The organism is Acinetobacter terrae, from assembly GCF_002135195.1.
GTDB lineage: Bacteria > Pseudomonadota > Gammaproteobacteria > Pseudomonadales > Moraxellaceae > Acinetobacter > Acinetobacter terrae.
This window is the reverse complement of record NZ_NEGF01000008.1, coordinates 57,672-115,342: the sequence shown is the minus strand read 5'-3', so window position 1 is coordinate 115,342 and position 57,671 is coordinate 57,672. Positions and strand designations below refer to the sequence as shown.

The following is a 57,671-nucleotide window of genomic DNA, read 5'->3' as shown; positions in this document are numbered from 1 at the left end:
CAGGAACAGGCAGTTCCTGCCAAATGAGAAAGGCTTTTTGGAATAGGCTTTGTCCCGGTTTAATCAGTTCCCAAGCCGCATAAGCCGTATTTTTCGGTGAATTTAAATCGGCAAGGTCAATCCCGGCGCTAAACACATGGGCTTCACCAGTTAAAATGACACAACGAATCGAGCGGTCTTTTTTTATTTGATTGGCTGCATTGACTAGTTCGCGTAACAAGGCAAAGCTCATGGCATTGCGTTTTTCTGGACGGTTTAAAGAAACGGTTGCGATGCCATTATTTTTTTCTATGCGAAGTAACGCCATGTTGTATAGACCTGTAATTTTTCCATTGTTTTGAGCATAACACGGGCATTTCTCTGATACATGCCACGATACATGACAGTAGAGTCACATCTAAAGATGGACGCTACTGCCAAAATTCGAATAAGACCGTTTAAGTATTCTGTTTGTTTAAGATTTGCTGGGCTGCCTGTTCAACTTGCTGAATGACCGACTGTAATTCATCAAGACGTTTTACAGTTTCTTGAATAAACGTTTCATCGGCTTTACGACGTTCTTTACGTAAAGAAGAAACAAATTGCTCAAATCCACCGGTTGCTTCTTGGAGAGTAGGCGCACCGACATAGCGGGTTGCACCATATAAACGATGCAGTACATGTTCCAGTTGCGGGAAATCTTCCATTTCAATCAACTGCTGCATTTCAGCGAGTTCTGTTGCGAAACTGTCGACCAGCATTTTAAGTAGATCAATCGCTAGATCTTCTTTATTGGCCGCCAGTTGTAAGCTTTGTTGCCAATCTAAAATGTTTGGATCAAGGGCTTCAATCAGCATGCTTTTATCGACACTCTTCGCCTTTTTAAAAGTTTCTGAGGTCAACTGGGTCAGAATTTGAATAATCTGATCCATTTGAATTGGTTTGGTGACGTAATCATCCATGCCAACCTGCAACAACTTTTGTTTCTCATCGGCCAGAGCATGCGCCGTCAGGGCAATAATTGGTAAACGCTTGTGGTTCTCTAAAGTCGATTCGAGAGAACGGATGGCACGTGTAGTATCAATACCTGACATTACCGGCATCTGAATATCCATAAATACCACATCAAATGCAGGCAGATCTTGTTCAATCCGGTTTTGAATGATTTCAAGGGCTTCTTGACCGCTTAAAGCTTTGGTGGTCTTGACATTGAGTTCACCCAACAGGGCTTCTAAAACAATTAGATTCGGTAAATGATCATCGACAGCGAGGACATGCAGACCTTGGCCATTAAATTCTTCATGTACATCTTGGTCGAAAATTGGCTGATTGCTTAACAGTTGGATTAAGGCGCTACGACTCAACGGTTGATACAGTGGACGCGCGCGATACTCATTCAGCATGTTTGGATCGAGCGCCATTTGATAACCGTAAACCGCAATATTGCCGTGATAACGGTTACGAATTTCTTTCAATAATGCTTCGCCATCGCCACTATGGTCCACAATTAACCAAGTATTTTCATCACTTTCCGAGAATTGATTCAGCTGACTGAATAAATCCAAAATCGAGCTGGTTTCGACATGATGCACATCATAATTTTCAAGATAATGACGCAAGATATTGGCAGTCGCAGGATGGGCTAAATAAGACACCACCTGCATGTTATTGAAGTGTGGATGAATAATTTCAATTTCGTCATTCACAGTAAACATGGCGGTAAACCAGAAGGTGGAACCTTTTTCAGTCGGTGCACGTTCCTGGTTATCTTCAAAGCCAATTTGACCCTGCATTAAGTGCACCAGCTGTTTGGAAATTGCCAAGCCGAGTCCCGTACCGCCAAATTGACGGGTCACCGAAGCATCGCCTTGCGAGAAGGATTCGAACAATTTTTTACGGTCTGTACCACTGAGACCAATACCGCTGTCCTGCACACTAAAGTGCAATAGGCATTGCCCAATATCATCGTGTTCCATACGGGCGCGGACAATAATTTCACCATCAGGGGTGAATTTAATCGCATTGGAAATAAGATTGGTCAGAATCTGCTTGAAGCGTAAGGCATCGCCAATCACTTGCGTCGGCACATTGTCGGCATAGTAAAAAGCCATATCGATATGCTTTTGAGCCGCGAGCGGGGAGAGCATATCCATGACATCAAAAATGGCTTCTTCCAGATCAAACGGTGCAGTTTCCAGTTCTAGTTTGCCAGCATCAATTTTCGAGAAATCCAGTACGTCATTAATTAAAGCCAAAAGATGGGCAGATGATTTACGGATGGTTTGCAAATACAGGTTTTGCTCATTGCTCAAGTTGCCTTGACGCAGCAATAAATGAATAAAGCCATCAATACTATTCAGGGGAGTACGCAATTCATGACTGATATTGGCCAAAAATACCGATTTGGACTGGTTGGCTGAAATCGCCTGGTCACGTGCTTGGCGATAGGTAATGTTTTGAACTTCTAAGGTATCTAAGGTACGGCGTAAATCATCTTCAGTTTGTTCGGTATGTTCTTTGAGTTCTAAAAAGCTAAAGTGCAGGCGTTTGACCACATTGGCAATATCGCGCTGTAACAAACGCAACTCACCGGTACTGTTAATTACCATGTGCTGGTCAAGTGTATCGGCATTTAAGCGTTGCAATTGCATGCGAATTTCGTACATCGGTGCAATCCAGCGACGCGAATAGAAATTCAGGCACAATAAAAGTAGCAATAAAGTCAGTAAGCCGGTTGCAATCAGCACGACCATGACCCGATAACGCGCAATTTCAAGCGGTTGGTTATCCAGTTCAATGACCAGTCGTGCAGGAGTTCCAGTATGGTCATTAATCTTTAGCGCATAAATATTATTGTTATTATATGGAATAGGGCCGACAAAAGAGGCTTTAGAGTCAATCTTTGGCCAAGACTCCTGATCCTGAAAACCAATACTTAAACGGTTTCTACCATTTTGATCAATAATGGCGGCACGAATTAAATATTTTTCATTCAGCATGACCTGCATGGCATTGCGTGCCTGATCATATTGCCATGGATAACTATTTAATAAGTCGATTGCTGCTTCTGATGTGAGCTGATAACGGGTCACAATGGCTATTGCCATTTGACGTTGTTGCGCACGCGATGCATTGGAGGTTTCGGATAAAACCAGCAATGCCCCGACACATGCCAAAATCATAATCGGCACAAAAATCAGTGCAATGAGTTGTCCATAAGCATGATTTAAGTGTAGACGTTTAAATAACTTTTTATTGATATTTGACATGGTTAAAGCAATTTATTTTCTATGCACGGAATATTAGCATGCTTTATTTAAAACTGACTGCGCTTTAATCACTTTCAATAAAAAGCCTGCTAAATGGGTGCAGCGAGGAGCATTTTTTCATACAATAGGCGCACCTCGATATAGGTACAAATAATGAGTAATACCACCCCTGATTTTCAAGCAGACGAATTTTTGTTAGACCACTACGTAGGTAAAACGCCTCTGGTGCGTTTGCAACGTCTGGCAAGTCACACTCAAGCAACAGTATTGGCTAAACTTGAAGGAAATAATCCTGCAGGTTCGGTAAAAGACCGTCCAGCGTATAACATGATTATGCAGGCTGAAAAACGTGGTCAGATTAAACCCGGCGATACGTTAATTGAAGCGACAAGCGGAAATACAGGGATTGCCTTGGCCATGGTTGCCGCGATGCGTGGCTATAAAATGAAACTCATTATGCCTGCAGGTTCAAGTCAGGAACGTAAAGATGCGATGCGTGCTTACGGTGCTGAACTGATTGAATCTTCAAGCATGGAAGAAGCGCGTGATATGGCGCTGCAAATGGAAAAAGAGGGTAAAGGTTTAGTCCTTAACCAATTTGGTAACCCGGACAATGTTGAAGCACATTACCTGACTACCGGTCCTGAAATATGGCAACAAACAGGCGGTAAAATTACCCATTTCGTCAGTTCCATGGGAACCACAGGCACGATTATGGGGATTTCAAAATACCTGAAAGAACAAAATCCGGATATTCAAATTGTGGGTTTACAACCTTCTGAAGGTTCAAATATTGCAGGTATTCGTCGTTGGCCACAAGAATATCTTCCCACTATTTTTGACCCTAAGCGCGTTGACCGCATTATGGATATTCCGCAAATTGAAGCGGAAAAAATGGCACGTCAATTGGCGCGAAAAGAAGGCATTAGTGCCGGTACGTCTTCCGGTGGTGCTGTTTGGGCTTCAATTCAATTGGCGCAAGAAAACCCGGGTGCAGTGATTGTATGTATCATCTGTGACCGTGGTGACCGTTATCTTTCTACTGGTTTGTTCTCTGTAAAAGATCCTGAATAAATCTCAATTTTTGTGAGTTAAGATGCGCTTACCTGTTTTAATTTTCGATATAGAAACCTTGACCGATTTAAAATCGGGAGCGCATTTGTATGGTCTTGATTTGCCAGAAGCAGATCTGGAACAGGCGTTGATTAAATTGCGTCGTCAAGAGTCGGGCATGGACTTTCAACGCATGGCCTTGCATGAAATTGTCTGTATTTCTGGCTTATGGCTCGATGAGCAAGGCAACATGAAAATGTTCTCGTTTAGCCGGGAGCAGAATACTGAAGCGGAAATTTTAAAGAAATTTCTCTCGATTTTTGACAAGCGTCATCCGACTTTGGTCAGTTGGAATGGCTCGCAATTTGATTTGCCGGTGATTCTGTTTCGCGCCATGTATCATGGTTTATCTGCACCAAGTTTATTCGATCAGGGCGAAATTGATCAGCAAAAGCGCTATAATAACTACCAGAATCGTTATCACCATCGTCATGTCGATTTGATGGATGTGATTGCGATGTTCAATGGTCGTCAATTTCAGAAGTTAGATGATGTTGCACATTTACTCGGTTATCCGGGTAAGCGTGGTGATGGCGCCTATCATGTGCCTGAATATGTACGTCAGCAAGAATGGCAAAAACTCACCAGTTATTGCGAAGGTGATGTGCTCAATACCTGGTTGATTTACCTGCGTTGGTCATTATTAAAAGGTCAGCTTTTACTTAATGATTATCGTGATGCAGTTCAGCGCACCATCCAATTTTTATCGACTCAACCGCAACATGCAGATTTTTTAGCAGTATGGCGTGAAACCTCACAACGTACTGAATTTACCGCTACAGACTTTTTATCTCCCACACTCTAGGTATTCATGAAACATAGAACTAAGCCACGTCCAGCTCAACAGCCGATTTACACTTTTCAGGTTGAGTCACTTTCACACGAAGGACGGGGGATAGCGCACTATGGAACACATCCTGATCATCCAAGTGAGAAGCAGGGCAAAAAAGTATTTATCAGTTATGCCTTGCCTGGCGAGACTGTTAAAGCGCAAATTACCAATGTGGTAAAACGTTTAGAAGAAGCGGACAGTATTGAGCTGTTAAGCGCACCTGCTGCAACACGTATTGAACCGAAATGTCCACATTTTACCGTGTGTGGCGGTTGTAATATGCAGCACATTCAGCAAGATGAACAAATTCGCTTAAAACAGGAGGTTCTAAAATCGCATTTAGAACATTTTGCCGGAATTCAACCTGAACAATGGTTAGAACCATTACGTTCGCAACGTGAAGACTACCGTCGTAAGGCTCGGATTGGAGTACGCTATATTCCAGCTAAAGACAAACTGGTGGTGGGTTTCCGTGAACGTCAAAGTAATAAATTGATTTCCATCGACCACTGTATGGTGCTTGATCGTGAATTTGGATCGATCTCTGCGCTGAAACAGTTACTCGAAAGTCTAAAAGCCAAAGCTGCTATTGGTCATATAGAATTGGCCATGGGTGATGAGGATATTGCACTGGTGGTGCGTCATACTGAAAAATTATCAGCAGATGATGTCAACCAATTAAAACAGTTTACGTTAAACAAGCAGTGGCAATTGTATTTACAACCTGCAGGTAGCGAAAGTTTACACCGTGTCGATGATCCCACTGCTGCAATACGTTTGCATTATGCTGTGGATGAATTTGACGTGAAGTTTGGCTTTAATCCGCTGGATTTTACCCAAGTGAATTCAACGATTAATCCGCAAATGCTGAAGCTGGCATGTGATTTGCTTCAGTTGCAGCAAGGTGAACGCGTTCTAGATTTATTTTGTGGTCTAGGAAACTTTTCTTTACCTCTTGCTCGTTGTGTCGGTGAAACAGGGCAAGTGGTGGCTGTTGAAGGAAGTGAAGAAATGGTTCAACGTGGTGCAGAAAATGCTAAAAATAACGCGATGACTAACGTACATTTTTATTCACAAGACTTAACAAAAGATTTTTCGCATCATTCTTGGGCAAAACAGGGATTTGATGCATTATTGATTGACCCTCCGCGTTCCGGTGCAGAGGAGATAATGCATTATGTGCCCAAATTTGGTGCAAAAAGAATCGTTTATGTGTCATGTAATCCTGCAACATTAGCACGCGATGCCGGTGTGTTGGTGAAACATGGCTATCGATTAAAAAAGGCTGGGGTAATGGATATGTTTACTCACACTGGACATGTTGAATCTATTGCCTTATTCGAGAAAAACAAAGAAATAAACGATTTAGAATATGATAAGTAAAGAGGTAGGAGAAGGGTATGGTCACAGTACGTGAACAACTTCCTGGGCGTCTCAATGAGCTGTCTGAGGAAGCGACTGTAGAGCATGCCGAACAAGCTCGACACGATTTGGCGGAATGGCTGGATCGGGTTCGTGGCATATTAGATGACGCAGCGCTTAAACAACTCGAAGAAGTTGCCCATTTAACTTTGCAGAAAGAGTTGCAAACCACGGTTAATCATCGTTCCAATACCTTTTATACCGGTATTGAGATGGCGGATATTTTGGCGCATTTACATGTGGATGAAGATACTTTATCCGCAGCAATGCTGTACCGAAGTGTGCGTGAAGGCGTCATGACGCTTGAAGAAGTTCGTGAACATTTTGGCGAGCAAGTGCATAGTCTGGTTCAAGGAACCTTGGCGATGGGTAAACTTTCTGAACTGATTGAGAAGAACAAGCGTCTAGAAGATCATTTTAATAATAATCAAAGAGAGCATTTAAGCGGCATTTATAAAATGCTGATTTCTGTGACCGAAGATGTTCGAGTGGTGTTGATTAAGCTTGCAGAGCGTACCTATGCTTTGCGGGAATTGACCCAAGCCTCACGCGAGCGTCAAGAACGTGTTGCTCGAGAAATTCTGACCATTTACTCACCCTTGGCGCACCGTTTAGGGATTGCGCAGTTAAAGTGGGAACTTGAAGATTTAGCTTTTCGTTATTTAGCCCCAGAACGCTATAAAGAAATTGCAACGTTACTGAATGAAAAACGTTTGGAGCGCGAGCAATATATTCAGTTTGTCATTGATAAACTGAAAAGTGAACTGGCGAGCTACGGTATTGAAGCCGAGATTAGCGGACGGGTTAAACACATTTATTCGATTTATCGAAAAATGAAAAGTAAGAACCTGAGTTTTGATCAGCTTTACGATATTCGCGCGGTTCGGGTGTTGGTAAAAAACGTACCTGAGTGTTATCACTCACTGGGAATTGTGCATCAAATTTGGCGTCATATTCCGCATCAATTTGATGATTACATTACCAATCCTAAAGCCAATGGCTATCGTTCCTTGCACACTGCGGTCATTGCAGAGAACAAGTCACTTGAAGTGCAAATCCGGACCAAGGATATGCATAAAGAGGCAGAGCTTGGGGTATGTTCGCACTTCAATTATAAAGAAGGCGCAAAAAATACCGATCATTCTTTTAATCATCGTTTACATTCATTGCGTGCAGTACTTGAGCATTATCAAGAACGTAATGATTCCAGTGCGCATAAGTCTGATGATGATTCCGAGAATTTTGAACACGTTCAAGATTTCGAAGGATTTGAAAAGATCTATGTGTTTAGCCGTGATGGGGACATTAAAGAGTTACCACGTGGTTCAACTGTTTTAGACTTTGCCTATCATGTGCATACTGAAGTGGGGAATAAGTGTTATGCAGCGCGGGTAAACCAGCGCTATGTGCCTTTAACCTATGCTTTAAAAACCGGTGAACAGGTTGAAATTTTAACCAAGAAAGATCGCGAGCCGAATCGTGACTGGTTGGTAAACTCGCTTGGTTATATCAAGACCTCTCGTGCACGCGACAAATTGCGTCACTGGTTTAGACAGCAAGACCGTAGTAAAAATCTGGAAGTTGGCCGTGAAATTCTGAATAAAGAACTTTTACGTTTGGCGATTCATCCAAAAAGCATTGATTTAAATGATTATTGCAATCACTTCAATGTCAAGTTGGGTGAGGATATTCTGATTGGTCTGGTGAATGGTGATATTAGCCTGCATGCCTTGATTAATCAGGTCAATCGTCATATGCATATCGGTCAAGATGAACCTGAATTGGTACTCAAGCCGACATTAAATCCGCGTGCAAGTCATACCTTGTCTGCGCATGGCATTTTAATTGACGGTTTGGACAATGTAGAACTACATATTGCGCAATGCTGTCAGCCGGTACATGGCGAATCAATTGGTGGGTATATCACGCTGAATCGTGGCGTCAGTATTCACAAGGTTGTGTGTTCGGATTATATCCGGATGATTTCACAAGAACCTGAGCGTGCGGTTGAAGCAGATTGGGAAATGCAGCCAACTCGTGGCCAAAGTGTGCAGATTGTAGTGGAAGCATACGACCGCCGTGGTTTGTTAAAAGACTTAACTCAAGTGATTTTTTCCGATCAAATCAATATTCGTCAGGTAAATACCATTTCAGAAACAGATGGTATTGCCAACATGAAGTTGTTAATTGAAGTGAAAGGCTTGGCACAGTTATCACGTTTATTGGCACGTTTAGAGCAACAACCGGGGATTATTAGCGCACGTCGTTTGGTACAAGGTAATTAATCCAAACCTGTAAATTACTACTGAAAAACCAGCAACTTGTGTTGCTGGTTTTTTTATGCAAGGAAAAAACGACTATGCGACTTAGACTTAAAATGTATAAATAAATCAAGGTAATACATTTATGTTATTGAAAGTATAAAGGATATTTTTTTGTGTAATTTTTATGACAAATGCTATAATCCGGCGAATAAAATGGCCCCCGAGCTAAACTATTATTAGGGTATGGAAAAATTCGGCAATGATTCAAATAAATGTATCACCACTATATATGAGTCGTGCCGACGAAACCGTTCCTGCCTTAGAACAGATTCCTGCCATGCAGCGTAGGCGGTTATCCCGAATTGCAAAATTGGCTTTAAATAGCGCGATTCAATCGCTGAATTCAGAATCGGTGGACTATATTGTTTGGGCATCACAATATGGTGATGAACATAAAACGCTGAAAATTCTGGCAGATGTTCTGCAAGATCAAACGCCATCACCGACCCAATTTTCGACCTCCGTGCATAATGCCATTGCCGGACTGTATTCGATTTTATGTCAGGATGCGACGCCATCGACGAGTTTGGCAGCATCGTGGAGTGAAGCACTGATTGAAGCCTATGCTTGGCTGAAAACTACACCAAAACCCAATGCACGCGTTCTGGTGGTTTATTACGATGAAGCTTTACCTGAAATTTATCAGGAATTTCAGCCCTTCAGTGGTTTTGCCATGTCGGCAATCATTAGTTTAGAGACACCAAATCTGCAACTGGATGTAAACGCATTAACACATCATCGCCATAAATATTTAGATGCACAAAAATTTTATGATTTTTGGCAGCAATCTGAACAGAATCAGGAGTATCTTCCGACTCAGGCATGGCAAAAATGTTAAAACGAGATCAAATTAAACAAAAAGCCAATTATCTATGGCGTGTTGGCGCCACGGGTTTTAGTTTTGCCAGTTTCGGAATTGGTGGTGTTGCGATTGGTGGCCTAGTTGCGCCATTGGTCAATCTATCGACCCAGAATCCGAGCTTGCGTCAGCAGCGCACGCAAAAAATGATTAAGCATAGTTTCAAGGGCTTTACCGAAATGATGGTCAAGCTTGGAATTATGACCTATGACATTGAAGGTCTGGAAAAATTACAGCACAGTAGACAGGAACTGGTGATTGCCAACCATCCTACACTGGTTGATGTGGTGGTGCTGATTGGTTTGATGGAACAAGCCAACTGTGTGGTGAAGCAAGCGCTGTGGTCAAATCCATTTACCAGAGGTCCCGTGCAAAGTGCCGGTTATATTTTAAATGCAGGTTCTGAACAGTTTATTCAGGACTGCGTTGCAAAATTAAAGACTGATCAGGCTGCATCTTTACTGATTTTTCCTGAAGGCACACGTACGGCAAAAGGCGAGGTACTGAATGAGTTTCAGCGCGGGGCTGCCAATATTGCGATTCGTGCCAATGTGCCGATTCGTCCGGTTTTGATTACTTGCACGCCTTCAACTTTAACCAAAAATGAAAAGTGGTATCACATTCCTTCACGACCATTTCATATTCATGTGAAGGTGTTGGATGCCATTCATGTCGATGATCTTCTAGATGATACAACGGTTAGTCCGAAAAATGTGCGTCATCTAAACCATCAATTACACCAGTTTTTTAACCAAGAGTTATCTGAAAAATGAGCAATCTTGCTGATGAATTAAAGCAAATGATTATCGATGTTCTGGCCCTTGAGGACATCAGCATAGATGATATTGAAACCGAAGCGCCTTTATTTGGTGATGGCTTGGGTCTAGATTCTATTGATGCCTTGGAACTAGGTTTAGCGCTGAAAAAACGTTACAACATTCATTTGAATGCTGAATCGGCAGAAACTAAACAACATTTTAAATCAATTCAAAGCTTGGTGGCTTTGGTTGAAGCACAGCAAAAGGCGTAAGAGGTTGTATGTTAACTCAGGAACAAGTACTTGAAAAATTGAGAGAATGGATGGAAGATCTGTTTGAAATTACACCTGAAGATGTTCAGCTGGATGCGAATTTAGCCAATGATTTGGATGTAGACAGTATTGATGCGATTGATCTTGTGGTCAAAATTAAAGAACTGACCGGCAAGCAAGTAAATCCTGAAGACTTTAAAAGTGTACGCACAGTGCAGGATGTTGTGACAGTTATTCAGAATATGTCTGCTGCATGAAATTGATCTTCAAAGGGATAGTGGCAATCGGATTGATTCTCTATCCCTTTTTAGTGGGTTATAGCTTGTCACATGGTCAATATATCTGGGTCAGCAGTTTGCTGATTGTACTGGGTGTGTTGCGTCTATTTAGCAAGGGGAATGCCTTGCTGTGGCCGTTAACCGGATTTGCCATTTTATGTGGCAGCTTGAGTTTAATTTTAAAAGATCATGCCTGGCTGAAACTGTATCCGGTATTTATGAGTGTTGGCGCACTCAGTATTTTTGCCTCTACTTTAATTAAACCACCTTCCATGATTGAGCGTTTTGCCCGATTGGCAGAACCGAATTTACCCGAAGCTGGGGTGATCTGGACTCGTAAAGTCACGATTGTGTGGTGTGGTTTTTTTGTGCTGAATGCCCTGATTGCGTTGGCGACCGTGTTGTTTGCTCCAATGCAGGTTTGGGTGCTGTATAACGGTTTTATTTCCTATGTACTGATGGGGCTATTATTACTGGGCGAATTTATCTTGCGTAAGCGACAGCAGCGCTTAAATCAACTTCAGGAATAAAACAGATTATTATGTTGTGTCATTTTCAAAATCATCTTCATTCACTGAAACCGCTGTGTATTCAGCCTGATTTAAGCCAAATCCGTTTTCAGGATTTCTGGCAGGATGTGATACAGCAAAGTCATGAAATTGAGTCGCTTTCTCAAGAGAGTTGGGCTTTATGGGAATCTGACAGTTACCAATTTTTAGTGCTGTTGTTTGCTGCACTTTTAGCAAAAAAACAGGTGTTATTGCCACCGAACCGTGTCAGTGATTTGGAAAAAGAACTGGCTGAACAGAACATTTATTTTTTACAGCGTCAGCCTGTATCTATGACCCAAAACCAGCCGATTGAACTGAATCTGGATGATGCCTTTTTGAATCAGGCACAACTCTATTTTTATACTTCCGGTTCAACCGGGCAGCCCAAAAAAATTCCGCGTACCTTGCGTCAGTTACTCAATGAAGTACATGGACTTGATGCCAGTTTTCAATTGCCGGAACAGGCGATTGCCATTGCCACGGTCAGTCATCAGCATATTTATGGCTTACTGTTTAAGTTGATATGGCCACTTGCAAGCGGTCGCTGTTTTTATCAAGCACAGTTGGCTTTTCCAGAAGATGTGGCTGATATTCAAAAAAAATTAGCATATTTTAAAATTGAGAATTATGTAATTTCCAGTCCCGCATTGTTAAAACGCTGGACTCAGGATGTGCTGTTGCAGGATTGCTTAACCGTATATTCATCCGGTGGGAAACTGGAATCCGGTGTACGACCGTATGTGAACCGACCGATTACCGAAGTTTTTGGCAGTTCGGAAACTGGTGGAATTGCACACCGGCAGCAAGATGATGCCTTATGGACACCGTTTGCCAATGTCGATATCCAGGCCGGTGAGCAACAAGAACTGGAAGTTAGAACCAATCATGCTTTTAGTGAAGACTGGATTTTCACGGGCGATAAAGTTGAAGTGATTGATGCCGCAAATCCAAAAAGTCCATTGCGTTTATTAGGACGACTAGACCGGATTGTAAAACTGGAAGAGAAACGTCTCAGTCTGGATGCGATTGAACAGAAAGTTTTAGAGCTGGATGAAATTGTTCACTGCCATGTATTGATTCTGGAGCGGGAACATCGTCAGATTTTAGCCTGCGTTGCGGTATTGTCTGAGCAAGCCAGACAACTACTGCAAAGTATGAACAAAGCACAATATGTCTCAACCTTAAAAGCGCAATTGAAAGCCAAACTGGAAAGCATCGCCATCCCAAGACAGTGGCGGTTTTTGACACAATTACCGCAAAATGCCCAATCTAAGCTGAATAAACAATACATGAAATCCTTATTTCAACCTATGTTATTGCCTATTGTATTGGAACAACAAAATGAGTCAGATCAGGCGCTATATCGTCTAGAGTTTTCTCCCGAACTGGAATGCTTTAAAGGGCATTTTCCAGATTATCCAATTTTCCCCGGTGTGGGACAGATTGGGTTTATTCAGCATTTTTCCCGTCAAAGCTGGGCAGACCTTGAGTGGTGTAATGGTTTTGAACAGCTCAAGTTTCAAGATTTGATCCAGCCTTATATGGTGTTACAGCTGAAATTGTCGAGAAAACTGCATAAAGTGAGTTTTGTATTAAGTCATGCAGATCAGACACTGGCATCTGGACGTTTGTTGTTTAAAACACAAACTGAACAGGCTTAGAAGAGGATGTATATGCAGCATTGTTTTGTGATTCCAGTTTATAACCATCCGCATTATATTGAGGCCTTGGTTGCTCATTTGGATCAGTTTCAGATGCCCATTATTCTGGTGAATGATGGCAGTGATGCCGCGTGTACAGCACTTTTACATGACATTGCAGCACAACATCCATTGGTCGAGCTGGTTGAGCATAGCCATAATCAGGGCAAAGGGCAGGCTGTGATTACCGGTTTACGTCATGCCCATGCTCTGGGTTTTAGTCATGCCTTGCAGCTCGATTCTGACGGTCAGCATGACTGGCAGGATGTGGCAAAATTTTTAGAAATATCTAAACAAAATCCGGAAGCGATGGTCATCGGTCAGCCCATTTTCGATGATTCTGTTCCTAAAAAACGCTTATATGGTCGTTATGCCACCCATATTTGGGTATGGATTAACAGTCTGTCTTTTGACATTAAAGACAGTATGTGCGGTTTCCGCGTTTATCCTCTAGCCCGTACGATTCAGGTGCTGGATTCTGCAAAATTTCAGCCGCGTATGGGCTTTGATAGTGAAATTCTGGTGCGTTTAAAATGGGCAGATGTGCCTTTTATTAATGTGCCGACCAAAGTAGTTTACCCTGAAAATGGTATTTCGCATTTCAATCTATGGCGTGACAATCTGGGCATGAGTAAAGCACATGTGCGTTTGTTTGGCGGGATGCTGATTCGCTTGCCTCACTTATTATCACAGAAAGTGAAAGGCTGATTCTGTGACTGAAGTGAACCCAACGAAATGGAATGACATTAGAGAACGAGGTGGGATGTTTTCACTGACTTTGGTGTTAGCTTTCTATCGTTTAGGTGGTCGCTGGCTTTGCCGTGTATTGATGTATTTTATCATTCTGTGGTTCTGGATTTTTTCAGGCACTGCACGTCAGGCTTCACAACTCTATTTAACCAAGTTGCATCATTTTGCAGGACCGAATTCCCCGTTTAAAAGCTCACCGGGTTTAAGTCATAGCTATATGCATTTAATGCAATTTGGCGAATGTATTCTGGATAAAATTGAAGGCTGGCTCGGTAAAATTCCGGAACAGCAACTGATTTTACAGGGCCATGAACATTTGCGTGACCATTATCAAAAAGGCGCGGTGATTGTGGTGTCGCATTTTGGCAATATTGAATTGCTGCGGGCGATTAAGTCGGAACATCCACAAAAAATTAATGTCTTGGTCTATCAAAAGCATGCCACCAAATTTAACCAGTTTCTAAAAAAGCTCAATGATCAAGCCGATGTCAATCTGGTTTCGGTGGATGAGTTGGGTATTGAAACCGCGCTGATACTGCAAGAAAAACTTGATCAGGGTGAATGGGTCATTGTTGCGGCAGATCGCGTACCGATTCAATCGGATCGGGTACAGCCGATTTCATTTTTGGGTGAGGAAGCGAACTGGCCACAAGGAGCTTGGATTTTAGCGAGCTTGCTGAAAGTGCCGGTACTTGCAGTCTTTTGTTATCGCATAGGAAATAGTTTTGAAGTACATATTCACGCGATTGCCGAGCAACTAAATTGCCCTCGAAAAAACCGCATGCAAGCCATTCAAAACATCACACGCCAATATGTCAGCCTACTTGAGCAGCACTGTATACGTGCTCCATATCAATGGTTTAACTTCTATAATTTCTGGAACAAAGATTAATGCAAGTGTTAGTTGTTGGGGAAACACCACTCTCGATTGAAGATGTGGTTGCGGTTGCACGTCAGGAAAAATCAGTGGCTTTGCCCGCATCTACCGCATGGCGTGATTTAATTCAACGCGGTGCAGATTTTCTGGATCAACTGTTACAAGACGAAGGCGTGATTTATGGCGTGACCACAGGCTATGGAGATTCCTGTCTGGTGCAAATTCCAGCCCATCAGGTCAATGAACTGCCTTTGCATTTATCCCGTTTTCATGGCTGTGGTTTAGGTCAAAATCTGGATTTAATTACCGCTCGTGCAGTGGTGGTGACGCGTTTATGTTCACTTGCACGTGGCTATTCAGGTGTATCGCATGCCTTGCTGGAACGTCTAGTGTGGATGTTGAATGAAAATGTCATCCCGGTGATTCCTTCGGAAGGTTCAGTCGGGGCGAGTGGTGATTTAACTCCATTGTCCTATATTGCTGGGGCTTTGGTTGGTGAACGTGATGTTTATTACCAAGGTCAAATTGCTCCGGTAAGTAGCGTATATGCAGAAAAAGGCATGCAGGCTTTGGTGTTACGTCCGAAAGAGGGACTGGCACTAATGAACGGTACTGCTGTAATGACGGCGATTGCCTGTTTGAATTATAAAAAAGCTGAACAAATTAGTTTAGCCAGTACCTGTATTACAGCCCTCAACGTTCTGGCATTGGAAGGCAATCCGAGCCATTTTGATGAAGTGCTGTTTGCCCAAAAGCCCCATCCGGGTCAGCAAAATATTGCCGCGCAACTGCGTGATTGGCTGAACAGTGAAGTGCAAACCGAACATCAAAGTTCACGTTTGCAAGACCGTTATTCCTTACGCTGCGCGCCACATATTATTGGCGTATTTGAAGACTCTAAACCGTGGTTACGCCAGTTTATTGAAAATGAATTGAACTCCAGTAATGACAATCCGCTGATTGATCCGGTCAATTTACGCGTGTTGCATGGTGGTCATTTCTATGGCGGACATATTGCCCAAGCCATGGACAGCCTGAAAATCATGGTTGCCAATATTGCCGATTTAATGGATCGTCAACTGGCGCAACTGGTGGACTATAAAATGAATAATGGTTTGCCACGTAATCTGACCGGTGCCACAGCAGAACGTTTGCCGCTGAATCATGGTTTTAAGGCAGTACAAATTGGCGTGTCAGCATGGACGGCAGAAGCCTTGAAACAAACCTTATCGGCTTCAATTTTTTCCCGTTCGACCGAATGCCATAACCAGGACAAAGTCAGTATGGGGACCATTGCAGCACGCGATGCCAGCCGTGTGATTGTATTGACCGAACAGGTGATTGCAGCACTATGCTGTGCCAGTGTCCAAGCCATCCATTTAAAAGATTTAGATGAAAAATTAGCTGAAGTATTAGCTGCATTTAAAGCTTGGGTGTTGCAAACATTTGACTACGTGGTGGAAGATCGACCATTACAACACGAATTGCAGCAGCTGGTGGATCGTTTCGAAAATCTAGAATTATTAAGCAGTGAACTTGTTCGCTAAACATTTCAGGAAACAGATTATGCATGCCGATGTGATGATTGAAGTGCCATTTCATGATGTGGATGCCATGAACGTGGTATGGCATGGGCATTATCTAAAGTATTTTGAAATTGCACGCTGTAAGTTGCTGGATCAATTTCAATATAACTATATCCAGATGCGTGACTCTGGTTATGCATGGCCTGTGATTGAAAGCCACGTGCGTTATGCACATGGCATCTTGTTTGAACAGAAAATTCGGGTGCGTGCCATTTTAAAAGAATGGGAAAACCGCCTGAAAATTGAGTATCAAATTTTTGATGCGGAAACTGGAAAAAGACTCACCAAAGGCTATACCACTCAAGTGGCGGTACATATTGAAAGCCGTGAAATGTGTTTCCAGTCACCGCAAATTTTATTGGAGCGTTTAAACGCTTGGTCTGAGTTTAAGTCGGAGTAAAGCAGATGACATCGATCAATCTACAACGTGTAGTATGGCTGTTTTTAGCGAGTATGCTGTGTATCACATTTATGTTGCCGCAGCCTGTACATGCACAAAACCCGCAGCTCAGACAAATTTTTGGACAGCTCTCCGAAACTCCAACGGTACGTGCCAATTTTGAACAGCAAAAAAAACTGGCTTCAATGAATAAAACTTTTGTCTCTAAAGGCACGGTTTCATTTTCCAAATCACAAGGGGTGATCTGGAAAATTCAAAATCCAGTCAAAGCCGACCTGATTGTGACCCCGCGTAAATTGGTGCAAAAAACTCAGCGCACGCATAGTCAGATTGAAATTGATAAATCACCTTATGGTTCGGTTGCAACCATGTTCTTGCAGCTGATGTCGGGAAATGAAGCTGCGATATCCAAAAACTTCAATATTGTTTCCGCTAGTTATACGCCTGCGCAATGGAATGTGGCTTTGACCCCGAAAAGCAGCTTGTTTAAAAAGTTGTTTGTCCGCGTAGATGCGCAAGGGCAGCGTTATGTCGATCGCATCGTGATTCGTGAGAAAGCCAACAACAGTACAACGATTCGCTTTAGCCAACAAACCACTCAACCCCAAACTTTAACGGCTGAGGAAAATGCGCTTTTCCAACTGGCAAAATAAATTTACCGTACTGTGGCTGATTGTGCTCAGCGTGCTTGCAATCACGCTGGGTACCGCGTGGCTGAAAAAAGATATTCATCTTCAGACCAATATTTTTGCATTATTGCCTGAAGCGACCCAAGACCCAAGGTTGGAACGGGCACAGCAATATGTCAGTCAGCAATTGAATGACAAAGTGTTTGTTGTACTGAATGCCAAAAATGATGCGGCCTTAGCCAAAGCCACCACGACATTTAAACAAAGTGTGCTACAAAGTGATTTGTGGCAGCCCTTAAATGCACAGCTAGACAGTGACAAGTTTGCGCAGGTGTTATATCAACATCGCGCAGGTTTACTGACCCTCGATGATCAAAAGCTGCTTGAACAACAAGATTATGCCTCCCTGACCGAACAAGGTTTATTACAAATCATGAGTCCGGGCATGCCGGTGACAGCAGAGCTATTACAACAAGATCCGCTGCTGTTATTTCCGCGTTATGCCATGAGCTTATCCAGTTTACAGAGCAATCCTGATATTGCTTTGGAAGATGGCTTTGCCACCATTCGAGATGATAAAGGTATTTCACGTTTATTGGTCTTAGAGCTAAAAAATAGTCCTTACAATATTGATTATCAGCAAAAAACTGCCATCTGGATTGAACAGCTCGATTCACAATTACGTCAAATGAAGGTTCAACCACATTGGACAGGAACGTTGTTATTTGCCCAATTTGGCACGACCTCGGCTGAAAAAGAAATTTCCACCATTGGCCTAGGTTCAACGTTGGGGATTTTCCTTTTAGTGCTGTTTGGATTCCGTTCGATTCGTCCGATGCTGACTGAAATGATTGCCGTAGGTACCGGATGTCTGGTGGCATTTGCCATTACGCATTGGGTGTTTGGTGAAATTCACCTGATGACTTTGGTGTTTGGCGCAAGTCTGGTCGGGGTTTGTGTCGATTTCTCTTTCTACTTTATGGCGATGCAATCGCAGCATCGACATCTCAATGGTTTTGCAGTCTTAAAACCGTTATTGCCGAGTCTGTTTATGGGCTTGATGACCACTTTGGTCGCGTACATATTCTTAAGTTTTACCCCATTTCCAGGCTTTAAACAGATCGCTGTTTTCTCGATGGTCGGTCTGGCTGCGGCATGGATCACCAGTGTTTTATTATTGCCACGTTTACCTGCCTTGAATGCCGAACCGGCTATTCGCAGCTTAAGTTTTATTGGCAAAGCACGTACCTTTGTCCAAGCTAAAAATGGTTTGCGTTACGGCTTAATTGCGGTTATTGCTGTGGTCGCAGGCGGCAGCTTAATGTTGCTGCAAAGCAATGATGATATCCGTAATTTACAAAGTATGGATCAGCAGCTCAAGCAGGAAGATCAATACGTACGTGAACGTTTTATGCAGCAACAAAGCAGTGAATACTTTGTTGTGCATGGCAAGACTGCTGCAGAACTTGAGCGAAACGAACAGCAACTGCTGCAAAAATTGCAAGTATTACAAAATGAAGGGGCTTTAGAGACCGTTCAGGCTTTAGGACAATGGTTGCCATCTGAAGTGCAACAACAGCACAATATTCAATTATTGCAGGCTATTCCAGCCAGTGCCTTACAGGATTATGCCGCAGCGTTACAGCTCAATCCGGCAGATGTATTGGCTTGGCAAAAAAAACTCGACGAGCAGCCTTTACTGCATCCAGCTGAAATGGCACAACATCCCTTGGCATTTTTACAAATGAGCCCAACCGAGCGTCTGGTGCTATTACAAAATGTCCATAATGTTGCCGCTTTAGAACAACTGAATAGTCCACAGGTACAACTGTTACGCCCGGTGAATCAGTTGTCTGAACTGTTTCAGCAGCAGCGTATTCAGGCGCAGTGGTTATTGCTTTCTGCCTTAATTACCTTAGCCATTGGCTTGGGAATAATTTATGGCATCAAGTCCATTTTGCCGCTGGTGTTACCAGTAACTTTGGCCTTAATGACCACCTTTGCGATTCAGGCATGGCTGGGTGTTGAAATCAATTTATTCAGCATTATGGGCACCTTCCTGATTATCGGGATTGGGGTGGACTATGCCATTTTCTACCGGCATGGACATGATCATCCGCAAGTGGTGGGCATGGCGTTATTCCTATGTATGATGTCGACCTTGCTGGGTTTCGGGTTATTATCGTTTAGCCACACCTACGCGATTCATTGCTTTGGCTTGACGGTTTTACTTGGGGTTATTTTTTCATTTATTTACGCAACATTGTTTACATCTTCCGATGCCAAGCATGTTGTGCTTCAACAATATCAGCCAAAAGAGCTGAGAGACTAAGGTACAGTGCAATGAGCAGCATGCAACACATAGATGTATTGATTATCGGCGCGGGACCATCGGGCAGTTCGGCAGCAGCATTGCTGCGTCAAAAGGGTTATCAGGTCACGATTATTGAAAAACAATATTTCCCACGCTTTTCGATCGGTGAATCATTGTTGCCCCAATCCATGGTTTTCCTGGAAGAAGCAGGGCTACTGGATACGGTACGTGAGCATGTTGGCGAGTTTGCCTTTCAGTTTAAAAATGGCGCGGCATTCCTAAGAGGCAAGCAGCGCAGTTTTTATGACTTTACCCAGAAATTTACTGACGGTCCGGGCACCACCTGGCAGGTTCGCCGTGCCAATTTTGACCATTTACTGGCACAACAGGCGGAAAAACAGGGTGCAGAAATTCGCTTTGGTCATGAAGTCATTGATGTCGATGTTACTCCAGAACAACCGATTTTGACTGTAAAAGATGAGCAGGAAAATGTTTACCAGATTCAGGCTAAATTTTTACTGGATGCCAGTGGTTTTGGCCGGATCTTACCGAAGTTCTTAGACTTGGAAAGCCCATCAAACTTTCCGGTACGTCGTGCAGTGTTTACCCATATTGAAGATGGTATTTTGGATGATCCAGATTTTGATCGCGAAAAAATCCTGATTACTGTGCACGCTAAAGATCATCGGGCCTGGTATTGGCTAATTCCATTTGCGGATGGTCGTTCATCTTTTGGTGTGGTCGCAGAGCAAGACTTCTTTGAGCAATATGGCTTTGATGGCAGCGCTGATGATGTAGAAGCCTTGTTGAAACGTATTTTGGCCGATGACGAAAGCCTGTCGCAGGTATTACGCAATGCCACGTTTGACACGCCAGTACGCACTTTAGTGGGCTATTCTGCCAATGTGAAACATTTGGCTGACCGTAATTATGCCTTACTCGGCAATGCCGGTGAATTCCTTGATCCGGTATTTTCATCAGGCGTAACGATTGCCTTAAAATCTTCAAGCCTGGCGATTCCGTTGGTGGATCAAGTGCTGCAAGGGCAAACGGTTAACTGGATGGAACAGTATGAAAAACCCTTGCGTGAAGGCATCCAAGTGTTCCGTGCCTATGTGGAATCTTGGTATTCGGGTGAATTTCAAGATGTGGTGTTCTCGACCCAGCAAGATGAAAAAATTCGCCGTATGGTGTCATCGCTGCTTGCCGGTTATGCATGGGACACTAGCAACCCGATTCATAAAAATGCCAAAAAGCGTTTAAGTACCTTAGCTGAGTATTGCCGCGATCCACAGCAAACTGAAACCCTAAGCAATGGTGGCTAATATGCAACTGAAATGGACTGGAATGTTACTCGCTGCGGTTCTGCTCTGTGGCGGTTGCCAATCGATGCTGCCCAAAGCACAAGGTTTGGCAACTACAACCTGGACTGCACAGAATTATCAGCGTCAGGATCAGTTAGAAGTTCAATGGAAAGAGCAGAGTTTTAGCTTTTTGCTGTATCAGCAACAGCAAGGTTCAAAACTGGAAATGCTGGCTTTGACCTTGACGGGGCAGCAATTATTCAAGCTCAGTTTTGATGGTCATAAAGTCCATGTAGAACAGCACGTCGAGCAAATGAAGCTCTTGCCTTTTGAATTTGTGGTGCGCGATATTTTATATGCAACTTATCCGAATTTTGCTCAGTTACAGCAGCAGAATGTTCGCATTGAAAAATCTGCTCAGGCACAGTCGGTTTTTATCAACCAGCAGCATGTATTAAACATCAAACATGAAAATGATGTGATTGAGTTAGATAACCTGCAAGTGCCTTATCAAATGGTCATCAGTGTCATCAGTGACAGCTTGGAAAATACAGATGTGGAAAGAACTGAATAAGAGGCGATGATGATGGGTGATCAAATCAGTACACAACATCCTGCAGTCGGAATTCAGTTTAGTGTCGGTTTGTCGGCATTAGGAAATACGGCTGAACAGATGAAACAGGCGCTGACTAGCCAGCAAAATACTTTGAGCCTGGTTTCAGGATTTATTCCAGAAAAACAGGTTTGGGTGGGCGCATATCAACAGCCTTTAATTGAAAATATTCCAGCATTTTTGCAGGATGTGGATTCGCGTAATTTACGTTTTGCCTTAACTGCTTTAAGTTCCATTGAAACCGCAGTACGTGACTATACGGCGCAATTCGATCGCAAACGTTTGGCAATTATTTTGGGCACATCTACCTCTGGTATTGCGGACAATGAAAAAGTTCTGAAACAATATTTTGTCAATCAGGCTGAGGTTGAAGTCCAACACTGCAAACAGGAAATGGGCAGTCTGGCCAAAGCCTTACAGATGTATCTGGGGTGGGAAGGTCCAGCATACACCATTTCTACCGCTTGCTCCTCAAGTGCCAAAGCCATGGCGGCAGGACAACGTTTGATTAATGCTGATCTAGCCGATGCTGTTCTGGTGGGTGGTGTCGATACTTTATGTCAGCTGACCTTGAATGGATTTAATAGTCTGGAAAGCCTGTCCAATGGTCTTTGTCAGCCCTGTGGTGCGCAACGTGATGGGATTAATATTGGTGAAGCAGCGGGCTTGTTTTTATTGTCCAAAGAGACTGCACCTGTCATGTTGATGGCAGCGGGTGAATCGATGGATGCCTGGCATATTTCCGCACCGCATCCTGAAGGAAAAGGTGCTGCTGAAGCCATGCAAAAAGCTCTAGATATGGCAGGCGTAACAGCCAGTGATATTGGCTATTTAAATATGCACGGTACGGCAACACCACAAAATGATGCTATGGAAATTAAAGCGGTTCATACCGTATTTCAATCCTATGATGTTCCAATCAGCAGTACCAAACATAAAACAGGGCATTGTCTGGGCGCAGCAGGTGCGATTGAAACGGTGATTTGTCAGCAGGTTTTGGCTGATCAGTCATGGTTGCCACTGCATCACTCCGGGAACATTGACCCGAAACTGGATGAGCAGAATTATGTATTGGATGCCACGCTGCAACAGCCAATTCATTATGTAATGAGTAATTCATTTGCTTTTGGCGGCAGTAATATCAGTCTGATTTTTGGAACAAAACTGAAATGATGGATGCAGTACAGTTTATCCCGCATGAAAAGCCGATGGTGTTTGTTGATCACTTGATTGAAGCCAATGAAAATTTTGCCATAACGGAATTGGTAATTCGACCTGAGCTAATGTTTTGTGAAGCTGAAGGCTTACCGACTTGGACTAGTATTGAATTGATGGCGCAGACCATCAGTGCCTATGCAGGACATAAAGGTCAGATGCTGGGCTTGCCGCCAAAAATTGGTTTTTTATTGGGTACCCGTAAAATGCAGTTGCCTGTGCCTTATTTTGCTTTAGGTGAAACCGTACGGATTAAAGCGGAACAAGGTTATTTGCATGAAGGGTTGGGGCAGTTTAATTGTGAAATCGAGTATCAAGAACATCATTTTAGTGCCATGTTGAGTGTGTTTGAACCGCCAGAAATTGAAGAAAATATTGGGAAGTCAGAGTGAGTAGAAGAATTTTAGTAACCGGCTCAAGCCGCGGAATTGGTAAAGCCATTGCCTTGCAATTGGCGCAATCAGGTTTCGATGTCACTGTACATGCACGATCCAGACAACAAGAAGCAGAGCAGGTGGTACAGGAAATTCAGGCTTTGGGACAATCCAGTCATGTCATTTTATTTGATGTGAATGACCGCGAAAATGTCATGCAATTGCTTGAGCAAGATGTTGCGGAATATGGGGCATTTTATGGTGTAGTGCTGAATGCCGGTTTAACCCGTGATGCAGCATTTCCGGCTTTAACCGACAGTGACTGGGATGAAGTCATCTCTACATCTCTGGATGGTTTTTACAACGTATTAAAGCCCTTAGTTATGCCGATGATTCGCCTGAAAAAAGGCGGACGTATTGTGACGATGTCTTCTGTTTCAGGCTTGATGGGCAATCGTGGTCAGGTGAATTACAGTGCGGCTAAAGCCGGTTTAATTGGCGCGACCAAAGCTTTGGCACTTGAACTGGCGAAACGAAAAATTACCGTGAACTGTGTGGCGCCGGGTTTAATTGAAACCGAAATGGTCACTGAAGAAGTGAAAGAACATGCCTTAAAAATGATTCCATTACAACGCATGGGGCATGTCGATGAAGTGGCAAAAGTGGTGAAATTTTTATGCAGTGATGATGCAAGTTATATCACGCGTCAGGTGATCTCTGTGAATGGAGGTTTGATTTGATGAAACGTGTTGTGGTCACAGGCATGGCCGGCATTACCTCTTTAGGTGAAACGGCAGATCAGATTTTCACTCAGTTTGAACAGGGTAAAAGTGGCATTCGCTACATGCCCGAATGGGAGGTATTTAGCGATTTACGCAGTAAATTAGCCGGTCCAGTCGAATCCTATACCATTCCCAAACATTTTAACCGCAAAGCGACACGTGGTATGGGTCGAGTTGCCTTGATGTCTACCGTATGCGCTGAAAAAGCTCTTGAAGATGCAGCTCTGTTAAATGATCCGATCTTAAACAGTGGTCAAACCGGTGTGGCATTTGGCTCATCGGCGGGTAGTGTCGATGCGATTGGCGAGTTTAGCAGCATGTTGCTTGATAACAACATGAACAAACTCAATGCGACGACCTATATCCGTATGATGTCGCATACCAGTGCGGTCAACATGACGGTGTATTTTGGCTTAAAAGGCTTAACTTTGCCGACATCCAGTGCCTGTACTTCAGGTTCAATGGCGATTGGTCAGGCCTATGAAGCGATTAAATACGGCAAGCAGACGGTGATGCTGGCAGGTGGTGCCGAGGAACTGAGTGCCGCAGGTTCGGCAGTGTTTGATGTATTGCTGGCCACCAGCGGTCAAAATGAACATCCGGAAAAAACACCGCGTCCATTCGATGCAAAACGTGATGGCTTGGTGGTGGGTGAAGGTGCAGGCTGTTTAATTTTAGAAGAATATGAACATGCCAAAGCACGTGGCGCCAAAATTTATGCAGAAATCATCGGTTATGGCAGTAATACCGACGGTCAGCATGTAACACGTCCAGATGCTGAAATGATGGGACGCTGTATGGAATGGGCATTGTCGGATGCACAACTCCAGGCCGACCAAATTGATTATGTGAATGCGCATGGCACATCGACCGATCAGGGAGATATTGCAGAAACTCAGGCAACCGCAAGAATTTTGGGCAAGAAACCGATCAGCTCGCTGAAAAGTTATTTCGGGCATACTTTAGGGGCATGCGGTGCGATAGAAGCGTGGCTGAGTATTGAAATGATGCAGCGTAGCCAGTTTGTTCCCACATTAAATTTAGAAGAAATAGATACAGCATGTGGCGATCTGGATTACATCGTGAATGATTCTAGAAAGATCAATGCCGACATCATCATGAGCAATAATTTTGCTTTTGGAGGAATTAATACCTCCCTTATTTTTAAACGGGTTTAACAACAACAAGAGGGTAAAAATCATGTTAATGAAAAAATTAACACTTATAGCCGCATTATGTTTTGGTGGGGTAGTTTCAGCTCAGGCTGCAGATACTGCACATAATCTGGATTTTAAAAGTGCCGTTGAACGTGCCGTTGCAGATGGAACCTTAGATGGTTCTGTGAAGTTCTATCTGGCGGGAACCAAGTCTGGCGGTAAAGTGGTGCAAAAAGATGCGGTGACCAATAAAAAAACCAATGCTTTCGCCAAATCTGCAGAAACAGCCTGTGATCACGTCTTACGTTCTGCATTAATCCAGTTACAAAATACGGCAAAAGCGCAAGGGGTCAACTCTGTTACCAATATTGTCAGCTATTTCAAAGCGAATGAAACTAAAAGCACCACTACCTATCAGTGTTTTAAAGGCATGGCAGTGGCAAGCGTTGCTTTAAAAGCGGATCTGGTTAAGTTCTAAGTTTAGGCAATTCCATTGAGCTTTTGAGCAAACCCAAATGAATTAATTTTCGACCCCATTTTTGCTGCAACATAAAAAAGCCCATCTTCGGATGGGCTTTTTTATGTCAAGTTGAAGCTGATCTGGCTTTAAAGAGAAATTATTTAGGAATTTCTTCTTCTTCAAATTCAGGTTTAACCTGCACAATGAAGTCTTGACGATTCAGACCACGCCATAGGGCAAAGGCAGTACCAATATAAATTGAAGAATAAGTACCGACAAATACACCAATAAACATGGCTACAGAGAACCAATGTAAACCTTCACCACCAAGGAACATCATTGCAAGTACTACAAGCAATAAGGTCATTGAGGTATGAATGGTGCGGCGTAGGGTTTCTGTCAAAGAAATATCGATAATTTCACGCGGGGTTGCGCCACGGATCTTACGGAAATTTTCACGAATACGATCCGATACCACAATGTTATCGTTTAACGAGAAGCCTAAAAGTGCCAGAATTGCAGCCAATACGGTTAAGTCAAAAGGCCATTGCATCAGGGCAAAAATACCCACTGTTACAAGCACGTCATGGAATAACGAAAGTACCGCACCTACCGCCAGCTTGAATTCAAAACGAATCGTGACGTATACCAGCATTAACAGTAATGCTAGCGCGACAGCACCTGCAGATCGAATATATAGCTCGTTCCCGACTTGACCACCGACAGCGTCCACTTTGTGAACTTCAGCAGCATTATTCGGCAATTGGGCCGCTTTGCTAATTGCGTTACTTAGATCTTCCACTTCAAGGTCTTGAGGGGGCATACGCACTAAAAGGTCTTTATTACTACCGAGGGTTTGCACCACAGCATCTTTAAAACCTGCTTGATTTAACGCTTTAACCACTTCAGATTGGTTCGCCGGTTGAGCGTAATTTAACTCTGCAGAAACACCGCCGGTAAAGTCTAAACCCAGGTTTAAACCTTTGGTCACAATAAAGAACAGACTTGCAATCGTTAAAATGATGGAGAAAATTGCCGCTGGTTTGGCAATTTTCATAAACGGAATTATTCGTTCATCATCTGGGCGACCGTATTTTTTTGAGTCAGGTTGAGTCATATCAGTCATCATAGATCTCCTTAAATGCTCAACTTCTTCAAGTTACGTTTTTTACCATAAATGAGCTGTACGATTGCACGGGTTACTGTAATTGCAGTAAACATCGAGCAAATAATACCGATCATTAATGTCACGGCGAAGCCTTTGATAGGACCTGTACCGATGGCAAAAAGAATAAACGCAACCAGGAACGTGGTTAAGTTCGAGTCAAAAATGGTGTTATAGGCTCGGTCATAACCCGCGACAATCGCTTGTTTTGGCGAGGCTCCCCATTTCATCTCTTCCCTTATTCGCTCACAGATCAGTACGTTGGCATCCACCGCCATACCAATGGTGATCACGATACCGGCAATACCCGGAAGGGTCAGTGAAGCACCAATCCATGACATGACAGTCAGGATCATTGCCAAATTGGCAAGCAGGGCAAAGTTAGCAATCACACCGAATAGACGGAAGAATACCACCATCCAGATTGCAACCAGGATGAAACCAATTTGAGTCGATAACACACCTTTGTCGATGTTTTCTTGACCCAGGCTTGGACCCACCACACGTTCTTCAACAAAGTACATTGGCGCAGCCAAAGCACCTGCACGAAGCATCAGCGCAAGTTCAGCCGCTTCTTGTGGTGAATCCAGACCAGTAATACGGAACTGAGAACCCAATACGGCTTGAATGGTTGCCGCATTAATCACGACAGATTCTGCATAAGGCGTACGCACTTCAGTTTGTGCACCAGTTACAGGATCGGGTACATAGCTGATTTTTTGCTTGTTCTCGATGAACAATACCGCCATGCGTTTACCAACCGCAGTACGTGTTGCATCTGACATCAGCTTGCCGCCAGCGCTGTCTAAAGTAATATTTACTTCAGCGCCACCGCTATCTTGGCTAAAGCCACTTGATGCATTTTGTACACGTTCACCGGTAAGAATACGGTTACGGTTCAATAATAATTCGCGGCCACTATCCAGTGATTCATAAGCAAAAATTTCTGTACCTGGAGGTAATGCCTGACCAGTCGATTTACCGGTATACGGATCGATATACTGGTCATTCAAATCAGAAACCAGACGGAATTCCAGGTTCGCTGTACGACCCAAGACACGTTTTGCTTCGGCAGTATCCTGAACACCCGGAAGTTCAACCACAATGCGATTGCTACCTTGGGTTTGAACCAATGCTTCCGCTACACCCAACTCGTTAATACGGTTACGTAAAGTGGTTAAGTTTTGATTCACCGCATAAGACTGAATTTCTTGCTTACGGACATCGGTATAGTTCAGACGTAAAGTTGAACCTGACTCTGATGCAATCGCTTGTTGAGTGAATTCATTGCCATTACGACGCAAGAAGTCCATAACCGCATCACGATCACTGTTATTTGCAAACTGCACAGTAATGGTGTTGTTATTCAACGCAAGGCTATTGAATTTCAGCTTGTTGTCACGCAATTGACGACGCAAATCAGTCGCAGATGTTTCCATACGCTGACTGATGGCTTTGTCCATATCCACTTCAAGCAAGAAGTGCACACCACCACGTAAATCCAGACCCAATTTCATTGGTTTTGCACCAATTTTTTGTAGCCATTCAGGAGTGGTTGGCGCAAGGTTCAATGCAACAACATAATTATCGCCAAGTCCACGACGTAATACTTCTTTGGCTTTTAACTGTGCTTCAGAGGTATCGAGACGCAAAAGGGCAGCATTATTGCTAAAGCTGTTGTCATGGCTTGGAATTTTTTCACTTTCTAATAATTGCTCTGCTTTTTGTACGATGCTTTGATCAATTTGGGTACCGGCTTTGGCACCCGAAATTTGAACAGCAGGTTCATCGGGATACAAACTAGGCAGGGCATATAATGTGCTAATCATCAAAACCACGATGATCAGCAGATATTTCCATGCTGGGTAACGCATTTGTTTTCTTCTTAAAATGAAAAAGTCGTGCTAGGGCACGACTTTTTTTGATTAAAGATTATTTAATGTGCCTTCAGGAAGAACTGAAATCACACTTGCACGCTGAACTTTTACTTCTACGCCACGGCTTAATTCAACCACTGCAAAATCACCTTCAATTTTAGTGATTTTACCCATTAAACCGCCTGCAAAAACGACTTCACTACCTACACCTAGGCTTTCAACCAGGGTGCGGTGTTCTTTAGCGCGTTTTGCTTGAGGGCGCCAAATGAGGAAATAGAAAATTGCGACAAATACTGCAATCATCAAAAGGTTAGTTACCAAACTTGGTTGGGTTGCAGCTTCACCCGCTGCGTGAGCAGTAGAAATAAAAAGGCTCATTTCATTTTCCTAAAATAAAAAACTGTATATCAACAATATGATGATAAATAAAATAACTTGTTCAGCAATTTACCCTGTCTTTTTCTTCAGCGCAAATGCTGAAAGATTAATCTTCAGGACAAGGAGGTACTTCTAGACCACGACATGCATAAAATTCTTGGACATATTGATCAAAAGTACCATTATCTAACGCATCACGGATGTCTTGTGTAAATCTTTGGTAATAACGCAGGTTATGAATTGTACCGAGCATAGAACCGAGCATTTCACCGCATTTTTCCAAATGGAATAAGTACGAGCGAGTGAAATTCTGGCAAGTGTAACAGTCGCATTGTGGATCAAGCGGACTTTGGTCATGACGATATTTCGCATTACGAATACGTACCAAACCATTCGTCACAAAATAATGACCGTTACGTGCATTACGTGTTGGCATCACACAGTCAAACATGTCGACACCGCGACGAATCGCTTCAACGATATCTTCCGGTTTGCCGACACCCATCAGGTAACGCGGTTTGTCTTCAGGCATTTTCACAGGAAGATAATCAAGTACCTTGATCATTTCTTCTTTTGGTTCACCCACAGAAAGACCACCAATGGCAAAACCATCAAAATCAATTTCTTTTAAACCATTGAGTGATTCATCACGAAGATCTTCGTACATGCCACCCTGGATAATACCGAACAAGGCATTTTTATTTTTGAGTACATCATGATGTTGAGTTTTGCAGCGTTTTGCCCAGCGTAGCGAGAGTTGCAATGATTTTTGCGCTTCCTCACGGGTTGCTGGATAAGGCGTACATTCATCAAAAATCATCACGATATCTGAATTCAAGGTATGTTGAATATCCATTGAAATTTCAGGTGATAAGAAGACTTTAGAGCCATCAATAGGCGAACGGAAAGTCACACCATCTTCTTTGATCTTACGCATTGCACCCAGACTGAAAACCTGGAAGCCGCCTGAATCGGTTAAAATCGGTTTATTCCATTTCATGAACTCGTGCAAGCCACCATGTTCACGAATTACGTCTAAACCTGGACGCAAGTAAAGGTGGAAAGTATTACCCAAAATAATTTGAGCTTTAATATCTTCAATATCACGTGGGAGCATGCCTTTAACAGTACCGTAGGTACCAACAGGCATAAACACCGGCGTTTCAATCACGCCATGTTCAAGCGTTAAACGACCACGACGGGCACGACCCGACTGACCTAATTTCTCAAACTTCATAAAATATCCTGAACAAGAGCAAAGCACTGCGTGCAGTGCAAGAGCGAATAAACAGTTCGCCGCTAAAAGTTGGCTATTTTCCTAGATTACGCACATAAACGCCAGCGTTGTCGAATTTTAACTCGATACTTTCCTTTTCACGGTATATGGGGGAAGTGATCATGATTCCGCAAAGTCAGGCTGTGGCTTGCATGGTATGTGTTCTCACATGAGCTTTATTCTTTTTATGAAGTTAATATTTTTTTTAAATTATAGTTTTTGGACTTCTTGCGGTTATTTATGAAGGGTGAATACAAGAAGTCCTGAGCTGTTAAAAATTAGGTCGATAGTCAAAATTTTGGGTAACCGCTTGATCTCGAAAGGGACGAATGGCTTTTTTACCCATGGTCATGGTATTGACAATGTTATTGGGGAAAACCTGAATATGGTTGTTAAACAGCTCCACATTACGGTTAAAAATGGTAATGGCTGCGCCAACATTTTCATTTTGTTCTTCAATTTCATTCATCATTTTTAGATAAATTTCATTGGCTTTCAGTTCAGGATAGTTCTCCACCACAACATTGAGACTACGCATCAATTCTTTATTCAAGCTTTCAATGCGTTGTAATTGAGATACATCGGTATTATTGATATTCAGATTTAAAATATTCTGACGCAGTTCAGTCACTTTTTCTAAAGTACCTTTTTCAAAACCTGAATATTGTTCCACTAAAGGCTGTAAGCCATCCAGAATTTTAATTTTCTGACGTTCATAGCTGGCCACATCTGACCAGGCACGTACAGAAGCATTGTGATGACGAACAATATTATTGCGAATCATGATACATGCAACGACCACGGCAATGATCAATAGCAAAAAAATTAACAGCCCCATTTATATGTCCCCAAAACATCCAACCTTGTTATTTTAAAAAGTGCGTTAAGTCACGCTGTAAGCTTTCTAAATAAGGTAATTTAAAAGTGCGTAAGTGTCCACGTAATGCCGAAATATCTTGAATTTTTTTAGCTTGTGTCGATATTTTAAATAAATCAGCAGGACCTAAAAAGCATAAGGTATGGCTCGTGGGATGGAATATTAAATCGCCCTGACGCTGGGCAAAAAAATCAGCCAATTTCAGTACAAATGCCGGTGTGAGTAATTTCGCAGTTTGCATTTCATCACTGCCAAAAATGTTTAATTTTTCATTGGTCTGAATATCACTGGTATGCCAAGGAAAACTATAAGGATAATAAAAGTTCTTGCGTGCCGTGGTGATAGCGAGACCTTGGATCTCTACATCAAAAATGAATACACCCCATAAATCTTTATGGACTTCTTTCACTTTGACATCATTGCCATCTTTATCACGGACGCGGACTTCATTGACAAAATGATATTGAAAAACCATGACTTGATGTTCTTTGCCTTCCTCATCTGCCCAGACCGTACTGGCATAATAAGGAATATCGTTAGAGAGAGTACCTTGATTAAACACCGGAAACAGTCGTTTTAAATGGGCAATGAATAAAACCGGTTGCAGCGGAACAGAAATAAGTTGTGGTTGTTGCTGGAAGGCTAACTGGTATTTTTTAGCGATAGTCTGTTGTTCTAAATATTCAATCACATCATCAATGGGCTTTTTATCTTCATAACTGATATAGGCCCAGAAAATCATAAATAGTCCGGTCACCAGACAAATCTGTAGCCAGATATTGGTCGGGAGAATAAAAATCAGCAGCATAAAAAAAAGTCCCAGCGCAGCTAAAAGTAGCGGTAAGACATTTTCAAATTTGAGCACGATCGGTGCATTCCACGGATGCAAACCATCTAGGATGTCTTGCTGGGTTTGAGCTTGCCGGCCAATCTCCCATAGCCGCGCAATATTCTGAAAAACCCGTTCATTTTTTTTACGTCTAATATGAATCGAATGTTTAACAGTATCGAGCGGCATGGTGTGCTTCTTTTTATCGGCAAATATTAAGGCGTAATTTTATCAATCAGCATGGCATCGCCATAACTAAAGAAACGGTATTGGGCTTCTACAGCATGATGATAGGCATTTAAAATATTATCACGATTCGACAATGCTGAAACGAGCATTAATAAGGTGGATTCAGGTAAATGGAAGTTGGTAATTAAACGATCCACCACTTTAAAATCATAACCTGGATAGATGAAAATTTGTGTATCGCCTGTCCATGCATCTAATGTGCCGCCATGCGCTTGAGCTGCACTTTCAATGGCACGCGTTGCTGTTGTTCCGACCGAAATGACTTTATTGCCACGAGCTTTGGTTTGACGAATCAGTTCAACAGTATGTTCTGGAACATCACACCATTCACTGTGCATAATGTGGTTTTGAATGTCGGTGGTACGGACCGGCAAGAATGTACCTGCACCCACATGTAACGTCACAAAAGTTTTTTGAATACCTTTGGCTTCAAGCTTTTCCAATAAGTCTTGGTCGAAGTGCAGGCTAGCGGTGGGTGCTGCGACGCTTGCCAATTTTGTCGGGTCATTAAATACGGTTTGGTAGCGTTCGGTATCAATGGCTTCTGCTTCACGGTTGAAATAAGGCGGAATCGGTAAAGCACCGTATTGATCCAAGACATCTAAAATCGGTTGTGAAAACTGGACAATAAACAAGTTTTCGTGGCGACCTTGCACCGTTACTTTTACCGCATCTTCACCAATAAAAAGTTCAGCACCGGCTTTAGGCGAGTTGCTGGCTTTAATGTGGCAGTGTGCAATGTATTTGTCCTGCATCCGCTCCACTAAAACTTCTACAGCACCACCCGAGGCACGTTTGCCTTTCAGGCGTGCTTTCATCACTTTGGTGTCATTTAAAATCAGTAAGTCACCAGAATCGAGTAAATCAAGAATGTCGGTAAAATGACAGTCGTGATATTGCCCTTGATGATCCAAGTGCAAAAGACGTGAAGCGCTACGCGTATCTAGAGGGTAGCGAGCAATGAGTTCGTCAGGGAGATCAAAGTTAAAGTCAGAAAGTTGCATCTTCAATGTATAAAAATAAGAAAAACGTCCGCATTATAGTCCTGAAAAGGGTAAACCAGATGATATCTGATGCTTTTTAAGACAAAGTTTTTGCTTTTGCTATAAAAGTGATCAATTGATTCAATTAGATAATTGACAATTCTAAGTTTGATAGTAATATAGCCACCACAAGCTAATTAGCTTGTAGCCCCTTTCCCGAGGTGGTGAAATTGGTAGACGCGGCGGACTCAAAATCCGCTGTCAGAGATGACGTGTCGGTTCGAGTCCGACCCTCGGGACCAGATTAAAAAAACCCCAAGCCAGTACTAAAGGCTTGGGGTTTTTTATTATCTAAAGAAAATTTCTGACTAAATTTTGAATAAAGAATAACTAAAAAGCAAATCTGCCTTAAATTGTCACTTTTGATCTGTTTGTGTCTTTTTTCATTGTGTTCTATGTGAAAGTTTGTTAATAAAGTTAAGGGGAATAGTTAGTTTTTTTTATCAATAGGGGTAAAACAAATTTACGAGGCAGATATGAAAATGCAGTTACTCGAAATAGGCTCGGAAACTGAGCAACTCAGTGCATGTAGAATATCGTTATTGCTTGGTGTTTTTACTTCGGAAAATCGTGTCGAAGGTTTTTTAAAGTTTGCGCGCGGCATTCTGCAAGCAGAGCGTGGCATTCTTGCTTTTCATCATGAACCCTATATTTGGTATTCTGCACCTGAATCGTTTAAAGCGTTTCATGCGCAAAAAGAAGCTAATTTAGTCTCCTTTTTTGAAGGCGATACTATTCTCACAACAAAACATAAGAACTATGCTGCTTTTTCTCAACATGTGCATGATTTGGGTGTTGGGCATAACCGAATTGTCGGTTTCGATTTAAAAATTAATAAAACAGAGTCTATTGGACAAGTCCTTTTATTCGATGAGCAGACTGAAGCCTTTAATGAGGCAAATTTACAGCTGGTGCATGAATTTGCCATGAGCCTGATTAATATCATTGAATTACGTTCAAACTATGCAGAGCTGAAAGAATTATATGAACAGCAATCTGCTTTAAATTTCAGTAAAACCAAGTTTTTTCAAATTATTGCGCATGATCTGCGTGCGCCATTTCATGGCTTAATCGGTTTCTCGGAAGTGTTGGCTCAAGAGCGAGAAACACTGGATGATGCTAATATTCAGAGTATTGCCGATTATTTATTGGACACTTCACAGTCGACCTATAATCTTTTGGAAAGTTTATTGAATTGGGCTATGGCAGAAGGTGGGCGCTTTGTTTACCACCCGATTAATTTTAATTTAAAACAATCCTCAAAAATTGTTTTTGATGTCTTGAATAGCTTGGCGGTTAAGAAAAATATCCAGCTGATTGATCAAGTGCCTGACGATATAAAAGTCTATGCCGATATTAATATGGTGACCTCTGTTTTACAGAACCTGGTTTCAAATGCACTGAAATTCACCCATGTCGATGGTACCGGGAAAGTCACCATTCATGCAGAACAATCCGCACAGTATGTTGATATATACATTCAAGATACCGGTTTGGGAATGACTCAACAGCAGATTGACGAGCTTTTCCAACCCCGCTTAACGGTAAGTTTTAAAGGCACTGCCGGTGAGAAAGGCATGGGATTGGGCTTGGTGTTATGTCAACGTTTCGTCGATTTGAATCAAGGCAAAATTTCTGTGCAATCCAAAGAAGGTACGGGGACGACGTTTAAAGTCTCTTTACCGACAGCCCTGAATGCGCATCAAACTTTATCTTTGAATGGCATGAAGCAAGCCATTACTGAATAAATCAGAACAGAATGCTAAATTTATTTTCCACTATTTCTTTTCAGCTGATATAACTAGAAAAAACTCGGCTGAAGGTTTGAAAATGAATGCGGAACAATTGCACAAAACATTACGTGCTAGCCAATACGCAGAACAAGTATTGGGAAATCATGCAGTACTCCTCGAACAAGATTATGCAATTGACCAATTTCTCGTTCCTTTAAGCACTAATCAAATCCAGAATTTTGTTGATACTGCTTTAGACAACATCACCGATGAAAGCACATGGATGCGTGCCATTCGTGTTCTTCGCGCACGTTTGATGTTTCGCTGGATTTGGCAAGATGCCAATCAACTTACCGATGTGGTCAAGTTGACCCGTGAGCTTTCAGACTTTGCCGATGCATCTATTTGTGCAGCAAAAAAATTCGCAAGAGTTCCTCTGGTTGCAAAGCACGGAGAGCCGATGGGTTACAACGGTACAGTGCAAGATTTAATTGTGGTCGCCATGGGTAAACTGGGTGCTCAAGAACTTAATCTTTCAAGTGATATAGATCTTATTTTTGCCTTTGATGAGCAAGGTGAAACCAATGGTCGTAAATGCATTGATGTACAGCAGTTCTGTATTTTGTGGGGACAGAAACTGATTTATCTGCTGGATCATATGACCGCAGATGGGTTTGTATTCCGTGTCGATATGCGTTTGCGTCCATGGGGTGATGGTTCGGCACTGGCGATTAGTCATGTTGCGTTGGAAAAATACTTAAGTCAGCATGGGCGTGAATGGGAACGTTATGCCTGGATTAAGGCGCGTATTGTGACTGGTGGAAAAGAAGGCAGTGAACTTCTGGATATGACCCGACCTTTCGTGTTCCGTAAATATGTTGATTACACCGCATTTGAAGCTATGCGTGAAATGAAGGCAATGATTGAGCGCGAAGTACTGCGCCGTAATATTGAAGATGACATTAAGCTTGGTGCAGGTGGTATTCGTGAAGTCGAATTTATTGTTCAGGTTTTTCAGCTGATTTACGGTGGCTCAAAGCTTGAATTGCAAGATCGTCAATGTTTAGTCAGCCTGCATCATTTGGGTGAGGTGGGTTTGCTAGATGTGCAAGCCGTGGCTGAACTGGAAGATGCGTATTTATTCCTGCGCCGTGTTGAACATGCCATCCAAGCCTTGAATGATCAGCAAACCCAGTCCTTACCGAGTGAGCCTGATTTACGTCAGCGTATGATTGAAACTTTAGGCTTTGCTGATTGGGAGTTCTTCATTGCATTTCTGAATCAGAAACGCGCGAAAGTTATTTTTCAGTTTGAACACCTGATTAAAGAAAAAGAACCTGATCCATTAATAGAAAGCTTTACCCAGCTGGAAAAACAACTCAATGATGTTTTGGATGACAATGCAAAAAATCTCATCCATGAATTTTGGTATGGACATGCACTAAAGAAATTGCCTGCTAAAGCAGTGCAACGCTTAAAAACCTTTTGGCCGCATCTCATTGAAGCCATTTTGCAGTCGGATAAACCGCAAGTGGCATTATTACGCTTAATGCCGTTAGTTGAATCGGTGATGCGTCGGACAGTGTATCTGGTGATGCTGATTGAAAGCAAAGGGGCGCTGCAGCGTCTGGTGAAAATGTCTACCGTTAGCCCATGGATATGTGAAGAACTCACCCATTATCCAGTGTTGTTGGATGAATTCTTGTCGATGGATTTTGAATTGCCTAAACGTCAGGATTTGGAAGATTCACTCCGACAACAACTGCTACGCATTGAAATTGATCAAGTAGAAGATCAAATGCGAGTTCTGAGATTATTCAAAAAATCCAATGTCTTGGCGGTTGCAGCCAGTGATGTTTTAGCCGAAAGCCCATTGATGAAAGTGTCAGATGCATTAACCGATATTGCAGAAGTCTCGGTCAATGCAACATTACATTTGGCTTATCAAATTACTGCAAAAAAACATGGTTATCCGCTTGATGCCGAGGGACAGCGTTGTTCACTTGATCACATGGCATTTGTCGTGGCAGGCTATGGAAAGCTTGGTGGGATTGAGATGGGCTACGGCTCCGATCTGGATCTGGTGTTTATTCATTATATGAGTGAACAGGGCGATACTGATGGCCAGAAACCGATTAGTGGGTTCGAGTTTGCCATGCGGGTTGCTCAAAAGTTGATGTCGCTGATGACCACGCAAACTCTGGATGGTCGAGTCTATGAAATTGATACCCGTTTGCGTCCATCGGGTGAGGCGGGGTTATTGGTGACCAGTCTAAAAGCCTTTGAGCAGTATCAGTTGAAAAGTGCCTGGGTATGGGAACATCAGGCTTTAGTTCGTGCACGATCTATTGCTGGTGAAAAAAGTTTACGTGAAAAATTTGAAGCATTACGGTGCCTTATTTTGACCCAACCACGGGATGAAGCCAAAGTTCGGGAAGAAGTTTTGAAGATGCGCCAAAAAATGAAAGACCATTTAGGTTCATCGAAAGAACAGCAAAAAGATGGAATTTTTCATTTAAAACAGGACGCAGGTGGTATCGTTGATATCGAATTTATGGCACAGTATGCGGTGTTAGCCTGGAGTGGGTCGAATCCCGATCTCGCCCATTACTCCGACAATGTACGAATCCTTGAAGATGCCGCAAAAGCAGGTTGCTTATCCAGCGACGACGCGACAGCATTGATTCAAGCTTATCTCAGTGAACGAGCCGAGAGCCACCGTTTAGCCCTTGCGAATCAATCCATGCAAGTGAATGCTGCGGACTGGCACGATACCCGCGTGATCGTTTGCAAGTTATGGCAAAGATTAATTGATCCAACTGCAAATATTTGCATTGGATAAAGATGACTGTGTATAAAAATTTGGAGAGTGCGCCATGAACTTGGCTGATCGTGATGGTTTTATTTGGCAAGATGGACAAATGGTTGATTGGCGTGAGGCAAAAATCCACGTCTTAACACATACCTTACATTACAGTATGGGTGTGTTTGAAGGTGTCCGTGCTTATGAGACCCCTAACGGAACTGCGATTTTCCGTCTTCAGGATCATACAAAACGTTTGCTCAACTCTGCAAAAATTTATCAAATGAAAGTTCCATTTGATCAAAAAACTCTAGAGCAAGCTCAAATTGATGTCGTACGTGAAAATAAACTGGCGTCTTGCTATTTGCGTCCAATTATCTTTATCGGTTCTGAAAAATTGGGTATCGCTGCAACTGACAATACCATTCATGCCACTGTGGCTGCATGGAGCTGGGGTGCTTACCTTGGCGATGAAGCGATGGCGAAAGGTATTCGTGTTAAGACTTCATCATTTACCCATCATCATCCTAACGTGACGATGTGTAAGGCAAAAGCATCAGGTAACTATACTTTATCTATTCTTGCACACCAAGAAGTTGCACATTCTGGTTACGACGAAGCAATGTTGATGGACCCACAAGGCTATGTATGTCAGGGTTCAGGTGAAAACGTATTCTTGGTAAAAGATGGTGCTTTGCATACACCAGATATCGCTGGCGGTGCTTTGGACGGTATTACGCGTCAAACCATTATTACCATTGCCAAAGACTTGGGCTATGAAGTGTTTGAACGTCGTATCACCCGTGATGAATTTTACATTGGTGATGAAGCCTTCTTTACTGGTACTGCTGCGGAAGTGACGCCAATTCGTGAATATGATGATCGCGAAATTGGTTGTGGTTCACGTGGTCCAATCACTACACAAATTCAAAAAGCATTCTTTGATGCAGTTCAGGGTAAAGATCCTAAATATGCACATTGGTTGACTTACGTAAAATAAGTTGATCAGCTAAGATCAAAAGGCGAAAACTCGGTTTTCGCCTTTTTTATTGATTAAGATTTAAGTTTATTTTCTTTTAAGGATACTTTTTATGCATATTGTCTATGTCAGTGATGGCAAAGCAGGGCATCGCTCACAAGCAATTGGCTTATGTAAAGCGATGCAAAGACAAAGTGCGGATGAAGTCACCTTCGAAGAAGTATCCATAGATCAATTGCCAGTTTTTAGCTTATTGTCAGCAATTTTTAACAAGAACATTACAGCGCTACAGCAGCAGCCTGATTATATTTTTGGTGTAGGCAGTCATACCCAGTTGCGCGTTTTACTGCTCGGTCGGGTATATCCTCAGGCGAAAACCGTGATTTTAATGAAACCGAATTTTCCGGTTACCTGGTTTGATTATGCAATTATTCCTGAACATGATGGTGTTGAGGCATCGAAGCATGTGATCACCACAAAAGGTGCTCTAAATCCAATTGTGAATGAACAGAGACATCAGCAAAATAGATTTTTAATTGCACTCGGTGGATCATCCAAGCGACATCAGTGGAATGAAGCAAAAGTTTTAGATTCAATTCAGCAAATAGTTGATCTGCATCCTCAAGCTGAGATTATTCTGACTACTTCACGACGTACACCGAAAGAATTTTTAGATCATTTGAATGAAAAAGCATTTGCAACAAAGCTAAAAATATTTCCTGTTGAGCAGACACCGCAAGGCTGGATTTTTGAAGAAATGCAGAAGGCAGAAGCGGTTTGGGTGACTGAAGATAGTGTTTCGATGATTTTTGAGGCATTAACAGCGGGATGTCAGGTGGGTGTGATCAAGATTGATCATTTGAAACAAGACCGCATTACTCAATCCGTAGATCAAATTATTCAATCTAATTTGGTTTCCGTGAGTGCTTCAATTCAAGAGTTACCTGAACCTCATGCTTTTAAAGAAGCAGAGCGTGTGGCAACATATCTCTTAGCCAAATAATTAGGTTTAAACTGTGATTTATTTTTTTCTTCTATTGCTGATTCTCATGATTGCATTTAGTTATAAATATGCGTGGTGGAAACCAGCAGTAGATTGGAAACGTCCTCGGGTTTTAATGTATCACATGGTCAGAGACCATATTGATGGTGCGAAGTTTAATAAATTGCGTGTTAAACCGACTGAATTTGAAAAACAGGTCGCGTGGATGAAAGCCGAAGGTTTTCATTTTGTCACCATGCAGGAATTACAAGCCAATTGGGGTAAGCATCCTGAAAAAACCGTCGCGATTACCTTTGATGATGGTTATCTGGATAACCTGGAAAATGCCTATCCAATTTTAGAAAAATACCAAGCTAAAGCGACTATTTATGTAGTGGTTGATCGTCATGATCGTGATTGGTCAACTTATAAGAAAGCCCATCATAATAGTGGTGAACTGGCTCGTGAACCTAAATTGAATGATGAGCACGTGAAGTTTTTGGCACAAAGTGGTTGGGTAGAGATAGGCTCACATACTATGACTCATGCGAATCTTGATAAATTAGATGACGTTGAATGCTTAAATGAACTATCTGAATCTAAAGTTCAACTGGAACAATTAACCAATATGTCTGTTACAAGTTTTGCTTATCCCTTTGGTATTTATTCGGAACGTGATGTAGAAATCGCAAAACAGGTCGGCTATAGCAATGCTGTAACCACAAACGAAGGCATAGATTCAGAGCAGCCTGATTTTATGCAGTTACAGCGCATTAAAATCAGTGGTAAAGATTCGATGTTTACCGTGAAATTACGTCTTAAATTGGGTAAACGTGCTTAATTGTCCTGTTTACGGTGAAATTTTGCGTACATGGTCGAGCTGATTAAAATATTCAATTAAATGTTGATGGTGTTTATCCCAGGTTTTTAAGGGATTCATCCGGCTACCCAAATAAATCAGTACATCTGAAAAGCGTTGCTGAGGGGTCTTGCGAATACTTTTCCAATAGGTAGATAATGCTTTTTTCACCAGAATCGTTTTATTTTCTTGGTCAATTTCGGGATAATTATTTAAAAAATCATGAATGGTAAAAAACATATCGAAGTGTTGTTGTTCGAGGTGACGCGAGAGGCGATTTTCACCTCGAACACGTTTCGTTTCTTCGCTATCTAAGATTACAAAAACACTGTGTAGGTCAGTGGAAATAATTTTTTTGGAATGTTTACCCAAGTTTAATGCTAAAGATTCATCTTGAATAAACAAATGTTCATTACAGCCACCAGCTTTTAGAAACAGCTCACGCGTACACATCACACACATTTGCATAATATTATTTTTCAACATGTAATTAAGCACATTGGTACTACTTTTCCACACGGTAGCAGTGTGTTTTTGAATTTCATTCAGATCGTGGATTTTAACTTTTTTTGCATAACATAGATCTGCCTGTTGTTTTTGCATTTCTTTTAAAAAAACATGCAGGTGATTTGGAGCCAGAACATCATCCGAATCCATAAAAAAAAGATAATCTCCAGTGGCTGCAAATCCTCCCTGATTTAACCGAATTGCCGGCCCTTTATTCTCGGTGTTTTGAATCACTTTTATTTTAGGATAGGTACGCACAATATATTCGGCATTTTTTACCCATTCAGGATCACTGGAATGATCATCCACTACAATAATTTCATGCACGATATCATCCCACGGCTGCAAAGACTCAATTGTGCGGTTAAGTAGCAAACCCTTATTAAAGTGAGTGAGAACAATAGAAATCATGGGTGAACGTCCAGATGATGTTGAATGGCGGCGATGATGGGGTGGCTTAGGTTTAATTTGGCTAAATTACGTTGTTTGGGTAGGCTAAAGGTCTCATTCAGAGCTTGTCTGCTCATGAGTCCCTCGTCCAGGTATTTTTTATTTAAGGCTTCGAATACAGAGTTTGGCGTGTAAATGGAAGAGATAAAGCGTCCTGACTGAATGGCTTCAGCAAGCATGGAGGTGCTGTCTTCAGTAACAAAAATATAGCTGGAGAGCTGTATAAGTTCACTGAATTTTTTCGATTGGGGATCATGAATAAGCTGGAGCTGAACATTGGCATTGTTTTTAAGCGTATTCCAGGTTAACGCCAAGTCAGGTGTTCTTCGTGAATTGGTAATGTAAGCGGTAAGATGATGATCTGAACATAATTTCAAGAATTTCGAAATAATAATTTCATAGTCTGTGGTTTGAAAAGGATGTTCTGTTGTTGGTCCACCCAAGACCAGTAACGCAGACTTTAAATCAAGAGGGTTAGTTTGAAGTTGAGTAAACTCTTTTTTTACCGGGGGGGTGGCCAAGACCACTTGTTGAGCCTGAATATTCTGTGGCAGTGCGGTAATGGTACATTGAATTAATGCATCATTCACTTTTCTTGTATCACCGGCATAGTAAATAGGTACATGATAGGTGCGACTTAAATAAATTGCATACAGTAAATTAGGCATGCCAGAACAAATGATTAAATCGTAATGCTGCTGAATTACAGTATTTTTATAAATGATTCGGGCAAAGCGGTCGAATAGTACTGGATACCAAGATAATTTTTTTAATAAGCTGACGCACCATTTTTTTAAATCTGGCGTTCTTATTTGATTAATTTTTGTTTCAAAACTTTCTGCAATTTGATCACAAACACCTAAACTTGGATTGAGATGACCTGCCCGTTGATCATGAACAATGAGAATTGATAATGTAGGTTTTGGCAGCATGGGTAAATTGTGTTTATGGAATTTCATTATATAATAGCAAGTTTTTAATTAAATTTACTTATCGTAATAACGATAAAATAGGGTTATGACCAAAAGTCTCAAAATTGTAAATAGTGTATTTGGCGATGCCTCAGGTGGGCGTTGGAATGCGATGATGAATATGAGTAATGCCCTAGAGAGTAAAGGGCATAAGCTTATCGTTGTTGCCAGTCAAGACAATAAAAAATTAGACCACTATGGAAGAAAGATTGAATACTTTTCAAACTCTGGTTTTTATGATTTTTGGTCCGCTTATAAGATTAAAAGATGGTTAGATAAGGAACGACCTGACGTTATTCTTGCCCATAGTGGCAGAGCAGTTTGCCTTTTTAAAAATGCGATGCTATTCGGCGGAAAAGAGATTCCGGTCATTGCAATAAATCACAGTCATAATGTCAAACGAACTGTGCGCGCTGATGGCTTTATACACATTACACCGCATGTCGCTGAATGTGTTGCAGAGGCTTCAGGTAAAAAAGGAATTGATCTATCCAAAAAACCACAAGCTGTTATATCTAATTTGGTTTATTTGCCCGAGCAAAAACCTATATTTTCCTCATCTTTAAAAAATCCACCTGTTTTGGGCATCATGACGCGTTTAGTAGATTACAAGGGAACTCATCTGTTAATTGATGCTGTTGCCCTATTAAAGCAAAAAGGATGTGATGTCCGGTTGCTTATAGCCGGTGAAGGTGAAGAAAAGAATATTTTAATGGAGCAGACTAGCCGTTTGGGCTTAAAAGATCAGATTGAATTTTTAGGCTGGATTGGTGGGGATGCAAAAATAAAATTTTATCAAGACATTGATATTGCGGTTGTACCCACCATGAATGACACCCAACCTTTGGCTATTTTAGATGCTTTTTCCTGGGGCAAGCCTGTAGTGGCTAGTGATCATATTAGTGTACAGCAAATTATTCGTGATGGTGAAAATGGCTTAATGGCGAAGTGCGGTGATTCTGAGAGTTTAGCTGAAAAGATTTATTTTTTAATCGAAAATCCAAATAAATTTAAAAAATATGCAGAAACAGCATTTTCTGAAGTAATTGATGAATATCAATTTTCAAAAATAGCAGAAAAACTGAATAAATTTTTATTAAGTATCTAAATTTATTAGAATTTAGAGAGAAATAGAATATAATCCATCGATTATATAAGGGGGTATTATGATTAAGTTTCTGGTTACAGGTGGCGCAGGCTTTATTGGCTCTGCGGTTGTGCGCTACATTATCAATCATACGCAGGATGAAGTCTTGAATATTGATAAGCTGACCTATGCTGGTAATTTAGAATCTCTTGCAGAAATAGAAAATAATCCCCGTTATTCATTTAAGCAAATAGATATTTGTGACACTGTTGCTTTGGAGCAGGCGCTAAAAGATTTTCAACCTGATGTGATCATGCATTTAGCGGCTGAATCTCATGTAGATCGTTCAATTGATGGTCCGGCAGCATTTATTCAAACTAATATTGTGGGAACCTATACGCTTTTAGAAGCAGCCCGAAAATATTGGTTAACTTTAGATGCAGATAAAAAGAAGAGTTTTCGTTTCCACCATATCTCTACAGATGAGGTTTACGGTGATTTAGAAGGAACCACAGATTTATTCACAGAAAAAACGTCATACGAACCAAGTTCACCTTATTCTGCGAGTAAAGCCAGTTCAGATCATCTGGTTCGGGCCTGGTATAGAACATATGGTCTACCGACGATTGTGACCAATTGTTCCAATAATTATGGTCCTTATCATTTCCCAGAAAAGCTGATTCCTTTAATGATTTTGAATGCTTTAGATGGAAAGGCATTACCTGTGTATGGAAATGGTCAACAAATTCGTGACTGGCTATTTGTCGAAGATCATGCAAAGGCATTATATCGGGTGGCATCGCAAGGCAAAATAGCGGAAACCTATAACATTGGCGGCCATAATGAAAAGCAGAATATCAAAGTCGTAAAGACCATATGTACATTACTCGATGAGTTAAAGCCACGAGAAGATCAGCAGTCTTATACATCTTTAATTACTTATGTAACAGACCGTCCTGGGCATGATGTACGTTATGCGATTGATGCCTCAAAAATCGCTAGTGAGTTGGATTGGAGGCCTGAAGAAACCTTTGAAACAGGCCTGCGTAAAACAGTAGAATGGTATTTAAATAATTTACAGTGGTGCCGCCGTGTGCAGGATGGCAGCTATCAGCGCGAAAGATTAGGTGTTCAATCATAATGTCTATACATACTAAAGGGATTATTCTGGCTGGCGGTTCCGGTACACGTTTATATCCAATTACCAAGGGTATGTCGAAGCAGCTTCTGCCAATTTATGATAAACCGATGATCTATTATCCACTTTCGGTACTAATGCTGGCAGGTATTCGGGAGGTCTTGATTATTACGACCCCTGAAGATAAGGAAAATTTTGAACGCCTACTTGGAGATGGCTCTCAATTTGGCATAGATTTAAAATATGCAGTTCAGCCAAGTCCGGATGGTTTGGCACAAGCGTTTATTATTGGTGAAGACTTTATTGGCAACAGTAATGTCTGTTTAGTGCTTGGCGATAATATTTTTTATGGTCAAGGCTTTACACCTATGCTGAAACAAGCCATTGCACGTGAAAAAGGTGCAACGGTATTTGGTTATCAAGTCAAAGACCCTGAACGCTTTGGAGTGGTTGAATTTGATGATCAAAAGCGTGCAGTTTCATTAGAAGAAAAACCAAAAAATCCAAAGTCTAATTTTGCGGTTACTGGCTTATATTTTTATGATAATGATGTTATTCAAATTGCGAAACAGGTGAAACCATCAGAGCGCGGTGAGTTGGAAATTACTACAGTGAACCAAATGTATTTGGAGCGAGGCGATTTAAATGTTGAACTGCTGGGACGCGGTTTTGCATGGCTCGATACCGGTACTCATGAAAGTTTATTGCAAGCGGCACAATTCGTTGAAACACTGGAAAAACGTCAAGGCTACAAAGTAGCATGTCTTGAAGAGATTGCATTTAATCAAGGCTGGTTGACTATAGAACAAGTTTTAGATATTGGCAAAAGTATGAGTAAAAATAACTACGGTCAATATTTGATTTCGTTGGTAAGTGAATAAGGATGAGTTTAATACAGTGGATTGAGTTACCTAATTTAGGCGATCATCGAGGTAGCCTTGTTGTTGCCGAAGCGAATAAAAATATCCCTTTCAATATTCAGAGGCTCTATTATATTTTTGGTGCACATTCTGATGTTCCTCGCGGATTTCATGCACATAAACAACTACAGCAAATTGCTTTTTGCATTCAGGGTAGTTGTAAAATATTGATGGATAATGGCAAACAAAAGCAAGAAGTAATATTGTCTCAATCTAATCGAGGGTTAAAAATTCCACCTATGGTGTGGCATGAAATGCATGATTTTTCAGAGGATTGTGTTCTGCTTGTTCTGGCCAGTGAATACTATGACGAATCGGATTACATCCGTGATTATCAAGAATTTTTAAAAGAAGTACATAAACCTTTTATTCATCCTTTGGCTGATGTGCAAAGTTCACAAATAGGTGAAGATAGCCATGTTTGGCAATATAGCGTGATTCTAGCTAAAGCTAAAATTGGGAAAAATTGTAATATTTGTGCACATACCTTAATTGAAAATGACGTGGTGCTAGGTAATAATGTAACAGTGAAATCAGGCGTATTCATTTGGGATGGTATTACAGTCCAAGATAATGTATTTATTGGCCCTAATGTTACTTTTACCAATGATAAACATCCTCGCTCTAAACAATATCCAGAAGAGTTTCTAAGAACTATTATTGAAGAAGGAGCAAGTATTGGTGCGAATGCAACCATCTTACCCGGTATTAAAATTGGTCAAAAATCTATGATTGGAGCAGGAGCAGTTGTGACCAAAGATGTTCCCCCAAAGGCAATAGTGATTGGTAATCCCGCTTTTATTAAAGGTTTTATAACAGAATGATCCCATTTCTTGATTTAAAAAAGATCAATCATCAATACCGCGAAGAATTGATCGAGGCCTGTACTCGTGTTATTGATTCGGGTTGGTATATTGGCGGTCAAGAGCTGGAAAATTTTGAACAAAATTTTGCAGAATATTGTGGTACTAAATTTGCTATAGGTGTAGCAAATGGTCTGGATGCCTTAATTCTAACTTTACGTGTATGGAAAGAGTTAGGCAAACTTCAGGATGGTGATGAAATTATTGTGCCTGCTAATACTTATATTGCGAGTATTTTGGCAATTACGGCAAATAACCTAATACCTGTATTGATAGAACCAGATAAGAATACTTTTAATATTTCTATTGATGCAATTCAATCAGCAATTACTGTAAAGACTAAAGTGATCTTACCTGTTCATTTATATGGACAATTAGCAGATATGCCAAAAATTATGCAGATCGCTAAACAACACCATTTATTGGTGTTAGAAGATTCAGCGCAAGCTCATGGTGCTGAAGTTGAGGGCATTAAAGCTGGGAATTGGGGTGATGCTTCAGGGTTCAGCTTTTATCCAGGTAAAAACTTGGGGGCTTTAGGTGATGCGGGGGCAGTAACAACTAATGATGCAGAACTAGCAAATATGTTGAAAGCCTTGAGAAATTATGGCTCGCATGAAAAATATAAAAATTTGGTACCGGGCGTAAACAGCCGTTTAGATGAAATACAAGCAGCAATGTTAGATATAAAGTTAAAATATCTGGATCAAGAAATCACTCATCGCCGTCAAATTGCCAATTTGTATTTATCTAAAATAAGAAACTCATATATTAAATTACCTTTAGATAAAATAAATGCAAGCGAGTATAAGCAACACGTATGGCATTTATTTGTGATTCAAACGCAATATCGAGATGAGTTGCAACAGTATTTATTTGAGAATGGCGTGCAAACATTAATTCATTATCCAATTCCTCCTCATAGGCAGCAAGCTTATAAAGAATGGAATAATTTGAGTTTTCCTGAGACTGAGAGTATTCATCAGCAGGTGTTAAGTTTGCCTATGGGGCCGACAATATCCTTTGAAGAAGCTGAAACAGTTATAAATTTATGTAATAATTTTACAAAGTAATAAATTATTTACGAGAAAAAAAATTGAAAAATTTATGTAGTGTTATTGTTGCAGCATATAATGAGGAAAAAAATATTAGTCTATGCTTAGAATGTTTGGTAAATCAAACATATAAGAATATGGAAATATTAATTATTGATGACGGATCAACAGATAAAACGTCATTAATAATTAATGCTTATATTGAAAAATACCCAAATATTCAATATTTTTATCAAGAAAATTCAGGAGCCTTAGCTGCAAGAAAAAAGGGGCTAAATATTGCTAAAGGTAATTTTATCACTTTTCTAGATTGTGATGATGAGTTCTATTTAGATACTATTGAAAAAGCTATGAAAGAGTTTGAAATACCTGAAATTGATATAGTCCTTTTTGATTTGCAAATTTCTTTAGATGAAACAAATAAAAAATTTAAGAGATTTGAATATTATACTAATAAAAAAGTTGTTGATGGAAAAGATGCTTTTATAAATTGTATTGGCCAATGGGGTGTTCACGGTACAGGAATTTATAGAAAAGAAATATTTATTAAAGCTAATAATTACTATTTAAATTTCAATAATAAAAACTATATAAATAATGATGAAATAGTAACCAAAATGTCTTTCTATTATTCAAATAAAGTAAAAATAAGTGATGCAGTCTATCTTTATAAATTTAATATTAATTCTACTACAAGAAAAATTAATAAAAACTATATTTTTATTTTAGAAAATTCATTGATTTTTGAAGATATTTGTAAAAAAGAAAATATTATTTTTGATTATAATAATGTACTATTTAAAGATGTAAGATATATGTATAACATTTTTAAAAGATGGCGATTTGAATTGTTAAATAAAAAGGTTTGGATTGATATTTTGAAAAAATGTTTAAAATTAATTTTATATAATAATGGCGTCAAAGAGCTCAGCTTTAAAAACAAGTTGCGATTTTATCGTATGTACCTTTTTCTAACTTTTTTAGGGTTTTATGAAAAATAACTATCCTCTAATTTCTATTATCATTCCTTGTTATAATCATGAAAAATATATTGAAGATAGTATTCAGAGTATAATTGAACAAACCTATTCAAACATTGAGTTCATTATTATTGATGATGGATCAAAGGATAAATCTGTAGAAAAAATACAGGCCATGCTGCCTGCATGTAAACAGCGATTTGAGCATGTTTATTTTACTACAAGACCTAATAAGGGCCTATGTGCAACATTGAATGAAGCATTAATGCTATGTCATGGGAAATATATCAGTATTATCGCCTCAGATGATATTATGTTAGCGCATAAAACCCAGTTACAGGTAGATTATTTAGAGAAAAATCCTGATGTTTCAGGAGTATTCTCAGGAGTTGAATTAATAGACTCTAATAATCAAATTATCGATAAACGGGTGTCTGAACGTACTGAATATAGTTTTCAAGAGATTTTTTCTAATAAACATGATCTGCCTGCTTTAACCCAGATGTATCGACTTAAAGATATTAATGAAGTGGGAGGTTATGATGAAAATATAAAAATTGAAGACTGGTTTTTACTCTTAAAATTAACCAACCAAAATAAAATTTTAAGGTATATTCCTGAAATATTGTGTCAGTATCGTGTTCATGAGGAAAACTTTTCTAAAAATAATATGAATATGATTGTTGAAATGAAAAAAGTTGCGAATTGCTTTAAAACTCATGCAAATTATTATCGAATCAATTATAAACTTAATAGTCGCTTGGCTAAAGAGTTTTATAGACAAGGTTTGATAAAAAAATCTATATTAACTAGAGTGAAATCTATTTTTCATTTATATATATATAAATTTTTTAATGGGGCTAAAAAGTGAAAACAGTATTATTTGTTATTGATAATTTAGGGAAAGGAGGAGCCCAATCAATCACAGTTAGTTTGGCTAATTATTTAGCATCTATGCAAAATATTCATGTAAAACTGGCCGTTTTGAACAATCAAAATCAAGAGTGCTTTGTAAATGATTTAGTTCAGGTGGTTGATTTAAAAATAAATACTATATTTTCCAATGGAAAACTATGGAAGAATAAAAAACTTTCAAGCGATGAAATAGTTCGTGTTAATGATGTTTTAAATTCTCAGAGCTATGATTTAATAGTTCTAGGGTTTCATAATGGATATTATCTTTATGATTATCTATGGGAAAAAGATAAGGTTTATTTTTGGATGCATGGTGCTGTTTTAGAAAAAAGACCAGCTAATTTGTTTATCAAGAAAATACAGCAAAATTTAAGATTTTTAAAACATAAAAATAAATTTAAAAAAATATTTAACAATAAAAATATCATAGCAGTCAGTTCTGATTTGAAAATTAAATATGAAAAAATAGTGCCAACAGCTAATTTTAATATTATTCCAAATGGAATAAATCTTCAGAAATTCTCTCCTTTCGATCAGATTGAAGAAAAAAAATGGGATATTTTATTTGTAGGTAGGCTGGTCAAACTTAAGCAAGTAGATCATGCAATTAAAGCTTATGCATTATCTAATCTAACTGGAAAACTGGGTATATTGGGAGAGGGACCTGAACAGTCAACATTAATAGATTTGGTAAACAAGCTGAAGGTTAATGACAGAGTAGATTTTTTAGGGTGGTCTAATCATCCAAATGAAATTATAAAACAAGCTAATACAGTTTGTTTATGCTCAAGTTCCGAAGGTAGTCCAATTTCATTATTGGAAGCTTTAGCCAATAATGTTCCTATTATTAGTTATGATTCTAGTTCAAGTATTTCTCTGTTGTTTGATAATGAAGTAATGCAGTCCTATTTAATACCTAAAAATGATATAAAAGCTTTGGCTGATGGTTTTAATAAAATTATTAATTCCCCTTATCCGATACCTCTACAAGTTAAAAGATTAATTGATATCGATACGATGGCAAATTCATTTTTGGATTTAATTAAATAAAAAAACTTAACAATTATGCCATTTCGGATCATTTATCTTAATTGAATAAAATAGATGCTATCAGAATAAAAGGATCTTCCCTTAAGTAATTTTAGGATTTAGACAGAGCATCTACTTGCTAAAATTCATTTCTGAAGCTAACGGTATACATTGATATTACCGTAGCAATTTCTAAACCGTTTATAAGACCAAATATACTGTTCAGGTGCGACATTAATCATGGCTTCAACATCTTGATTTAGCTGGTTCACTGAAACCTGTAAATCTTTAGACAAAATATTATCGGATAATTGAGTACATTGGATATCAAAATGAGTATCTGAATTACGCAGACAACTTATGCCAATCACATTACATTGCGTTTTACTGGCAAGTTTGGAAACTAAGGTGGTGGATAAGGCTTTTTGTCCAAAAAAATCGGCATAAATACCACCAGATTCTTTAGGTAAATGGTCAGGTAAGATCACTGTTAACCCGCCTTGTTTTAGGTGCTTGAAAATCGCACGTACGCCATTTTCATCTGTAGGTACAAGCGTTGCTCTCGTACTTTGTCTCGCTTCTAACATAAAGCGGTTGATGCCTTTGTTTTTACTGGGCTTGTACATGATCACAGGCGCGGTATATTGATTTAGCCAAACATTAACCAACTCCCAATTACCTAAATGCAACAGCACAACAATCGTGCCTTTTTCACTATTTAGTGCTTCGGTTAGATGCTGTTCGCCAAAAGTATTTTTGATCAAGCCAACATTATATTTGTGTGGCATGCCCCAGATTTTAATCGACTCTACGTAGGTCATACATTGGCTTTTTAAACTGCTTTTAGTTAAAGCCTGATGTTGCTGGGATGTTAAATGCGGATAAGCTAATTGCAGATTAATCTGGGTAATCCGCTTCATGGATGAATTATAGCTATTAAGTAATGTGGCAATCCAAGATCCAATCAATTGCAAGACACAGAGCGGAAGTAAAGAGACAACTTTGAATAAAAAATACATAACAACGCACAACTCTTTATAGCCAAGATAATTATAAAAAGAAAATTTTGGAAAGAGTTTTATTGCATCAAAGATGCTGCGTCATTTCTAAACCACAGAAAATGAGGTCAAAAGTCTTGAGAACAAAATAAATAATGGGGCAAAATCACTGGAAGAAGAATCTTATACATCCAGTGGAGACGGAAGGTGATTAGGGTTTGTCAGCGTTACCTTTTAACACCATATAAATCAAACTCACAAAAATAAGTAAGGCCCCGCCTAAGCTGCTCACACAAAAATATAGAATACGTTGATTGGTGTCCATATTGAACAAACCATTGGCTAAGATATAACGCATAAACAACCATTGAGCTATAGCAAATATAATTAACACAAGTGCACGACGACGGACAGCAGGACGCATAGCCATAAGGTTGTTCACCACAAAGTAGAAATAGGCAGCTATTATGCCATTCTCAAGTCTTGATCTCAATGCAATAAAAAACCCTGCATAAGCAGGGTTTTTTATCACTGAATTAAAGAATTAAGCTTCTACTTTAACTTCAGCTTTTGGTTTTTCGCGTAAACGAATACCTAGGTCACGCAATTGATTCGGTTCAACTGGCGCAGGTGCTTGAGTCAATGGACATTCAGCAGTCTTGGTTTTAGGGAATGCGATTACGTCACGAATTGAAGTCGCGCCAGTCATTAACATGACTAAACGGTCAAGACCAAATGCCAAACCACCATGCGGAGGTGCACCGAATTTCAACGCATTCAACAAGAAGCTGAATTTCTCTTCCGCTTCTTCTTCAGAAATACCTAAAGCTTCAAAGATGGCTTTTTGCATTTCCAGGTTGAAGATACGGAGTGAACCACCACCTACTTCAGTACCGTTCAATACCATATCGTAAGCAACAGATAATGCAGCACCGGGGTTGTTTTTCACTTCTTCAACGCTTGATTTAGGCAGCGTGAATGGGTGATGCACTGACGTCCATTTGCCATCATCAGTTTCTTCGAACATTGGGAAGTCAACCACCCAAAGTGGCGCCCATTCGCAAGTCGCCATCTTCATGTCATGGCCGACTTTGATACGTAAAGCACCCATCGCATCATTCACAACTTTAGCTTTATCTGCACCGAAGAATACGATGTCGCCATTTTCAGCGCCAACACGTTTCAACAAATCAAGCACGATTGGCTCGATGAATTTAACGATTGGAGATTGAAGACCTTCGATACCTTTTTCAAGTTCGTTGACTTTAATGTAAGCCAAACCTTTCGCGCCATAAATACCCACGAATTTCGTGTATTCGTCGATCTGGCTACGTGGAAGTGAACCTGCACCCGGTACGCGAAGTGCAACAATACGGCCTTTAGGATCTTTAGCAGGACCTGCGAATACTTTGAACTCAACGTCTTGCATCATGTCTGCAACGTCAACCAGTTTCAAAGGAATACGCATATCCGGTTTGTCAGATGCATAGTCACGCATAGCGTCTGCATAGGTCATACGTGGGAATTTGTCGAATTCAACGTTTAGAAGTTCTTTGAACATCTTAATTGTTAAACGTTCCATCAAATCCATAATGTCATCGTCACTCATGAACGATGTTTCAACGTCGATCTGGGTGAATTCAGGCTGACGATCGGCACGTAAGTCTTCGTCACGGAAACATTTTGCAATTTGGTAGTAACGATCGATACCGCCCACCATCAACAATTGTTTGAATAATTGTGGTGATTGTGGAAGAGCGTAGAAGCTACCGTTAGACACACGACTTGGCACTAAATAGTCACGCGCGCCTTCTGGGGTCGCACGAGTCAAGATCGGAGTTTCAACGTCCAAGAAACCATTTTCTTCGAAGTAGTTACGAATAAGGTTGGTCAATTTAGAACGGAAACGTAAACGATCGATCATTTCTGGACGACGAATATCAAGGAAACGATATTTCAAACGTATTTCTTCAGAAATATTGGTGTTTTCGTCATTCAATGGGAAGGGAGGCGTTTCAGAAGCAGCAAGAACTTCGATGTCTTTTGCTAGAACTTCGATTTGACCGCTCACCATGTTGGCATTTTCTGTGCCTTCATAACGACGACGTACACGACCTGTAATTTTTAATACGAATTCAGAACGTGCCTTGTCAGCAGTTGAGAAAGCTTCGGGAGTATCTGGGTCAATAACGACTTGAACAAGACCGTCACGGTCACGCATGTCAAGGAAGATAACACCACCGTGGTCACGGCGACGGTGTACCCAACCGCATAATGTTACGGTTTGGTCAATTTGGGCTTCGGTTAAAGTACCGCAGTAATGAGTTCGCATCATAGCGTAAAAAATCCAACTATATGGGTTAAGGCAAGCGTATACGTAAACAGCGTACCGCCTTTGAATAGTGAATTATGCCTCTTTGAGGATTTTGTCACAAGAACTAGATCACTAAACAATGCTAATTCAGCAAGAATTGCGGGTTTAAAAGCCTTTTACAGCCTTTAACCTAAGCGATGATCACGGTCAAAAAACAAGAACAACAAGCTTCCTAAGGTGAATACCAATAAAGCCCCTTGAGCAAATTGATTGATGGATTTACCTACAAAATAGTACAGATCAGAATGCCAAACTTCTGTTGAAAAATAGCGGGCATAATCCCAAGTAGAAAAGCATCCAACGACAACAGAAATAAGCAATAATATGAAAGCAAAATATTTAATCTTTGGACTGACAGGAAAATGTTGTTGATGCTGTTGGTAATATCGAAAGCACATCCAGAGTAAAATCGGTACAGCCAAAATAGAGGTGCCAATTTGTAATATACGATGTAAAGGATAGCTTCGATCTAACAAAATCACGCTTTGACTTAAAAGATCTTTAAAGGCAAAGGTTCGAAAATCGGCATGGGTCAAACCATCCCAGATGATATGTGTTGTTGTACCGACAATCACAGCAACAATAATGCCGATTAAAAATTTAAGCACTGATACAAAACCCTCAATGCCTAAATCATGCTGAATCCCGATAAAACGGTAAATCACCGGTCTGTAGAGCAAATACCAGAGGACACAAAAGCCTAAACCAAGCCATAAATCTGGATGAATAATCGAGGTCCATAGGTGTGTTGTATTACCTTCGTCATTTACAAACAGACGGATCAAATCCGGCACCATACAACCAATGGCAATCGCCGCAATTGGGAGTCGATGACCCGTTAAATGTGCAAGAGGAGGAGCGAGTACGGCATGCGATAAGGTAAAAGGCATCTAAAAACTTTAAAATTTAATTATTAATTAATGAATTTAGAAATCAGTCTATCCGAAAATATACAAAAAGAATGTTTTTTATTGCAAAAACAGTGGAATGTTATATTATAACATTATTCAAAAATCGCAGCTTTGAGCCAGTTCCATGTCTTTTCATAAGAATTTAATTACACTCTCTATTTTTGCAGTCATCGCACCCGCTGTCTTCGCAGAAGAGCAGCGCCCAAACCAACAATTAGAAACCATCAAATTACAAGCCCATCCCTTAGTGCAGTCGGCTGCAGATTTTGCAGTTGCCGATCAGGTGATTGATCATAAAAAACTTGCACAAGGTGGAGTGACCATTGGCGATGCATTGGCCGATGAACTCGGTGTTTACTCGAATCAATATGGTTCTGGTTCAAGCCGTCCGGTGATTCGTGGACAAGATGGTGCACGCGTTAAAATTTTACAACATGCTTCGGAAACAGCCGATGTATCAACACTTTCACCAGACCATGCGGTAACGGTTGATCCTATTTTAGCCAAGCAAGTTGAGATTATTCGTGGCCCATCAACTTTACTGTATAGCGCCGGGACTGTCGGTGGATTGGTGAATGTCACTGACAATAAAATTCCCACCCAAATGCCTGAAAAAGGTTATGAAGGGCAAGTGGGCTTGCGTTATAACTCTGGAAGTGATGAGAAATTAGCCAGTGCAGGGGCGACCATTGCTTTAACTGATCAAGTGGCATTACGTGTCGAAGGTTCAAAACGTGATGCCAACAACTATATTGCTCCTGATTATTTTCATGAAGGTGAAAAAGAACGTCGTGTAGACAATACCTTTGCCGAAGGTGAAACGGTGAATGTCGGTTTATCCTGGATTCACGACCGTGGTTTTAGCGGTATTTCATATAGTAACCGTCAAGATCAATATGGTTTACCCGGGCATAGCCATGAATATGAAGACTGTCATCCTCATGACAATGAACTTTTTTGTGGCGACCATACAGGCCATGTGCTGGACCATGATGGACATGATCATGATGAAGAACATGATCACGCTGCTGGGCCATGGGTCGATTTAAAATCAGAACGTTATGATTTCCGTACCGAACTCAGTGATCCGTTTGCCGGTTTTCAAAAGCTTCGCGCCCATGCCAGTTATACCGACTATAAACATGATGAAATTGAAGAAAATTCAGTCATGACCAATTTTAAAAGTCAGGGTTATGATGCACGCTTAGAGCTGGTTCACAATCCTGTTGCGAATTGGGAAGGGGTGATTGGTGCTCAATATAATCAGCAAAAGCTGAATATTACTGGCGAAGAATCTTTACTTGATCCGACCAAAACCCAAAAGTGGAGTTTGTTTGCTCTAGAGCATAAGCAGTTTAATGATGTTCATGTTGAACTGGGCGCACGTTTAGACCAGCAAAAAATTGCAATTGATTCAAATAAAAAAGATTTTGATGATTATGGCTTCTCTTATTCAGGGGCTGTGAACTGGGAATTTGCACCGAGCTATAAATTGTCTTTGGTTGGCTCTCATCAAGAACGTCTGCCTTTGGCGCAAGAACTGTATGCTAATGGCAAGCATTTCGCGACCAACACTTATGAACGTGGTAATGAAAATTTAAGCGCAGAAAAATCCAATAATCTGGAGCTTGGTTTGCATTATGAGCAAGACAAGTTTGATTACCATGTGCATGTCTATCACAATTGGTTTGACAACTACATTTATGCGGCGACCACAGATAAATTTGAAAATTTCCGCCTAGTGGATTACACCCAAGATAAAGCCAAGTTTTATGGTGCCGAAGCACAAGCGGGTTATGCTTTGAACGATACTTATAAACTGAGTGTATTGGGCGATTATGTGCGTGGCAAAATTGACAGTGAAAATGCACCCCGTGTTCCAGCAGGTCGTCTTGGTACCAAAGTCGATGCGAATTTTGATGATCACTGGTCGGGTTTAGCCGAGTATTACCATGTGTTTAATCAGGACAAGATCACAAGTGATGAGCAGGAAACCGATGGCTACAATATGCTGAATCTTGGCGTATCTTACGCAGGTCAATATGCTAAAAATAACGATTATCGCGTGTATTTTAAAGCCAATAATTTGCTCGATCAGCAAGTGTATTCACATGCTTCATTCTTGTCGAATATTCCGCAAGTCGGTCGTAACTTTAGCATCGGTTTAGAATTTGGTTTCTAGGCAAAAGTTAGCGTAGATAAAGTCATTCAGGCAGGATTCACAGAAATCCGCTTGAAAAATAAAGCAATAAAACCTAGTCTGATGCCATTGGACTAGGTTTTTTGTTATGCGTATTTTTCAACGAATTCATCAGAAATTGAATTGGTCACGCCGTCGCTATGTCAGCGTGATGATCGGTTTGTTGGCTTTGGGATATCTCTCATCTGCGATTTATCACACCTATAAACCTTTGCCGGAGGGCTTGGATTTTACGGGTAAATTGCGTCATGCCGAGGTGAAATTTCTAGCAGATCAAACCTATATTGATGCAAGTGGTAAACAACAACAAAACCAGGTCATTTTTAATGAAATGTTAAAAATGATTGATGAAGCGCAAACAACCATTGTGCTGGATATGTTTTTATTCAATAAAGAGGTCGGTGA

52 protein-coding genes, 1 tRNA gene and 1 pseudogene (2 of these 54 cut by a window edge) are annotated in these 57,671 nt (G+C 40.8%); 39 read left to right on the top strand and 15 right to left on the bottom strand.

Features of this window, described 5'->3' with window-relative positions:
- Positions 1-307 carry the beginning of a crotonase/enoyl-CoA hydratase family protein gene (locus B9T23_RS10425; RefSeq protein ID WP_086194058.1) on the bottom strand. It extends 482 nt beyond the left edge of the window, so 307 of the gene's 789 nt are visible here — the first part of the coding sequence; the start codon lies at positions 305-307; the stop codon falls past the left edge of the window.
- 130 nt (positions 308-437) lie between these two features.
- Entirely contained in the window at positions 438-3,248 is a 2,811-nt protein-coding gene (locus B9T23_RS10420; protein WP_086194057.1) for a GacS-like sensor histidine kinase, read from the bottom strand.
- A 153-nt stretch (positions 3,249-3,401) separates the two neighbouring features.
- Between B9T23_RS10420 and cysM the strand changes: the two genes are divergently transcribed.
- From cysM to B9T23_RS10305, 23 genes and pseudogenes are all read left to right on the top strand, one after another.
- Positions 3,402-4,322, top strand: a complete 921-nt coding sequence (cysM, locus tag B9T23_RS10415; RefSeq protein ID WP_067722994.1) for a cysteine synthase CysM — start codon at positions 3,402-3,404, stop codon at positions 4,320-4,322.
- Between the two features lie 22 nt (positions 4,323-4,344).
- Positions 4,345-5,166, top strand: coding sequence for a 3'-5' exonuclease (locus B9T23_RS10410; RefSeq protein WP_086194056.1), 822 nt, complete (start codon positions 4,345-4,347; stop codon positions 5,164-5,166).
- A 6-nt stretch (positions 5,167-5,172) separates the two neighbouring features.
- Positions 5,173-6,576: a 23S rRNA (uracil(1939)-C(5))-methyltransferase RlmD gene (rlmD, locus tag B9T23_RS10405; protein ID WP_086194055.1), complete on the top strand. Its 1,404-nt coding sequence runs from the start codon at positions 5,173-5,175 to the stop codon at positions 6,574-6,576.
- A gap of 17 nt (positions 6,577-6,593) precedes the next feature.
- Positions 6,594-8,900 (top strand): RelA/SpoT family protein, encoded by a 2,307-nt coding sequence (locus tag B9T23_RS10400; RefSeq protein WP_086194054.1) that lies wholly within the window; start codon positions 6,594-6,596, stop codon positions 8,898-8,900.
- Between the two features lie 238 nt (positions 8,901-9,138).
- A complete protein-coding gene (locus B9T23_RS10395; protein ID WP_086194053.1) occupies positions 9,139-9,777 on the top strand; it encodes a beta-ketoacyl synthase chain length factor in 639 nt (212 codons plus the stop codon).
- Positions 9,771-10,584, top strand: a pseudogene (locus B9T23_RS10390) (lysophospholipid acyltransferase family protein). The gene B9T23_RS10395 and the pseudogene B9T23_RS10390 overlap by 7 nt, the downstream one beginning before the upstream one ends.
- A complete protein-coding gene (locus B9T23_RS10385) occupies positions 10,568-10,828 on the top strand; it encodes a phosphopantetheine-binding protein (RefSeq protein WP_067722984.1) in 261 nt (86 codons plus the stop codon). The pseudogene B9T23_RS10390 and the gene B9T23_RS10385 overlap by 17 nt, the downstream one beginning before the upstream one ends.
- A gap of 8 nt (positions 10,829-10,836) precedes the next feature.
- The gene (locus tag B9T23_RS10380; protein ID WP_086194052.1) at positions 10,837-11,085 is read left to right on the top strand and encodes an acyl carrier protein; all 249 of its coding nucleotides are present in this window, start codon (positions 10,837-10,839) and stop codon (positions 11,083-11,085) included.
- Positions 11,082-11,636, top strand: coding sequence for a COG4648 family protein (locus tag B9T23_RS10375; RefSeq protein ID WP_086194051.1), 555 nt, complete (start codon positions 11,082-11,084; stop codon positions 11,634-11,636). The genes B9T23_RS10380 and B9T23_RS10375 overlap by 4 nt, the downstream gene beginning before the upstream one ends.
- 11 nt (positions 11,637-11,647) lie before the next feature.
- Entirely contained in the window at positions 11,648-13,318 is a 1,671-nt protein-coding gene (locus B9T23_RS10370) for an AMP-binding protein (RefSeq protein ID WP_086194050.1), read from the top strand.
- 12 nt (positions 13,319-13,330) lie between these two features.
- Complete coding sequence (locus B9T23_RS10365) at positions 13,331-14,065, top strand: glycosyltransferase family 2 protein (protein WP_086194049.1); 735 nt, start codon at positions 13,331-13,333, stop codon at positions 14,063-14,065.
- Between the two features lie 55 nt (positions 14,066-14,120).
- Positions 14,121-14,999, top strand: coding sequence for an LpxL/LpxP family acyltransferase (locus B9T23_RS10360; protein ID WP_086194048.1), 879 nt, complete (start codon positions 14,121-14,123; stop codon positions 14,997-14,999).
- Positions 14,999-16,531, top strand: coding sequence for an HAL/PAL/TAL family ammonia-lyase (locus B9T23_RS10355; protein ID WP_086194047.1), 1,533 nt, complete (start codon positions 14,999-15,001; stop codon positions 16,529-16,531). The genes B9T23_RS10360 and B9T23_RS10355 overlap by 1 nt, the downstream gene beginning before the upstream one ends.
- Positions 16,532-16,550: 19 nt before the next feature.
- Positions 16,551-16,970, top strand: a complete 420-nt coding sequence (locus B9T23_RS10350) for an acyl-CoA thioesterase (RefSeq protein WP_086194046.1) — start codon at positions 16,551-16,553, stop codon at positions 16,968-16,970.
- A gap of 53 nt (positions 16,971-17,023) precedes the next feature.
- Positions 17,024-17,623, top strand: a complete 600-nt coding sequence (locus B9T23_RS10345) for a LolA family protein (RefSeq protein ID WP_086194085.1) — start codon at positions 17,024-17,026, stop codon at positions 17,621-17,623.
- Positions 17,598-19,931, top strand: a complete 2,334-nt coding sequence (locus B9T23_RS10340) for an MMPL family transporter (protein ID WP_086194045.1) — start codon at positions 17,598-17,600, stop codon at positions 19,929-19,931. Before B9T23_RS10345 ends, B9T23_RS10340 begins: the two co-directional genes overlap by 26 nt.
- An 11-nt stretch (positions 19,932-19,942) precedes the next feature.
- A complete protein-coding gene (locus B9T23_RS10335; RefSeq protein WP_086194044.1) occupies positions 19,943-21,238 on the top strand; it encodes an NAD(P)/FAD-dependent oxidoreductase in 1,296 nt (431 codons plus the stop codon).
- A 1-nt stretch (position 21,239) separates the two neighbouring features.
- Complete coding sequence (locus tag B9T23_RS10330) at positions 21,240-21,791, top strand: DUF3261 domain-containing protein (RefSeq protein WP_171263084.1); 552 nt, start codon at positions 21,240-21,242, stop codon at positions 21,789-21,791.
- A 12-nt stretch (positions 21,792-21,803) separates the two neighbouring features.
- Positions 21,804-23,003 (top strand): beta-ketoacyl-[acyl-carrier-protein] synthase family protein, encoded by a 1,200-nt coding sequence (locus B9T23_RS10325; protein WP_086194084.1) that lies wholly within the window; start codon positions 21,804-21,806, stop codon positions 23,001-23,003.
- A complete protein-coding gene (locus B9T23_RS10320; RefSeq protein WP_086194042.1) occupies positions 23,000-23,437 on the top strand; it encodes an ApeP family dehydratase in 438 nt (145 codons plus the stop codon). Before B9T23_RS10325 ends, B9T23_RS10320 begins: the two co-directional genes overlap by 4 nt.
- On the top strand, positions 23,434-24,159 hold the full coding sequence (locus B9T23_RS10315) for a 3-ketoacyl-ACP reductase FabG2 (protein WP_086194041.1): 726 nt from the start codon (positions 23,434-23,436) through the stop codon (positions 24,157-24,159). Before B9T23_RS10320 ends, B9T23_RS10315 begins: the two co-directional genes overlap by 4 nt.
- Positions 24,159-25,379, top strand: a complete 1,221-nt coding sequence (locus B9T23_RS10310; protein WP_086194040.1) for a beta-ketoacyl-ACP synthase — start codon at positions 24,159-24,161, stop codon at positions 25,377-25,379. Before B9T23_RS10315 ends, B9T23_RS10310 begins: the two co-directional genes overlap by 1 nt.
- Before the next feature lie 22 nt (positions 25,380-25,401).
- Entirely contained in the window at positions 25,402-25,836 is a 435-nt protein-coding gene (locus B9T23_RS10305) for an excinuclease (RefSeq protein WP_143222515.1), read from the top strand.
- A gap of 139 nt (positions 25,837-25,975) precedes the next feature.
- Here the strand turns inward: B9T23_RS10305 and secF are convergent, their stop codons facing one another.
- The 7 genes from secF to queA all read right to left on the bottom strand — a co-directional run bounded on the left by secF (position 25,976) and on the right by queA (position 33,473).
- Complete coding sequence (gene secF, locus B9T23_RS10300; RefSeq protein WP_086194039.1) at positions 25,976-26,947, bottom strand: protein translocase subunit SecF; 972 nt, start codon at positions 26,945-26,947, stop codon at positions 25,976-25,978.
- Positions 26,948-26,955: 8 nt separating this feature from the next.
- Positions 26,956-28,857: a protein translocase subunit SecD gene (secD, locus tag B9T23_RS10295; RefSeq protein WP_067722951.1), complete on the bottom strand. Its 1,902-nt coding sequence runs from the start codon at positions 28,855-28,857 to the stop codon at positions 26,956-26,958.
- Between the two features lie 51 nt (positions 28,858-28,908).
- The gene (gene yajC, locus B9T23_RS10290; protein ID WP_067722948.1) at positions 28,909-29,238 is read right to left on the bottom strand and encodes a preprotein translocase subunit YajC; all 330 of its coding nucleotides are present in this window, start codon (positions 29,236-29,238) and stop codon (positions 28,909-28,911) included.
- Between the two features lie 106 nt (positions 29,239-29,344).
- Positions 29,345-30,475, bottom strand: coding sequence for a tRNA guanosine(34) transglycosylase Tgt (gene tgt, locus B9T23_RS10285; protein ID WP_086194038.1), 1,131 nt, complete (start codon positions 30,473-30,475; stop codon positions 29,345-29,347).
- Positions 30,476-30,785: 310 nt separating this feature from the next.
- Positions 30,786-31,352, bottom strand: a complete 567-nt coding sequence (locus B9T23_RS10280) for a LemA family protein (protein WP_086194037.1) — start codon at positions 31,350-31,352, stop codon at positions 30,786-30,788.
- A 28-nt stretch (positions 31,353-31,380) separates the two neighbouring features.
- Positions 31,381-32,409 carry a hypothetical protein gene (locus tag B9T23_RS10275; protein WP_086194036.1) on the bottom strand — a complete coding sequence of 343 codons (1,029 nt, stop codon included), beginning with the start codon at positions 32,407-32,409 and terminating at the stop codon, positions 31,381-31,383.
- 26 nt (positions 32,410-32,435) lie between these two features.
- Complete coding sequence (queA, locus tag B9T23_RS10270) at positions 32,436-33,473, bottom strand: tRNA preQ1(34) S-adenosylmethionine ribosyltransferase-isomerase QueA (protein WP_086194035.1); 1,038 nt, start codon at positions 33,471-33,473, stop codon at positions 32,436-32,438.
- Positions 33,474-33,667: 194 nt separating this feature from the next.
- On the opposite strand from queA, the gene B9T23_RS10265 reads away from it, so the two are divergent.
- The 6 genes from B9T23_RS10265 to B9T23_RS10240 all read left to right on the top strand — a co-directional run bounded on the left by B9T23_RS10265 (position 33,668) and on the right by B9T23_RS10240 (position 40,850).
- Positions 33,668-33,754: transfer RNA gene (locus B9T23_RS10265), tRNA-Leu, on the top strand.
- Positions 33,755-33,988: 234 nt separating this feature from the next.
- A complete protein-coding gene (locus tag B9T23_RS10260; RefSeq protein WP_086194034.1) occupies positions 33,989-35,260 on the top strand; it encodes a sensor histidine kinase in 1,272 nt (423 codons plus the stop codon).
- 82 nt (positions 35,261-35,342) lie between these two features.
- Entirely contained in the window at positions 35,343-38,087 is a 2,745-nt protein-coding gene (gene glnE, locus B9T23_RS10255) for a bifunctional [glutamate--ammonia ligase]-adenylyl-L-tyrosine phosphorylase/[glutamate--ammonia-ligase] adenylyltransferase (RefSeq protein ID WP_086194033.1), read from the top strand.
- 34 nt (positions 38,088-38,121) lie between these two features.
- Complete coding sequence (locus tag B9T23_RS10250; RefSeq protein ID WP_086194032.1) at positions 38,122-39,048, top strand: branched-chain amino acid transaminase; 927 nt, start codon at positions 38,122-38,124, stop codon at positions 39,046-39,048.
- A 91-nt stretch (positions 39,049-39,139) separates the two neighbouring features.
- Positions 39,140-40,030 carry a mitochondrial fission ELM1 family protein gene (locus tag B9T23_RS10245; RefSeq protein WP_086194031.1) on the top strand — a complete coding sequence of 297 codons (891 nt, stop codon included), beginning with the start codon at positions 39,140-39,142 and terminating at the stop codon, positions 40,028-40,030.
- Positions 40,031-40,076: 46 nt separating this feature from the next.
- A complete protein-coding gene (locus tag B9T23_RS10240; RefSeq protein WP_407640423.1) occupies positions 40,077-40,850 on the top strand; it encodes a polysaccharide deacetylase family protein in 774 nt (257 codons plus the stop codon).
- A 9-nt stretch (positions 40,851-40,859) separates the two neighbouring features.
- Here the strand turns inward: B9T23_RS10240 and B9T23_RS10235 are convergent, their stop codons facing one another.
- Together B9T23_RS10235 and B9T23_RS10230 are read right to left on the bottom strand one after the other, a co-directional pair.
- Positions 40,860-41,786 carry a glycosyltransferase family 2 protein gene (locus tag B9T23_RS10235; RefSeq protein WP_086194029.1) on the bottom strand — a complete coding sequence of 309 codons (927 nt, stop codon included), beginning with the start codon at positions 41,784-41,786 and terminating at the stop codon, positions 40,860-40,862.
- Positions 41,783-42,784, bottom strand: coding sequence for an ELM1/GtrOC1 family putative glycosyltransferase (locus tag B9T23_RS10230; protein ID WP_086194028.1), 1,002 nt, complete (start codon positions 42,782-42,784; stop codon positions 41,783-41,785). Before B9T23_RS10230 ends, B9T23_RS10235 begins: the two co-directional genes overlap by 4 nt.
- Positions 42,785-42,842: 58 nt before the next feature.
- On the opposite strand from B9T23_RS10230, the gene B9T23_RS10225 reads away from it, so the two are divergent.
- The 8 genes from B9T23_RS10225 (at position 42,843) to B9T23_RS10190 (ending at position 50,804) form a co-directional block, all read left to right on the top strand.
- Positions 42,843-43,904: a glycosyltransferase family 4 protein gene (locus B9T23_RS10225; RefSeq protein WP_086194027.1), complete on the top strand. Its 1,062-nt coding sequence runs from the start codon at positions 42,843-42,845 to the stop codon at positions 43,902-43,904.
- 61 nt (positions 43,905-43,965) lie between these two features.
- The gene (rfbB, locus tag B9T23_RS10220; RefSeq protein ID WP_086194082.1) at positions 43,966-45,024 is read left to right on the top strand and encodes a dTDP-glucose 4,6-dehydratase; all 1,059 of its coding nucleotides are present in this window, start codon (positions 43,966-43,968) and stop codon (positions 45,022-45,024) included.
- Positions 45,024-45,902 carry a glucose-1-phosphate thymidylyltransferase RfbA gene (gene rfbA, locus B9T23_RS10215; protein ID WP_086194026.1) on the top strand — a complete coding sequence of 293 codons (879 nt, stop codon included), beginning with the start codon at positions 45,024-45,026 and terminating at the stop codon, positions 45,900-45,902. The genes rfbB and rfbA overlap by 1 nt, the downstream gene beginning before the upstream one ends.
- Positions 45,903-45,904: 2 nt before the next feature.
- On the top strand, positions 45,905-46,765 hold the full coding sequence (locus B9T23_RS10210; protein WP_086194025.1) for a WxcM-like domain-containing protein: 861 nt from the start codon (positions 45,905-45,907) through the stop codon (positions 46,763-46,765).
- Entirely contained in the window at positions 46,762-47,877 is a 1,116-nt protein-coding gene (locus B9T23_RS10205) for a DegT/DnrJ/EryC1/StrS family aminotransferase (RefSeq protein ID WP_086194024.1), read from the top strand. The genes B9T23_RS10210 and B9T23_RS10205 overlap by 4 nt, the downstream gene beginning before the upstream one ends.
- A gap of 23 nt (positions 47,878-47,900) precedes the next feature.
- Positions 47,901-48,860 carry a glycosyltransferase family 2 protein gene (locus B9T23_RS10200; protein WP_171263083.1) on the top strand — a complete coding sequence of 320 codons (960 nt, stop codon included), beginning with the start codon at positions 47,901-47,903 and terminating at the stop codon, positions 48,858-48,860.
- Complete coding sequence (locus tag B9T23_RS10195; protein ID WP_067722920.1) at positions 48,850-49,710, top strand: glycosyltransferase; 861 nt, start codon at positions 48,850-48,852, stop codon at positions 49,708-49,710. The genes B9T23_RS10200 and B9T23_RS10195 overlap by 11 nt, the downstream gene beginning before the upstream one ends.
- Positions 49,707-50,804 carry a glycosyltransferase gene (locus B9T23_RS10190; RefSeq protein ID WP_086194022.1) on the top strand — a complete coding sequence of 366 codons (1,098 nt, stop codon included), beginning with the start codon at positions 49,707-49,709 and terminating at the stop codon, positions 50,802-50,804. The genes B9T23_RS10195 and B9T23_RS10190 overlap by 4 nt, the downstream gene beginning before the upstream one ends.
- A gap of 137 nt (positions 50,805-50,941) precedes the next feature.
- Here the strand turns inward: B9T23_RS10190 and B9T23_RS10185 are convergent, their stop codons facing one another.
- The 4 genes from B9T23_RS10185 to B9T23_RS10170 form a co-directional block, all read right to left on the bottom strand.
- Positions 50,942-51,802, bottom strand: coding sequence for a lysophospholipid acyltransferase family protein (locus tag B9T23_RS10185; RefSeq protein ID WP_086194021.1), 861 nt, complete (start codon positions 51,800-51,802; stop codon positions 50,942-50,944).
- Positions 51,803-51,992: 190 nt separating this feature from the next.
- Positions 51,993-52,211 carry a hypothetical protein gene (locus B9T23_RS10180; protein WP_067722914.1) on the bottom strand — a complete coding sequence of 73 codons (219 nt, stop codon included), beginning with the start codon at positions 52,209-52,211 and terminating at the stop codon, positions 51,993-51,995.
- A 114-nt stretch (positions 52,212-52,325) separates the two neighbouring features.
- Complete coding sequence (gene aspS / locus B9T23_RS10175) at positions 52,326-54,116, bottom strand: aspartate--tRNA ligase (RefSeq protein WP_086194020.1); 1,791 nt, start codon at positions 54,114-54,116, stop codon at positions 52,326-52,328.
- A gap of 164 nt (positions 54,117-54,280) precedes the next feature.
- Entirely contained in the window at positions 54,281-55,045 is a 765-nt protein-coding gene (locus tag B9T23_RS10170; protein WP_086194019.1) for a DUF4184 family protein, read from the bottom strand.
- Between the two features lie 145 nt (positions 55,046-55,190).
- On the opposite strand from B9T23_RS10170, the gene znuD reads away from it, so the two are divergent.
- Complete coding sequence (gene znuD, locus B9T23_RS10165) at positions 55,191-57,248, top strand: zinc piracy TonB-dependent receptor ZnuD (RefSeq protein WP_086194018.1); 2,058 nt, start codon at positions 55,191-55,193, stop codon at positions 57,246-57,248.
- Positions 57,249-57,354: 106 nt separating this feature from the next.
- A protein-coding gene (locus tag B9T23_RS10160; protein ID WP_086194017.1) for a phospholipase D family protein crosses the window boundary here: on the top strand, positions 57,355-57,671 show its 5' end (the start). Its footprint extends 1,147 nt past the window's final position; the window shows 317 of its 1,464 coding nt (coding positions 1-317); the start codon lies at positions 57,355-57,357; the stop codon falls past the right edge of the window.

What these genes read in the sequence shown, in the direction of transcription:
- B9T23_RS10275 (WP_086194036.1), bottom strand. Translation starts at nt 32,409, where the DNA reads ATGCCGCTCGATACTGTTAAACATTCGATTCATATTAGACGTAAAAAA.
- secF (WP_086194039.1), bottom strand. Translation starts at nt 26,947, where the DNA reads ATGATGACTGATATGACTCAACCTGACTCAAAAAAATACGGTCGCCCA.
- B9T23_RS10395 (WP_086194053.1), top strand. Translation starts at nt 9,139, where the DNA reads ATGATTCAAATAAATGTATCACCACTATATATGAGTCGTGCCGACGAA.
- B9T23_RS10320 (WP_086194042.1), top strand. Translation starts at nt 23,000, where the DNA reads ATGATGGATGCAGTACAGTTTATCCCGCATGAAAAGCCGATGGTGTTT.
- secD (WP_067722951.1), bottom strand. Translation starts at nt 28,857, where the DNA reads ATGCGTTACCCAGCATGGAAATATCTGCTGATCATCGTGGTTTTGATG.
- B9T23_RS10280 (WP_086194037.1), bottom strand. Translation starts at nt 31,352, where the DNA reads ATGGGGCTGTTAATTTTTTTGCTATTGATCATTGCCGTGGTCGTTGCA.
- rfbA (WP_086194026.1), top strand. Translation starts at nt 45,024, where the DNA reads ATGTCTATACATACTAAAGGGATTATTCTGGCTGGCGGTTCCGGTACA.
- B9T23_RS10230 (WP_086194028.1), bottom strand. Translation starts at nt 42,784, where the DNA reads ATGAAATTCCATAAACACAATTTACCCATGCTGCCAAAACCTACATTA.
- rlmD (WP_086194055.1), top strand. Translation starts at nt 5,173, where the DNA reads ATGAAACATAGAACTAAGCCACGTCCAGCTCAACAGCCGATTTACACT.
- yajC (WP_067722948.1), bottom strand. Translation starts at nt 29,238, where the DNA reads ATGAGCCTTTTTATTTCTACTGCTCACGCAGCGGGTGAAGCTGCAACC.
- B9T23_RS10225 (WP_086194027.1), top strand. Translation starts at nt 42,843, where the DNA reads ATGACCAAAAGTCTCAAAATTGTAAATAGTGTATTTGGCGATGCCTCA.
- B9T23_RS10340 (WP_086194045.1), top strand. Translation starts at nt 17,598, where the DNA reads ATGCGCTTTTCCAACTGGCAAAATAAATTTACCGTACTGTGGCTGATT.
- B9T23_RS10375 (WP_086194051.1), top strand. Translation starts at nt 11,082, where the DNA reads ATGAAATTGATCTTCAAAGGGATAGTGGCAATCGGATTGATTCTCTAT.
- queA (WP_086194035.1), bottom strand. Translation starts at nt 33,473, where the DNA reads ATGCAACTTTCTGACTTTAACTTTGATCTCCCTGACGAACTCATTGCT.
- B9T23_RS10420 (WP_086194057.1), bottom strand. Translation starts at nt 3,248, where the DNA reads ATGTCAAATATCAATAAAAAGTTATTTAAACGTCTACACTTAAATCAT.
- znuD (WP_086194018.1), top strand. Translation starts at nt 55,191, where the DNA reads ATGTCTTTTCATAAGAATTTAATTACACTCTCTATTTTTGCAGTCATC.
- glnE (WP_086194033.1), top strand. Translation starts at nt 35,343, where the DNA reads ATGAATGCGGAACAATTGCACAAAACATTACGTGCTAGCCAATACGCA.
- B9T23_RS10350 (WP_086194046.1), top strand. Translation starts at nt 16,551, where the DNA reads ATGCATGCCGATGTGATGATTGAAGTGCCATTTCATGATGTGGATGCC.
- B9T23_RS10335 (WP_086194044.1), top strand. Translation starts at nt 19,943, where the DNA reads ATGAGCAGCATGCAACACATAGATGTATTGATTATCGGCGCGGGACCA.
- B9T23_RS10330 (WP_171263084.1), top strand. Translation starts at nt 21,240, where the DNA reads ATGCAACTGAAATGGACTGGAATGTTACTCGCTGCGGTTCTGCTCTGT.
- B9T23_RS10360 (WP_086194048.1), top strand. Translation starts at nt 14,121, where the DNA reads ATGTTTTCACTGACTTTGGTGTTAGCTTTCTATCGTTTAGGTGGTCGC.
- B9T23_RS10370 (WP_086194050.1), top strand. Translation starts at nt 11,648, where the DNA reads ATGTTGTGTCATTTTCAAAATCATCTTCATTCACTGAAACCGCTGTGT.
- B9T23_RS10240 (WP_407640423.1), top strand. Translation starts at nt 40,077, where the DNA reads ATGATTGCATTTAGTTATAAATATGCGTGGTGGAAACCAGCAGTAGAT.
- B9T23_RS10345 (WP_086194085.1), top strand. Translation starts at nt 17,024, where the DNA reads ATGCTGTGTATCACATTTATGTTGCCGCAGCCTGTACATGCACAAAAC.
- B9T23_RS10235 (WP_086194029.1), bottom strand. Translation starts at nt 41,786, where the DNA reads ATGATTTCTATTGTTCTCACTCACTTTAATAAGGGTTTGCTACTTAAC.
- B9T23_RS10310 (WP_086194040.1), top strand. Translation starts at nt 24,159, where the DNA reads ATGAAACGTGTTGTGGTCACAGGCATGGCCGGCATTACCTCTTTAGGT.
- aspS (WP_086194020.1), bottom strand. Translation starts at nt 54,116, where the DNA reads ATGATGCGAACTCATTACTGCGGTACTTTAACCGAAGCCCAAATTGAC.
- B9T23_RS10365 (WP_086194049.1), top strand. Translation starts at nt 13,331, where the DNA reads ATGCAGCATTGTTTTGTGATTCCAGTTTATAACCATCCGCATTATATT.
- B9T23_RS10325 (WP_086194084.1), top strand. Translation starts at nt 21,804, where the DNA reads ATGGGTGATCAAATCAGTACACAACATCCTGCAGTCGGAATTCAGTTT.
- B9T23_RS10305 (WP_143222515.1), top strand. Translation starts at nt 25,402, where the DNA reads ATGTTAATGAAAAAATTAACACTTATAGCCGCATTATGTTTTGGTGGG.
- B9T23_RS10260 (WP_086194034.1), top strand. Translation starts at nt 33,989, where the DNA reads ATGAAAATGCAGTTACTCGAAATAGGCTCGGAAACTGAGCAACTCAGT.
- B9T23_RS10385 (WP_067722984.1), top strand. Translation starts at nt 10,568, where the DNA reads ATGAGCAATCTTGCTGATGAATTAAAGCAAATGATTATCGATGTTCTG.
- B9T23_RS10195 (WP_067722920.1), top strand. Translation starts at nt 48,850, where the DNA reads ATGAAAAATAACTATCCTCTAATTTCTATTATCATTCCTTGTTATAAT.
- B9T23_RS10355 (WP_086194047.1), top strand. Translation starts at nt 14,999, where the DNA reads ATGCAAGTGTTAGTTGTTGGGGAAACACCACTCTCGATTGAAGATGTG.
- B9T23_RS10380 (WP_086194052.1), top strand. Translation starts at nt 10,837, where the DNA reads ATGTTAACTCAGGAACAAGTACTTGAAAAATTGAGAGAATGGATGGAA.
- B9T23_RS10170 (WP_086194019.1), bottom strand. Translation starts at nt 55,045, where the DNA reads ATGCCTTTTACCTTATCGCATGCCGTACTCGCTCCTCCTCTTGCACAT.
- B9T23_RS10210 (WP_086194025.1), top strand. Translation starts at nt 45,905, where the DNA reads ATGAGTTTAATACAGTGGATTGAGTTACCTAATTTAGGCGATCATCGA.
- B9T23_RS10180 (WP_067722914.1), bottom strand. Translation starts at nt 52,211, where the DNA reads ATGGCTATGCGTCCTGCTGTCCGTCGTCGTGCACTTGTGTTAATTATA.
- B9T23_RS10245 (WP_086194031.1), top strand. Translation starts at nt 39,140, where the DNA reads ATGCATATTGTCTATGTCAGTGATGGCAAAGCAGGGCATCGCTCACAA.
- tgt (WP_086194038.1), bottom strand. Translation starts at nt 30,475, where the DNA reads ATGAAGTTTGAGAAATTAGGTCAGTCGGGTCGTGCCCGTCGTGGTCGT.
- B9T23_RS10410 (WP_086194056.1), top strand. Translation starts at nt 4,345, where the DNA reads ATGCGCTTACCTGTTTTAATTTTCGATATAGAAACCTTGACCGATTTA.
- B9T23_RS10205 (WP_086194024.1), top strand. Translation starts at nt 46,762, where the DNA reads ATGATCCCATTTCTTGATTTAAAAAAGATCAATCATCAATACCGCGAA.
- B9T23_RS10400 (WP_086194054.1), top strand. Translation starts at nt 6,594, where the DNA reads ATGGTCACAGTACGTGAACAACTTCCTGGGCGTCTCAATGAGCTGTCT.
- B9T23_RS10250 (WP_086194032.1), top strand. Translation starts at nt 38,122, where the DNA reads ATGAACTTGGCTGATCGTGATGGTTTTATTTGGCAAGATGGACAAATG.
- B9T23_RS10185 (WP_086194021.1), bottom strand. Translation starts at nt 51,802, where the DNA reads ATGTATTTTTTATTCAAAGTTGTCTCTTTACTTCCGCTCTGTGTCTTG.
- cysM (WP_067722994.1), top strand. Translation starts at nt 3,402, where the DNA reads ATGAGTAATACCACCCCTGATTTTCAAGCAGACGAATTTTTGTTAGAC.